Source organism: Streptomyces sp. NPDC111507 (genome assembly GCF_055638955.1).
This window is the reverse complement of the sequence record NZ_JBVKBU010000029.1, coordinates 1-55,331: the sequence shown is the minus strand read 5'-3', so window position 1 is coordinate 55,331 and position 55,331 is coordinate 1. Positions and strand designations below refer to the sequence as shown.

Sequence of the window (55,331 nt, the reverse complement as noted above, 5' to 3'; positions counted from 1 at the left end):
ACCCGGAACCGACCGGCACCGTCAAGATCACCCGGGGTTACCATCTGCCGGCCCGCCATGTCCTGCACACCGTCGGCCCCATCGTCGACGGCCCGCTGCGCCCGGACCACGCGGATGCGCTTGCGGCCTCGTACCGCGCCTGCCTCGATCTCGCCGCCGAGGCCGGCGGTATCCGTACCGTCGCGTTCTGCTCGATCAGCACCGGCGTCTTCGGCTATCCGAAAGCCCCCGCCGCCCGTATCGCCCTGGACACCGTGGCCGACTGGCTCGACCGCCGTCCCGGGCAGCTGGACCGCGTGATCTTCAACGTGTTCACGGACGACGACCGCGCCGCATACGCCCGCGCGCTGACCCAAGGAACCCCGACCCGATGAAGTCCCCGCAGCACCACGAGCGGACGTTCGCCACGGTCCGCGCCTGGCTGGACGAGGCCGACCACGTCCTGATCACCGCAGGGTCGGGCCTGAGCGCCGCCGCCGGACACGACTACGGCGACCAGGCCCGCTTCCGCGAACTCTTCCCCGCCCTGCACCGTCTCGGCCTGCGCTCCCGCTACCTGGTCGGCGTCCCCCTGCCGCCCGCTCTGCTGTGGGGCTACTGGGCCGTCCACATCGACGACATCCGCTTCGCCGCCGCCCTCAACCCCCTCTACCAGCGCCTGCACACCCTTATCGGCGACCGCGACCACTGGGTGATGACCTCCAACGTCGACGCCCTCTTCGCCCGCAACGGCTTCGACCCCGACCGGATCTACGCCCCGCAGGGCGACTACGGCCGCTACCAGTGCACCACCCCCTGCACCCGGATTACGTACGACACCGAACCGCTGGTCAAAAGACTCCTTGCGTCCTTTGACCCCGCAAGCGGCGCGATCACCGACCCCGCAGCCCTGCCCCGCTGCCCGGACTGCGGGGGAGATGTCGAGATCAACGTCCGGACCGGCCCCGAGTTCATCGACGACCCCTACCTCCCGGCCGCCGGTCGCCTCCACGAGTGGCTGAACGCCCTCCCCGCCACCTCCCGGCTCCTCGTCCTGGAGTTCGGCGCCGGCTTCAACACCCCCGGCGTCATCCGCCTGCCCGGCGAAAACCTCACCCGCCACCTCCCCGGAGCCCGTCTGATCCGGGTCAACCCCGAGCACCCCGAAACCCCCGCCGACCTCGCAGGACGCGCCCTGCCGGTCGCCGCCCGCGCCGATCACCTGATCAGCGCACTCGACCCGTCCCACCCCCACCACGTGAACCTACGGTGACCACCATGATCGATCCCGAACACAACAAGGCCACGGCCACGGCGTTCTACGACCTGATGTTCAACCAGTGTCACCCCGCCGAAGCACTGGAGCGCTACTCCGGCGACACCTACATCCAGCACAACCCGCATGTGGGCGACGGCAAGGAGGCGTTCATCGAGTACTTCGAACGGATGGCAGCCGAGTACCCGGGTAAACACGTCGAGGTCAAGCGCGCCTTCGCCGAGGGCGACCACGTCGTATTGCACTGCCACCAGACCTGGCCCGACGAGGAGTACGCGGGCATCGACATCTTCCGCTTCGACGACAACGGAAAGATCGTCGAGCACTGGGACGTCCTCCAAGTCATCCCGCCCACCTCCGAGAACGACAACACCATGTTCTGACACAGAGGCGGGAGCCAAGCGCCCCGTGACCTCGCCATGGCGCTGACGCCCCAATCGTCTCCCGTCCGCTCTGGGGTTCACCAGCCGCGAGAAGGATCGCCGGTGTTTCATGAGGTCCTTCAAGCGGGAGAAACGCAGCAAAGCAAGTGCGGGGGCGTCAGCGTCCTCGATCTGGTGACCAGTCCCCATGTTCATCAAGGGTGTCTCTTCTGAGCGGGCGCCCAGCAGAGTCATCACAGTTCTCACCCGGGCGTTCCATGCGAAGCCGAAGAGGCCGCGTCTCCCGGACAAACCGTGCTCAGGGCCGGTGTCCTCGCCACCAGCGATACAGGTCTCACCCGGCCCGCGGCGCGCAGGTCGGCTCCGTTGTGGACATCCAGTTCAAGGACCGCGGGCTGCGGGTGCACCTGGACCGGCCGGTAGCCCCGGTGTGGGACGGCGAGAGCGAGCCGGTGCCAGGGGTGTTGGTGCCGGTGGACCGGGACACCCTGGTCCACCGCTGGTATGTGCACCGCATCCGATTGGACAGCGAGTGCACCGCCCGCCGGGTCCGTATCGGCACCGAGGCGTTCGCCCGGCCCACCGAGTGGTTCGGCCTGGACGAGTGCGCGATGACGGAGCGAGGTCGGTCGACACCGGCCGTCGAGCGGATCGTCCGGGCCCGCAACACGCCCCCGCCGACGCAGCGGTCCCCGGGCCGGGCCCGGAAGGAGCCGGACGCGGATGCCCGGGCGCCGGGGCCGATGCCCAGAAGGTCGACTCCGTGCTCGTGGTCCGCCGGGTGTGCGGCGAGATCGCCGATCTGACGGGGGTGAGCGAGGAGACGGCGGGTCAACTGGAGGCCGGCGTACGCGAGGCACAGCGCCGGCTGGACGAGCAGGCCGAAGCCCGCCGGGAGCTGTTCGCCCGCCTGGACCAGGCGGCGGACGCCGAGGACGCCAAGCAGGTGCGCGAGCTCCTGGTCCTCGCCAACGCGACCGCCGCGCATGACCGTACGGAGACCGAGGACGGCATCGTGGAGAAGGCCACCGCCTACTTCGCCGGCCTCGCCCACGCCACCCACGAGTCGCTCTAGGCGGAGGCCACTGCCGATCGAGCGGCGGCGGAGGCTGCCGGCCGCGTGCGCGCACCATGCTCAGGAACCTGCGCCGCCATGACGCGTACACGTACGACCTGCGAGATCAGGTGGAGGCGGTCACCAGGGCGGCGGCCGCGGCGGGGAGTCGGTTGACTGACCGCCAGGCCACGGAGGTCGCCATCTGGAACGGCAGTGGCTGCGCTCCCGGAACATCACCCCGTGCGTCGCCCGCAAGGGCATCGAGCCCTCCCAGCGCCTGGGCCGCCACCACTGGACCGTGGAACGGACGGTGGCCTGGCTTGCCGGGTGCCGCCGTTTGCACGGCGCTACGAGCGCAAGGCCGAACACTTCCTCGCCTTCGCCGGCACCGCCGCCACCCTCATCTGCTACCGGCGTCTGGATGGGGGAGCCGGTTCATACGGCTCCGAGGAACCCCGGATCGGCACTGTCGAACTGAAGGCACGAGGTGCGGCTCAGGCCCAGGAGTTCCGCCATGGGCACCGCACGACGGCTGGTCGCCGGCAGGTCCTGGCGGGCCTCGGCCGACCACAACGGTGGGAAGAACGACAGCCCCTGCCGGCCATTCAGCACGGAGACTTCGTCGCGCCAGCCGTCCCACCGCAGGCCCTCATAGAACTCCTGGAGCCCTCCGGAAAGAGTCCAGGACAGCCAAGCCGAGTGGCCGGCGCCCAGGGCCTCCCAGCCAAGGGCATCGGGGGCGAAGTAGACGATCTCGCCCGGCTCGCCGGGCCGACCGGCTTCGCGGGGGTTGCCCCCGTTGAGGGCGAAGACCCCGCCCAGCACATCGTGCGCGACCACGAGCCCTGCACCCGACGGCCATGCGGGATCGAACGTCCCCGGCATCGCGTTGATCTCAGCCAGGCCGGGCAGTCCTTCGACATCGGCACCACTCGGGCTTCCGAAGATCCTCAACCATCCGCTGTCCACGAGCAGACCGCCGCAGTTCAGTACGATGCCGCCCAAATTTGATCGGGCGGAGACCTGGAGTTGCAGCAGCGAGGCGCGGCCTGTCTCGGCATCGCCGGGAAGTACCTCAACTGGTACGTCGATACCGGACAGCTCCTGAAGGAGGAGCGGCCAGGCCGGATCGTCAACGTTGATCAGCTCATTGACCTCGCGCATCCCCGCATCCTCGCACTAGCACTCAGCGGCTCAGTCCGCCGGGTCACCGCACATCGATCGACCCATCGAGATGACCTCTGAGGCGGAAGAACTTGGAGCGCATCGAGCGGGCCTACCGGGCGGTGCGGCGGGAGATCGTCGCCCGTTACCTGCTCGCCCGTCTCAACCAGGAAGGCCGCGGCACTCGTGTGGAGATCCACCCGCTGAATCAGTCGCAGGTCGATCGGCCTGCGCAGCGGGACCATGACCGATGCGGACCGGACTTGCCTGGCCCGCAGTAGGCCGGACATGAGTGATGCCCCCCCTGTTCATCCAGGACACCGCCTACGCCATCTTCACCGACCTGCGCGCCCACTGAGGGCGCCTACGACCGCGACTCCCTCCGCCGGCGAGGCCGACCTGATCGTGGCGAAACACCGCGACGGCCCCACCGCCACCAACACCGTCGCTTTCCAGGGCCACTACGCCCGCTTCGTCGACATGGCTCAGATGTAGAAGGCCGACTGTAGGTTCGCGTTTCGAGTGTCCCTTTCTCATTGACGGTGCCCCCTGTCCGACCCAAGGGCCAGCACGTTGAGACGGACTGAGTGTCCTGTCGCGCACTCGTATACTCGTGCGGGCTCATGGAGGGGGAGGTGGAGACAGTGAAGCTTGCTGAGGCACTGGCAGAACGTGCGGAGGCGACGCGCCGTGTAGAACAGCTGCGAGCGCGCGTCGTGAGCAGTGCGCGGTACCAGGAAGGGGAGACACCCGCCGAGGATGCGGCCCAGCTGTTGGCTGAGACCGGTGAGGTGCTGGACGCTCTGGAAACGTTGATCCGGCGGATCAACCGAACCAATGCCACCGTGGAGATGGGTCCGGACGGCACGCTCACCGATGCCCTCGCACGCCGAGATGTCCTGCGGTTGCGTCACTCCGTGGTCACCGCGGCGGCGGACGCGGCGACGGGTAAGGGCGAGCGGGGATACGGCCGGCAGCTTCGGTCCGAGCTGATGATGCTGTCCGCGCTTCCGGTCGCGGAGCTGCGCGGTCAGGCGGATGCACTCGCCCGGGAGATCCGCGAGGTCGATGTGCGGATTCAGCGTACGAACTGGGAGGTCGATCTGCTGGACTGAGTAGTCCAGCGACCTGGGACGATGTGGAGCAGGTAGCAGCTTCGGAGGCGTGCACACGCCGAGGGCTGGCGGTTTTCCAGCCCACTCCTGGCGCGTGAAGAGCAACGCGGGGGTTCGACTCCCCATATAACAGCGCAGCTCAGCACCGCGTACAGGTAACGGTGCACATCGCACAGCACATCACCACGTGCAGATCCGAGGCGGCGAGGGCGGGTTCGGGGCTTTCCACATCGCAGCACCATGGAGAACGGCGATCTCCGGCGGATACTGTCGGCGATTTCGGCGGCGCTCCTGCATCTATCGCGAACGAGACTTCCGCGAAAGCCTGGTCGTTTGAGAACGCCGGCCACCGGCGGTCTCAAGCGACCTGGCAACCGTGCAGGTCAGCAGCCCACCACACGCCGGACGCGGTGCGACAGGACACTGAGCTGCCCGAACTGAGTCGCTCGATGGCCTGTCGCCCAGAGCGGCGCCGACGATGACGTCAGCAGCAGGCCCGGACCAGGCGAACCGCGCACGGTCACGATTCGTGCGAGCGGAAGCCGCTGTCCTACGACCCGCCGTCCGACGCGGTGCGGACGCTCCAGCAGCACCACGCTGTTTCGGCTGAAGGGCCGCAGCCGCTCGGGGCAGCGGCCCTTCCGGCGCAACTCAGTGCCGGGTGCTACCCCAGGTCGAAGGTGTTGGGCAGCCCCAGCCGATAGCGCACCTCGTCGACCCGCTTCAGGGGCTCCATCTCCGGCGGCCGGAACAACTCCCAGATGTGACACCGCTCTGCGGCCGAATTGTCCGCGTCCAGGAGTGCGTTGACGGCGCGTCGCGCGGACTCGTTGGCGCCCTCCATGGTCGCCAGGTCCACATCCGTACGGACGTAGTCGCCCGCGAGGAAGAAGTTCGGCACCGCTGTCCTCGCCGATGGGCGGTGGTAGAGGGTGCCGGTGGGGTGGATGAGGAGTTGTTCGCGGTTCTGCGGGTCGGGGCCGCCGAGGCCCGTCACCGCCGGGTCCATGAACCAGCCGAGCCGGTCCTCGTCCCTGAGCGTCGTCTTGCCCGAGTCGTTCAGCCCGTCCTTCAGCTGGGCCCACAGTTCGGCGACGATCTCGTCCTTGGTGCACTCGCGGGCCGTCTTGCCGTACAGGATGCCGGGCTTGTCCCACTCGGAGATGATCGTGGACAGGCACTCGTGGGCCTGCCCGTCTCCGTAGTCGCGCGAGAAGTCCCGTACGTCCCAGAACTGCGTCTGGCCGATTCCGGTGACCGCCCACGGTGAGTCGAGGCAGTTGATGTGGCCGTGCACGACGGGGGTGGGTGTGCGCAGGTAGAACATCACGCCGGTCATCCAGTCCGTCTTCAGCGCGTCGCACCGCCCGAGCTGCGGGTCGGCGGCGCGCAGGGCCGGGCCCCAGGTGACGCGCGCGTGCTCGACCGGGAGGGCGCTGACGTAGTGGTCGGCGGTGATGGTGCGCTGCCGGCTGCCGTCGCGCTCCGCCACCCGTACGCCGGTCACCCGGCCGCCGCCGTACACCACGTCCCGGACCTCGGTGCCGAGCACGAACTCGACGCCCAGGGAGCGCAGATGCCTCTCCCAGGGGTCGATCCATGCTTCGCTGGTCGGGGCGTTCAGCACCCGGTCGACGTCCGCGTCGCCGTCCATGCCACGGCCGAGCAGGCCCCACAGGATGAGGGCCTCGATGATGACACGGCCGACGGTGCGGGTGGAGGCGATCTCGGCACGGGTGGCGACAAGATTGCGGGTCTGGCCGATGCCGAGGAGCACCTGGTACTCGCGGCTCATCTCGCCGGCCCGGATGAAGTCCCACCATGCGACCTTCTCCCACTGGCCTTCGCGGCGCGCGTCGCAACTGGTGAGGTGGACCAGGAGGCGGTCGGCGAAGTAGGCGGCCTCGTTGGCGGGCAGGTGGGCGCCGAGGTCCAGCACCGACAGGATCTGGTCGCGGATCCAGGACGGGGTGAGGTCGCCGGGGGCGGGCGGGGTGGTGACCCGGCGAAGTGGGAAGTGCAGGTCCGGGCGGCCCGAGCCGCGCGCGAACAACTCCTCAGTACCACTGCGGAGGTTGCCGTGGACGCCGTTCGCGTTGCCGGGGAAGGGAATGCGGTGCATGGTGTCCGGCAGATTCCGGTAGAAGCCGGGAAAGAAGCGGAAGCCGTGCTCGCCGGGGAGCGGCTTGCGGCCGCCCGTTCCGGTACCGGGGACGTCCATTGAGCGGGCCTTGCCGCCGAGGGTGTCGTAGTACTCGTAGACCGTGACCTCGTAGCCGCGTTCGGCGAGTTCGTGAGCGGCGCTGAGGCCGGAGACTCCGCCGCCCAGGACGGCGACGCGCTTGCCGGAGGAGGCCGCGGCCGCGCTTCCGGCAGCCCCTAAGGCGCCTACCGTTCCCCCACCGACGACTCCGGCGACGGTTCCCCCGGTCGCCGTCAGGAAGCGTCTGCGGCTGTGTCCGTCGTGCCCCTGAGACTGCTGCGCGCGTTCTGTTGTCATGAACATCGGAGGGTAGGGAGCGGCTCCGGAAGCCGGAAGCCTTATTGCCTGTCACCTACAGCATCCTCACAAGCACAAGGAGGCACCGATGCCCGGGCTTGTTCGTGTAGGACCGGCCCGTCGACGACCTCGCGACCATCGTCAACCAATTGGTCTCTGCCGATCCGTCAGTCCCATTCATCACAACTGCCGCCGAACAGCGTGAGTATGGACACGGCGGTGAGATGAACTCACCGGGGCACTGCGTTGAGACGTCCAGCATTAAAGCTGGTCACTGCTGCTCCGGGGGCATCTGAAACAGGGACCTGCACGACGTGGGGAGAGCAGCCGGGGCCGTGGGGTGGTGGCGTGCGCACCATCCGGGTCCTGTCCGTCGGCGCCTCGTCCGCAACCTGTTCGCCACCCTCGAGGCGGACGCCGGCGACTCGAAGGGCGGCTCCGCGGTCAGCTCGACCCGCAGAATTCGGCCTCGGCCATGGCCTTGACGCTTCCTGTCCAGTCGGCGTTGAGGTTGAACGCCGCGGTATGGCCGCCGTCACGGGTGGTGAGGGCCAGGGAGGTCGAGCCGTGGATACCGCCGTCGTGGCCCCATACCGTTATGCCGCAGGACAGGACAGCGTCGCGGGAGAGATACCCAGGCCGCCACCGTGGGTACCCGGGCCGCTGGACGCCGTGGTGAGCATTTCCGTCAACTGGGCTTTGGGAAGCAGCCCGCCGCGCATCAAGGCGGAGTGGAACCGGGTGAGGTCTCCTGCCGAGGAGATCATCTCACCGGCCGCCCAGGCCGTGGACGGATTGAGGTCGGTGACGTCGTGGACGGGCTCGTCCGGGGCGTCGTCGGGGGAACTTGGAGTACCCGTGTCCATGCGATGGGGGCATGACCGCTGTCGTGCTGGGCACCGTCGTGGAGCGCAGCCCCAGGGGCTTGATGATGCGCTGCTCGATCTCGGTGCCGTATCGGTGGCCCGTGACCTTCTGCACGATCAGGCCGACCCGGATGTAGTCGGTGTTGGAGTACTTGTAAGCGGTGCCCGCGGCGAAGTGGGGCGCGTGGGCGAGGGCTGTGCGTACCAGTTGTTCGGGGGTGTAGGTGTCGTAGCGGTGCGTCAGGAACGCCGTGGTGAAGACGTTCGCCCGGAAGCCGGGGTCGGCGTCGTAGCTGTAGAGGCCGCTGGTGTGGTTCAGCAACTGCCGGACGGTGATCAGACGGCCGTCGTTGCCGTTGCCCCGGACCAGCTCGGGCAGCCAGTGCCCGACGGTGTCGTCCAGGTTGATCCGGCGCTCGGCCTCGAGCTGGAGGATCACGGTCGAGACGAACGTCTTGGTGATGCTGCCGATGCGGAATCCGTCGTCGGGCCGGCGCGGACGGTCGGTCGTGAGGTCGGCGACCCCGACCGCGGCGGACAAGGTACCGTGCGCGTCCCGTACCCGGCCCAGCACTCCGGGCGTGCCCGCCCGTACGGCGGCCTCCATGGCGACCCGGGCCGGCGCATGGTCCACGGCCGCGCTCCAGGAGGTACTGGCCACCGCGGGCGCCGCGAATTCCGTCGGAGTCACGACGCCGGCCGCCACCAGGCCGAGCAGTCTCCCGCGAACAGTGCGTAGGAGCACACGAACATCCCTTCCACGAGCGCGAGCGCGATCGCCCGTGGACGTGGGGCTGGGCGTGGCCGGCCTCCGCCGGGTTGTCCCTGGATGGCCCTCGGGACACAAACCATCCGGAGGAAGGAACAGCCCCTGAACCGGGGCTTCCGGGAACCCTGAGGTGATCGGCCGGGAATCGGCGACCATGGCGGCCGCACCCAGGAGCGCCGCAACGGGGTATCGAAGGCCGTGCCGGTTGTCGGCCCTACGCCGCGAGCACCGCGACGGCCGCTTCCACCGTTGCCTCGGTGTCCGCTGCCGCGCGGCACACTTGTTCGTCGGCGTCGAGCCGGGCGTGCCGGGCCGCGGCGGCGATGGCGGGCAGCGCGGTGCGGCAGCCGAGGACGCACGGTCTCTGCAGCCTCGTTGAGGTCGGCTGTTGTCCGACCCATGGCAAGCCGAACGGATTGTGGCCGCCCAACTCGGGGCCGTTGATGCCGGGAAGTCGGTGCGCGAGATGTCGTCTGCGGGCCCTGGCTCGTACGGGCCCGACAGGGGGAAGTCATCAAACTAGGCTCGCCGCTCCACACCACCTAGGAGAGGAAGCTTGTTCCCATGAGGAGTGCGCATCGTGAAGTTGCAGGTCACCGGTGTGGCGTGAGGAGCGGTAGGGGGACTCGTGCTGGTCGGCGGCCGGTGTCCACGGCGAAGATCGTCCGACCGGTCAGCTGGAGTGGTTTCTCGGGTTCTGCTGTACTTGCCAGGAGTCTGGCCAGCACTCTGGATCATTCCCGCGCCAGGCGGCTGACCGGCCACCAGGGCACACCACGGCGAGTGGCGCCGATGCGCGCAGGTAGGGAGTGCACGTCATGATTCTCCCGGAGGTCCGGGACCCTCGCTTCGTGACGATCCGCCGTGGTGGAACTCTCACTGATGCGGATCACCATCTCATGGCCCTATGGGCTGCCTTGTGTGCAGAGCACGTCCTTGGCCTCTTCGAGTCGGCTCAGCCTGGGGACCCGCGACCGCGCCAGGCGATCGAGCATGCACGGGCCTGGGTGCGCGGCGAGGTCAAGATGATGCAGGCTCGCGCGGCGGGCGGCCATGCGATGGGGGCAGCCAGAGACCTGCGTGGGGCTGCACGGCATGCGGCATACGCCGCCGGCCAGGCCGGGGCCGTCGCCCACGTCGCCGCGCACGAGCTCGGCGCGGCCGCCTACGCGATCAAGGCCGCACGTGCAGCGGCACCGGAAGGCGAGAGCGAGACCGCGGGACGACTCGAGTGCCAGTGGCAGCGCGATCAGCTCCCGGACGCGATCCGCGAGCTCGTACTTGATGACCAGAGGTTGCGCAACGACATCTGCTGGTCGGTGTTCGACTGTTGAGTCGGATTCCGCTGCGCCTGCGCTGGCGGTCCGTAGACGATCCGTCGCCGTGCGGACGTGCCGCCTGGTCAGCACTTCGGAAGGCGCCCGCTTGGGCCGTGTTTGATGTTCACGAGAACTGGCGGCCTGCGCGTGACGGGGGCGGGCCCGGCGGCGACACGGTGTGGATCTAGGCCGGCCTCGCAGTGGCCGGTCCCTGCTGGCCGGGCGGTGGGAAGGGCTTCAGCATGTCGCAGTGCGAGCACGAACGGGCCGAGGTCCAGCGTGAGCGCTGGCAGCAGACCTACGGCGAGAATCCCGGCAGGTACGGCGAGGAGCCGTCCGAGCCGGCCGTCCATGCTGCCGCCGTCTTCCGCTCCGCCGGTGCCCGCGAGGTGCTTGAGCTGAGTGCCAGCCATGGCCGTGATGCGCTGTACCTCGCCCGCGAGGGCTTTACAGTGCTGGCCACCGACTTCAGCCCAGTGGGCCTGGAGCATTTGCGCGAGGCGGCTGGGGCCCGAGGTGTGGCCCAGCGGGTCACCGGACACCACGCTACGACTGCTGCGGGCATGACCTCGCCCGCTCTGGTCGTCGGGCGTCTCCTGGACGTCGTGGCCTGGAACCCGTTGGGCGGTGCCCTGCTGGGGGAGTTCACCCGGGGTCGTGTCCGCCCGGGGCATCGCGCGGGCGATCGGGCGCGGTGCGGCGCACGACTCGGCAGAGGGTGGCCAGGGGGCCGCGCGGGTGGATCTGCGCGCAGGTGAACGCCCGGCCGCGGCCGTCGACCGCTGCGACCACGGCGATCGGGGCGGGTTCGCGCGTGAGCATGGTAGCCGCCGCCCTTGCCCTGGACCGACGACCCTGGGAGCCGAGCGGGATGTGTCCGGGCCAAACTCATGCCGCACACATATAGTGGCTTATGTCTCACTTTGGGTGTACTGCTGGCGAAAGGACATGCCATGAAGTTCGCAGTCATCGGCGGTACGGGAATGATCGGGTCGCAGGTCGTCAAGAACCTGAACGCCGCCGGGCACGAGGCGGTACCGCACTCGAAGTCCACCGGCGTCGACATCATCGGCGGCCAGGGAGTGGACGAGGCCGTGGCGGGAGCCGACGTCGTTGTCAACCTGACGAACTCTCCGACCTTCGACGAAGCCTCGCTCGCCTTCTTCCAGACCTCGATGGACAACCTTGTGGCCGCGGCCGGCAAGGGCGGCGTCGGTCACTTCGTCATTCTCTCGATCGTCGGCGTGGACCAGGTGCCGGAGATGGACTACTACCGCGCCAAGGTGCTCCAGGAGAAGATCCTCCAGGCCGGGCCGGTCCCCTACTCGATCGTGCGGGCCACACAGTTCATGGAGTTCATGGACGCCACTATGTCTTGGACCTCCGACGCCGACACCGTCCGGCTGCCCGCCACGCCCATTCAGCCCATCGCCGCCAAGGACGTGGCCGCCGCGGTGGCTGAGGTCGCCGCGGGCGCCCCGCTCAACGGCATCCGCAACATCGCTGGCCCCGACATCTTCACCCTGGACGAACTGGGCCGGATCACACTGTCCCACAAGGGCGACAACCGCACCGTCGTCACCGACCCCACTGCCGGCATGTTCGCCGTCGTCAAGGGCGACGTCCTCACCGACAAGGACGCTCACCTCGCCCCCACCCGCTACACCGACTGGCTCTCCTGACGAGCTCGCGCCCTCACAGGCGGACGGTCCGCGGACTTGCCGAGGCGCGGTCGCCTGCCGGCAACAGTCAGCGGAAACCACAGAGCAGCGGCTGCAAAGAAGGCCGTCTACGGCAGCACCGGCAGCCTGGGGCCGCAGTTCCACAGCATCACCGCCATGGCCAGGGCCATGGCGGTGTGCAGGAGATGGTCGACTCGGCTGCGCCGTCCAAGACTCCGTGACACGGGGGCAGCCCGCAGTGCGCGGACGGCCGCGGCCGCGAACAGCGCTGTCAGCATGCAGGACACGACATCAGTGGCGCTCATGCCTCACCGCGTCCTCCCACGGAGCGAACGGGCTCCGTCAGGAACCGGCCCGTGCGCAGCCGGCAGGTCAGTCGGTGGGGCGCGGGGCGCGCAGATGGGCCCGCTTCTCCAGTTCCTCGTCGTCGACCAGCGTGAGCATCGGCTGGTCCGGCGCGCACATCATGAACACGATGTACTTGGCCGGCACGTCCGAGGAGGCGTTGCCGTTCTGATAGTGGATCACTTCACCGCCGGGCTCCCAGAACGTCTCACCGGCCTTGATCACGTGCTCCGGCTCGCCCTCGAGCTCCCACCGGACCGCTCCCTCGATCACGTAGCCGAAACACGGCCCCGAGTGGCGGTGCGGGGGAGTCCCAGGGTCACCGGGAGCCCACTCGACAAGGACGGTCATTCCCGAAGCGCCCTCGGGAATGAAAGGCGGCTTGATGTCCGCCAGCATCTTGGGTCCGAAGCCGTCCTTTGAGTGCATTTCGTGCATTGTGCTACACCTCCGTAGACCTGCCCGGAACGGACGATCCAGCGTCGGAAATTCCGGGCTCACAACAACGTGTTTTTACAGTGAAGTCAAAGGACGGCCCGCATCCGTGACACGCCGCGCGCCTCTTGCCTGACACAGCGCGAGTCCCCGCATCCCCCTGACCCCTGCCGGCGGTCTCCACAATTCGGCTAGCTGCAGCAGCGAGAGCGCAGCGCACAGTGGCAATCGCGGCCAAACGTTGTCACGTTGCTGGCCTTGACGGCATCACTGTGGAGGGTGAATATGCGTTCACGCCGAACCATGAGTGAGCCCAAAGACGGGACGGGTATACAGGGGCCCTGCCGACCAAGGGTGGCCCGCACCCGACTTCGACGGCGGCCTCCGGGGCGAACACGGCCGGCCGATCGCGCGGTTGAGCGCAATCGGCCGGCGCCCGAAGTCCGTCTTCCCGTCGAAGGCAGCGGTGACGCGGAGAAGGACCGTCCGCGTCGGCTGGGCGGGACCCCGGCTCAGCCGAACATGCCGACCTTGTAGCTGCCGGCCGGCTGCTGGGTGATGATGTTGATGCGGTTGTAGGCGTTGATGATGGCGATGAGGGTCGTCAGCGCGGCGAGCTGGTCCTCGTCGAAGTGCTTGGCGGCGTTCGCCCAGGCCTCGTCCGTGACCCCGCCGGCCGCGTCCGCGATACGGGTGCCCTGCTCGGCCAGCTCAAGCGCGGCGCGCTCGGCGTCGGTGAAGACCGTCGCCTCCCGCCAGGCGGCGACCAGGTTGAGCCGCACCGAGGTCTCCCCGGCGTGGGTGGCCTCCTTGGTGTGCATGTCGGTGCAGAAGCCGCAGCCGTTGATCTGGCTGGCGCGGATCTCCACCAGGTGTTGGATGGTGGCCGGCAGCGTCGAGCCCGACAGCACCTTGCTGGTCGAGAGGAGGTGCTTCAGCACCTTGCCCGCAAAGGGATTGCCGTAGTAGTTCAGGCGTGCGTCCATTGGTCCTCCTAGCAGAATTGCTGGTACGCACTACTGACCGGACAGCCCGGCAACTTGTGACACCAAGGCCTGTGTGATGTGGGTCGTAGAGGCCATGTCATCGTCGGCATCGTCGTACAGCCCCGGCTGCGGGTTGTGCCCATAGGAGAGGCGCACCGGCTCCGAGACGAAGCACGGCTGACGATCTGGCGCACGTTGACGAGTCCGAGCTGAAGGAATTCAGCGATCTCGGGGTAGGCGCACGGAGGTGCGGGCTCCACTGACGACCGGCCTGTACGAGCAGGTGGCAGGTGAGCCGCGAGGCGCGCAGGTGGGTCCCGCTTCTTCAACTCCTCCTCGTCGACCAGCTCGAGCATGGATTTGCCCGGTGCGCACAGCATGGTCACGACGAGCCGAGTCCGCGCATCCGCCGGCGCGTTGCCGTCCTGGTAATGGATCACGTCACCACCCGGCTCCCAGAACGTTCCGCCGGCCTTCGAAGACGTTCGTGATCATCGCCACCGCGCAGCGCAACTGTCTCGGCAGCGGCCAAGCGGCACAAGCCGGATGATCATGGGCGCACCAGCCTCACGCTCGGCCAACCACGCATCACCGGCCTGGTCGAAAAGCCCGAGCCGGTGGCGCCCCGTCGTCGTACGCGGCTGTCGGCAATTACGTCGTCACCCAGGCATTATCGACGAACTGCGCGAGCAGACCCGCCGCTGGTACGACACTGGCAACCGGGCCGACCACCCAGTCGCCCAGATGGCGTCCGCCTTCGCCCACCCGGAGTGCGGCCCCGTACTGTGCGGTCTGGTCACCGGACTGGATGCCGACCGTGCTGCCGCCCTGAGGGCGGAAACCAACATCTGACCGGGTTTTCCCTCCTGGGTCGCCAACGCGCAGCGAACGGCCCGGGACAGGGAGCAGCTAGGCCTGGGGCAGCTGGCCGAAGTGGACCTCGATGGCAGGGACGAGCCGTTCCATCAGTTCCCCCCCAGCCGAGTGAGGCCAGTGGCTCCACCGCGAGGACATGGCGCAGTATGGCGACGCCGACCAGCTGTGCGGACACCAGAGACGTGAATGTCGGTGTCCGCTCGGTCTCCTCGGAGAAGAGGAACGTCCGGGCGATCCACTTCCCGTGGTTCTTCACCCGGGTCTCCCTCCCCTCCTCCGTCTCCTCCGCCCGGGATTCGACACAGGCGGACAGGTCGATCCGGGAGGAAACGGCCCCTCGGAAAGGGCCGTCCTTGTTGCCGAAGAAGTGGTGGATCAGCGCAGGATCCACGTCCGCCCGCTGGGCGATTCCGCGCATCGGCGTGCCCGAACAGCCCTTGACGGCGCAGAGATCGAGGGCGGCCGCGAGGATCTGGGCCCCGGTGCTGCTCTGTCCCGGGCGGCGGCCGCCCCGTGAGGGCCGCTTTCCGCGGAGGGTCGTCAGGGCGACCGATCGTCGACATCTGTCGCCGCGGTCGCGCCGTGGCGGGCACGGATGATGGCGATCACGGTGTCGGTGGTGCGGTCCAGGTAACTGCGGCCATCGGGCAGACGCGCCTCTGGGCTGATGTAGCTGCGCGGCCCGACGTGGGTGGCCGGGTCGAGCCGATGCACGGTGATCTTCCCGGCACGAAGGGCCCGATTCCATTGGCTACGGCGGAACAGCCGCCAGCGTTGCGGGAAAATCCAGGTGCCGACCCGCTCGATCCGGTCGTACGCGCTGGTGAGGCGATGCACGTGCTCGGCATGGGTGAGGTCGTTGGCACCGTTGTGGAATCCGCCGAGCATGATCAACAGGAGCGGGGAGCGCAGCTGGGCGTGCAATGCGCCGACCGCGCCGGCGGCGACCTGGGCGCCGCCGCTGTAGCTGAGCAGCACCACGGGGATCCCGCTGTTGGGCTGGTAGCCGGCGAGCCGGAGTTGAGCGGTGATCTGGGAGCCGACTGCCCGGTCGTACAGAGGACGGTACCGGTGGTCGGCGGCGACGAAGGTCTGCATGACATTGTGCAGGAACAGCAGCAGACCGACGCGGCGGCCCACCCACGACCACACCGGCCGATCAGCAAGCGGTTCTGCCAGTGGTGAGTAGGGCTGCACCTGACCCAGTACCCGCAGCTCCGGCGCTCCGGCGATCACGGCCTTGACCAGCTGACCGCCGTCGCGAGTGTCGCGGAAGCGGCGCTTCCCGATGCCGTCCAGGTAGACCAGGTAGGCATCCGGGGGACTGTCAGGGGCAGCGCCCCGGGCGTAGGGCACATCCTCCGGAAGCTCGATGGCAGGGCCCTGCCAGCCGGCGCTGTAGGCCAGGACCTCATAGCGGGCCAGCAGACCTTCGATGAGCAGAACCGGCCCGAGCAAGCAGACCCAGAGCACGAAAACGTTCATGCGATCGACTCCTGAGCCCTGGGCGCACTGATCCTCACGACCAGGCGCCGAACAGCCTCCACAGCAACCCCGAGGCCCACCCCGGCGACGGCCACACAACTGGCCGCGGACCACCAGCCCAGCCCGGTCGCCGTGGCGAGTGGGCCGGTCAGACCCGCTCCGACCCCGACAAAGAGCAGCAGGTGGAACAGGGGCCCGAGCAACGGGAACGCGAGGACGGCAGCGAACACCAGCGGGGCGACCAGGCCGGGCGTCCACACCAACGCGCCGCCTTGCGGTGGAGGGGACTGCACCAGCTCGGCCAAGGTCTCTGCGGTCAGCGGCCACAGCGCGAACACGGCACCCTCCGCCAAGCCGCCGGCCACCAGCAGCCCGAACACAGAAGTCCGCGACATGCCGGGTCGGCGCGCCGCCATGGGCAGGATGCGCCCAGCGGCCTCCGACAGCCCGGCGAACCACAGCAGCAGGACGACGACAGGTGACATCGGTCAGCCTCGCTGTGCGGGATCGGCGGGAGCCGGCCGGCCGGCCGAGCCGTTGGCATCCAGGTACCGCTCGAGTTCGTCGGCGGCCCGCCGGTATCCCCCTGCCTCGACCTCGGCGGCTTTCAGAGTCGCTGCGGCTGCTCGGAACGAGGGGTCGTCCAGAAGGCGCCGGGCGAGGGCACGTACGGAGGCCTCGGTGACGTCCTGGGGACGGATCGACAGGCCGGCGCCGCGTTCGGCGACTTGCCGGGCCACCATCGGCTGGTCAGCGCCCTGCGGGACCACCAGCAGCGGAACCCCGGCGTACAGGGCCTCGCTGACGCTGTTCATCCCGCCATGGGTGACGAACAGCGCCGCGCGGGCCAGTACCTCCGGTTGTGGCACGAAGCGACGGGCGAGCACATTGGCCGGCAACGGCTCCAGCACGGAGGGATCGGTCTGCCCGGTGGCGATGATCACGGTCCCGCCCAGCGGGGCGAGCGCGGTGGCGAAGGTGCGGAGCAGCTGCGGGCCGGCGTTGAACACCGTGCCCAGCGAGGCGTACAGGACTGGATCCTGCAGCTGTTCGGCCGGAAACGACGGGTCGACGGGGCGGGCCCCCACACTTGGGCCGACGAACCGGTAGGACGGGTCGAACTCCTCGGCTGCGGGCTGGAACGACCGCGAGGTGTAGACCAGATTGAGCGGCTGGCGGATGTTCAGCAGGTCGACCAGTGGCAACCCGCGCGTGTCGAAGCGGCGCCGCAGACTCCAGCGAGCCCGAAGGTAGGCCACGAGGCCGCGAGGCCGGGCCATCGCCGAGGCCAAGAGGTCCCACGAGCCGCGGGTGATGCTGGGTACATGCCGGTTGTAGGCGAACGTGGTGAACGACGAAGCCGCAGGCACCTTGAGTTCGCGAGCGGCGATTGCGCCCCACAAACAGTCGCTGTCGTGGACGATCAAGTCGGGTCGGACGCGGCGCAGATCGCTGAGTACAGCGGGTAGCAGGCGGACGGTGCCGAGCCCGAGCGTCTCTATGAACGTGGCCGGCGTCGGTGGGTCGGGGAGCGGCTGGTCGCCCCCGGGGTAGGGGTACACAGTCGCGCCGGTGGCCTCGATCTCCCCACGGAACGCGGGTGGGGTGTGGTAGGTCACCGAGTGGCCGCGCCGGACAAGCTCGGCCACCACCGGCAGCGTCGGGTTGATGTGCCCGTGCATGCCGATGTTGAGGAAGGCGATGGTACTCACTGGTCAACCCCTGATGTGGAAGAAGTGGATGCCGCGCCCGGACTGGCGGATGGCAGCGAAGGGCCGTCGACGCGATACAGGCCCGGACCGTTGACGTCTAGCCCGTCGAGAAAGCGCCCCGCCGTGCGGGACGCGGTGCTGATCAGGCGCTGGGCCTGGCGGAAGTCCCACGGTGCGGGCCAGGTCTCGATGCCGGTCGGCAGCACGACTGTCGGGATGCGCTTGGACACCTCGTGCAGGTCACGTTCGATCTGATGGTGCAACAGCAGGGTCCCGGCCCTGGCGGCGATGGCACTGGCACGTCGGCGTGGGGTGGCGGGGCGGGGCGGTGCGCTTTCCGGCCCGGTCGACAGCACCACCACGCTCGCCGCCCCGGCCTGCAGGGCCGCCAGCACCGGGACGTAGGCGATCACCCCACCGTCGACGAGCACCCGCCCTCCCCGGTCGACCGGGGGCAGCATCCCGGGAATGGCTGCACTGGCCAGCAGCGCGGACTCCAGGTCTCCGTGGTCGAGCAGCACCGCATTGCCGGTGACCAGGTCCATGGCCACGGCGGTGAACGGGACCGACAGCTGCTCGATGCGCGACGGCAGTCCGGCCCGGGCGATCAGCCGGCGCAGCCCTCGATCGGTGAAGACGCTGGTTCGTGAGAACAGGCGGTGGCCGAGCGGATAGACCTCACGGCGATGCAACTGGGTCCACACGTGGTCCAGCCACGGCGCGGCGCTGTCGGGGTGGGCGGCCGCGATGGCTCCGTTGAGAGCGCCCACCGACGTTCCGATGATCATGTCCGGGACGAATCCGCGCTGTTCCAGCGCGTACCCGATACCGACATGCGCCGATCCGAGTACGCCACCGGCGCCCACCACCACGGCCACGGGACGGGGAAGGGAGCTCAAGCCGGTTGACGGGGGAATCCCGGGCGGGCGGCTCGATGAGATTCGTCCTTGCGACAAGTAGACCCTCCGCCTTTCTGACCAGGGCAGCCGGATGGGATTGGTTTCGCAAGTACGACCGGGCCACCACCCGATCTGTGACACCGGCCCCGCCGGCGAAGCGCTGGGCCGTGAAGCGAACCCGCGGACGGCAACCCGGAAATCACGGGGTAGAACACCAGGAACCATCGACCTGTCAGAAGGAGGGCGCCGTCCGCGGCGATCGACCCAGGGCTTGTTCGGCCCAGATGGTCTTGCCCGCCGAGGTGTAGCGGGTGCCCCAGCGCTGAGTGAGTTCGGCAACGAGGAACAGTCCCCGGCCGCCCTCGTCGCTGACCCGGGCCCGGCGCAGGTGGGGTGTGCTGCTGCTGTCGGAGACCTCGCAGGTGAGGGACCGCTCCTTGATCAGCCGCAGGCGGATCGGGCCGGAGCCGTATCGGATCGCGTTGGTGACCAGTCCGCCGACCACCAGTTCCATGGTGAACGTGGCCTCCTCCAGTCCCCACGAGGTGAGCCGCTCGTCCACCAGCTTGCGTGTCTCCGCCACGGCGGCCGCGTCTGGAGGGACGTCCCACTCGGCGACGTGTTCCTTGCCGAGGATCCGGGTGCGGGCGACGAGCAGGGCGATGTCGTCGGTCCGCGTCTCGGAATCCAAGGACTCCAGGACCGTGTCGCGCAGTTCTTCCACCGAGGGCGCGGACCGGGCCAGAGCGTCGCGCCACTCGTCGATCCGGTCATCGATGTCGTGGCCGCGGGTCTCGATGAGTCCGTCGGTGAACAAGGCCAGCAGACTGCCCTCGGGGATGGACAGCTCCGCCGCCTCGAACGGCGGGCTGCCCAGCCCGAGCGGGGGCCCGGCGGGCACGTCGACGACCTGTGTGGTGCCGTCCGGACACACCAGAATCGGGGGTGGGTGGCCTGCCCGGGCCAGCGTGCAGGTACCGGACACGGGGTCGTAGACGGCGTACAGGCAGCTGGCGCCGATGTCGCCGGGGATCGCGTTGTAACCGGCGACACCGGCACCGGCCTCGTCGCCCGTCTCTTCGTGCTCGAGCAGCGCGGCATCCGGGATCAGGTCGCTGATGCGCCGATCGCTTAGTTCGCCCTCGCGCAGACCGGTCGCCCGGACCATCGTCTGGTTCTGCTTCAGGCTCCGGGCTTCGCAGTCGAATACCTCGAAGTGACCTGGATGCTGCTCGAACACCCACCGCATCAGGGCCTCGTCTCCGGGCTCCTGCGCACCCGATCGAGCCTCAGCAGTCACCTGAGGCTCCACGGTGACCAGGAACCCGCCCGGCCGTTCAGAGGCCACCAATGTCGACATACAGACCCGGGCCTCGACAGAACGGCCGTCACGATGCAACAGCGCCGCCCCGGCAGTGGTGAAGAGAGAGCGTCCAGTAACTCCGGTGCGATCCCGCACCGGCTTGTGGGGGCGCAGCAAAGGCGGTCATAGCATGTTTTGTTTCAAACGATACCGTATCGGATGAATGAGTAGCTGGTAACCTGGAGGTGTGATTGCCGACATTCCTCAGCCCACCGCCGCCTCGCGTGCGACCGACCGTCCCGGGGACACCTCGCCTTTCGCTCTCGGTCTGCTGCTGCGGCGGGCGCACTGGCGTGCGGCCGCGGTGATGACGGAGGCGCTCCGCCCGCTCGGCGTCGAGTTGCGGCATTTCGCGGTGCTGATCGTGCTGGTCGACCGGGGGCCCACGGTGCAGCGTGACCTGGCGGCGGAGACGGGGTCGGACAAGGCGGGAATCATGCGGGTCGTGGACGATCTGGAACGCATGGGGCTGGCCGTTCGCAAATCGGTTCCGGGGGACCGGCGGGTGCGGGCCGTGGAGATCACGCCTCAGGGCGTCGAGCTTTTCGACGCGGCGCATGTGGCGGCGGAGCCGCTGGCCGAGCGCCTGGTTGCCGAGCTGGGGCCCGGTGAGCCCGAGCAGCTGACGGGGCTGCTGACCCGGTTCGCCCATCCCGCAGAGGGCGAGGCGTAAGCGCGCGCCCGCACGACGGTTGCCCGAGGCGTGGACGGGTTCCGCGCCGTACGACTTTCACGGCGAAGCCAGCCTTGAGGGCGGCGGCCGCCGTTGCCACACCGGCCTGGCTGCGGCCAGGGCCTCGTCGCCATCGTCCCGAGGTGCGCGCCGTCGGCACGCCGAACACCAGGCCACCCTGGAGTCGGGCCACCCATCGTCCTTCAGGGGCAGAGCGCCATCGTCTCGGTCAGGGCGCAGGCGACACGGACACAGTGTGACGTCCTGTGTCGAGGCGTCACACGGTGTCCATCGCAGGGTGTTCTACGCGGCGAGGAGTTCCGCGAGTTCCTTGGCCTTGGCGGCCGCGTCCTCCAAAGCGCGCTTGCGGGAGGTCTCGTAGAGGGGGACCAGTTCGGCCATGGCCGGGTTGCGGGGGGCCATGGTGAGTTCCGGGACGATGAAGTGGAGGTCCAGGCCCAGGGTGTTCTTGAGGACGGCCTCCAGGTAGTTCTGCACGAAGTCGTAGCCCTCGCGCGGGGTGCCGGGTGCGTAGGAGCCGCCGCGGCTGGCGACGACGACGGTCGGGGTGCCCTGGGCGGAGGGGGTCTCGCCGGCGGTGCGGCCGAGCAGGAGCACGCTGTCCAGCCACGTCTTGAGGGTCGAGGGGATCGAGAAGTTGTACATGGGAGCGCCGATCAGGACGGCGTCCGCCCGCTCCAGCTCCTCGATGAGCTTCACACGCGCGGCGAACGCGGCGGACTGCTCCGGGGTGCGCTCGGCGGGAGCGGTGTATCCGGCGGACCAGGCGGCGGCGGTGATGTGCGGGACAGGGTCGGCGGCGAGGTCGCGGTAGATGACGGTGCCCTCCGGGTGCTGCTCCTCCCATGTCCTGCGGAAGGCGGCTGTGACGGAACGGGACGAGGACGCCTCGCCGGGGAACACGGACGAGTCGATGTGTAGCAGCGTGGCCATGGACCTTCTCCTAAGAGCGGATTAGTGCGCGAGAGTAGTCGCATTTGAGATGGTAGTGAATGAGACTATCACGATCGAAATGGATGCCCTGGTCGGTGAGGGGAGGGGACAGGCGATCACGGACCTCTATGGGGAGTGCGGGGTCCGTCCAAGAGCACAGCGCAGTCAGAGGAAATCGTCGGCCGGCTCATCCTCGCCGACGAGGCGTTGCCGTCCTGGCAAGGCCGCAGACGAGCAGCGGCAAACCGTCCTCGCCGTCCGGCTCTGGCGCCGGCTCCTGGACACTGCCCCGCCTGGCCCGAGCCACGAGCAGCGTGTCCGCGGCCGCTATGGCCTGGTGCACGTCCTGGGTTCCCATCGTGATGCACAGCGTGTAACTCACGTCCTCAAGCTCACGTGCCCTTTCCCGCCCCTCTCTTTCGGCGAGCGAGATCTGCAGGGACGCGTACCGGGTCAGCAGCCTTCTGACGACCTTCGGATCCGGGACAACGAGCACAGCCAGGTCCTCTCTGTAGATGTCGAGTCACACCCGCACCTCAGCCAACATCGCGCTGGGCGACGACAGCGTTCATGTGCCTTCGTGGCCCACACCGCTGCCTTCAGTGAAGACCGGGTGCCCCCAACTTCTGTGACGAGATGGGCTCCAGCGCTCCATTGCCGCAGCCGTGTCACGCCGTCCTGGCCCGTCCGGTCCGTCTGGCCGGTGATCCCCGCACGTTTCCCCCGCGCCGGGCCGGTCGCCGGACGGCCACCCCATCAAATCCGAGGTCGAATACGGTCGCGGGCCGGAGAAGACCTGTGTCTGCGGCGCGCTGCGGGTGTGGGACGGACACGAGGTCACCGTGACCGCCTCCTCGCGCAGTAGCGCCTTCTACCAGCAGTTTCTTCAGAAGCTCCAGACAGCCCATCCCGCTGGGGACATCTACGTCGTCACCGACAACCCGTCCTCGCACAACAGCCTGTCCACCCGGACCTGGCTTGAGGACATCCCAGAATTCGGCACGTCTTCATCCCCGTCAGCGCCTGCTGGCTCAACCTCCAGGAAGGCTGGTGGCGCATCTTCCGCAGGGCCGCCCTCGCCGGCCAGTCCTTCGCCGGACCATCCGAAATCGAGCAAGCCACCCACCTGGCAGCATCCCAGCTCAACGCTCGTGCCCGGTCCTGGATATGGAGAAGACCCGCACCACCCGCCCGGCAATTGCGGCGCCGACCGGCTGGTCGTTGTTGAGGGGGATCGCGATGGCCAGGGCGGCTCCGCCGTCGGCCAGATCGATGCCCCGGGTCACCTCGTCGTCAAGAGCCAGGACATCGGCAAGGAGCTCGAGCAGTACAGGCGCGTCGTTGGGGACGCGCCGCGAGAGCAGCCGCCGGCCGCTGTCGTCGATCGCGACGCAGCGGTCATGGGTTTTGCCTGCGTCGTGCCTGACCAGATCGCGCTCATGTGGAGCCTCCGTGCGGTGTGCTGCTGGTGCCTCCCATGGACGACCTTGCTGTCGATTCCCTACGAAGCGATCATTCGCGATTCCTCATTGGTAGCCGAGTCGTCTTGGGGCCCGGGCGGCCAATCACTGAGAGCCACAAGCGGCAGAGCTTTTTCGACCTCACCCGGCACCCCTGGGTGGGTGAACCATGCGAAGGGCTCGCCCCAGCCCGCAGAGCCACATGGGGACCTCTTTCAAGCCCGCGCAGAACTCGGCTGCGTGTCACAAATACTCCGGGCGAACGGTCTCAGTCATGGCCCCCCAGCACCTCTTCGCAGGGGCGAGGAAGACCGTGATCGGATTCCGGGGCCGCCTGCCGAATGACGGACCCTGGGGGTCTGCCTTTCCACGCGTGCAGAACGCCGAGGCAACTACGCGATGCATTGGCGTGAACGGGCGGCTTGTCTACGCGTAGACCCTGATCTTTTCTTCCCCATAAGCCAAGGCGGTCCGGCGCTCACACAGATCGACGAAACCAAGGCCGTCCGCGGCCGGTGCGCTGTCGTGCGGCAGTGCTTCGACCGGGCCCTGCGGATGGGGCAGGTGGAAGGAGTCTGGGGCGGTACGACCGAGATCGAACGCCCTGCGCTGAGGCAGAACGAGGCCCGCCGGACAAAGCACAACGTCACAACGGCGGCGTGACGGTGTCACATCCACGCCTCATGCCCGGTCATATGGGTGGAAGCAGCCGATGAGCCTGCTGACCCGAGGCGTGCCTGTCTCTCATCCGCCACCGACAGGCGGCGACACAATGCGCCGCACTTCAATCTCCGCTCGTCGCCGAAGGAGTTCACGACGAGACCGAGAAGCACGGATTCCGCGAAGTCAGAAATCAGCCCTTTGAGGCGATCGAGGAATATGGGTGGTAGGGGCATGGGTGACCGGAGCGAGGAAAACGAAGTGCGGCATGGAGGCCGGGGGGAGAAGGTTGCTGACTGGGTCGACGGACGCCTCGGTGGCTTCGGCCGGATCAGGGCGAAAGCGCGCAGGGCTGCCTTTCCGGACCACTGGTCGTTCCTGCTGGGAGAGATCTGCCTCTACAGCTTCGTCGTCCTCATCGTCACGGGCGTGTATTTGACGTTGTACTTTCACCCGTCCATGAACGAAGTGCGCTACAGCGGCAGTTACGCGCCGCTGAAGGGCCAGATGGTGTCGGAGGCGTTCGATTCGACGCTGCACATCTCCTTCGACGTCCGCGGTGGGCTGCTGATCCGACAGGCCCATCACTGGGCGGCGCTGGTCTTCGTCGGCGCCATACTCGCCCATATGATGCGCGTCTTCTTCACCGGCGCCTTCCGTAAGCCCCGCGAACTGAACTGGCTGTTCGGATTCCTGCTGCTGATCCTCGGAATGTTCGGAGGGCTGACGGGTTACGACCTTCCGGACGACCTTCTCTCCGGGACCGGGCTGGCGGTCGTCAACGGAACGATCCTTTCCGTCCCGATCGTCGGAACCTACCTCTCGATGTTCCTGTTCGGAGGCGAGTTCCCCGGGGGCGATCTGGTGGCGCGCTTCAACACGATCCACGTCCTGATCATCCCGGCCCTCCTGGTAGCACTGCTCACCGCCCACCTGATCCTGATGATCCGCCACAAGCACACGCAGTATCCGGGGTCCGGGCGCAGCAACAAGAACGTCGTGGGCCTGCCGCTGAAGGTACGGGCCGTGAAATCCGCGGGATTCTTCTTCCTGGTATCCGGTGTCATCTTCGTCGTCGCCGCGATCGCGCAGATCAATCCCATATGGCTGTACGGCCCCCACCGTGCCGACCAGGTCTCCGCCGGATCCCAGCCCGACTGGTACATGGGCGTGGCGGACGGGCTGCTGCGGGTCATGCCCGGCTGGGAAATCACCTTCTGGGGCCACACGCTGGCTCTGGACAACCTGATTCCCCTGACGGCGGGAGTTGGCCTCTTCCTCGCCCTGGGCGTCTACCCGTTCATCGAGTCCTGGGTGACCGGCGACGACCGAGAACAGCACCTTCTCGACAGACCGCGCAACCGCCCCGTGCGCACGGCACTCGGTGTCGCCTGGATCAGCTTCTATCTGGTCGCGGTGATCGGTGCGGCGAACGACATCATCGCCACCCGCTTCCATGTCTCCGTCGAATCCGTGACCTGGGCGGTCCGTCTCGGCCTCTTCATCGTGCCTTTCACAGCCTACGTCGTGACGAAAAGGTGTGCCCTCGGCCTTCAGCGCAGAGACCGTGAGCAGACGCTGCACGGCCGCGAGACCGGCGTCATCAAGCTTTTGCCGCATGGTGAGTTCGTCGAGGTGCACGAGCCACTCAGCCAGGAGAAACTCCACCTTCTGACCCAGCATGAGCAATACAGGCCGATCGACCCTGGCCCCGACGACAACGCCTCCGGTGCGGGCACCCGCCGCGCTCGGCGCCTTCGTGTCAGGCTCAGCCGTGGCTTCTACGGCGAAGACACACAGATCACCAAGCCGACCGCACAGGAATACAAGGAAATAGCCGGCGAGCACATGCACTGAGGCCTTCGAGTGCACTCCGTGAAACACGGCGAACCGGTTTCTTCGCCTTGCAGGGAAGGGGCCCCGTCCGTCCGACGGGGCCCCTTCAAGACCTCCTGCTGCTGCCGCGCCAGCCAGTCGGCGAACTTGACCCCACCGAGGTGCGCGCCCGGACCCGGCAGGAGGGTGTCCTCCCGCAGCTCCGCACCCCAGTAGCGCGCCTGTGGGTGCGAGACGACCTTGCGGGGGATCGTTCGTGGCGGCGAGCTCCTTGCGGATGAACTCCTCCAGCTGGAACGCCTCGGGGCTTTCGGCCTCCACCACGCCGTTGACCGGAGCGCCGACCGAGGTACGGCCCACGGCCGTGGCTACGTCGTCGGAGACCGTGAGCTGGATCCTGGCGTCGGGCGGACACACGGTGCCGCCCTGGGTGACCCCGTCGGCGAGCCCCGTCGAGAACTCAAAGAACGCCACATGGTGCCGTACGCCGGCCTCGGACTCCGCCTGGAGGAGGTTGGCCGCGGAGGTGCGGAAGAAGTCCAGGACGGCCCGGTTCTCGAACGAGTGAGAATGGGACACGTCGACCACCACCGAGGCATCCTTCAGTATTTAGGCGAGACCCTCGCCGGTGATTCCTGGTGCGGCTGTGCTTCCACGATGAGGTGCTCACCGGAACGGCATAAATTACCTGTTATATCCACGCGGAACAAATCGAGGAATTTCCCTGGCCGAGCCGTGCGGTCGTTCGGCGGCATCGGATCCTACGTGAACTGGTTTACGAACTGCTGCAAGTTCTGCCCGTCGTCGTCCGCCGTCGCCCGTAGGCGCTTCACTTCATGTGCGTCCACACACCTGACATGCTCCCGAACAGGCACGACAGGACGACCTGAAGGAGTCCTGCCTGCTCCTCTCTTGTCACAGATCCAGTTCCTCTCCTGTCTGATGTTGAGAGCTGGCAACACACATGAATCGAAGGTGGGGTACCGTGCTAATGCCTTATACAGCTGCAACTGTTAGATTCGCCCCCGCGTGCCGGCATACCGTGTGGCGAGAACACCTGGAGACACTCAGATCCGCGATAGATTTCAACGCGCTGATCGCCCAGGAAAATGCATCCCTGCAACGGGGCCTGCTTCCTGCGCCGGCGCTTAGTGAAGACAACTTCTCGGCCGCTTCGCGTTACATTCCAGGACGGGCTCACGCACTCTTGTGCGGTGACTTCTACGACATTGTGCAAACCGAGGACTCGACCGTACACGTGATCTTGGGAGATGTCTCCGGGCATGGAGCGGCTGAGGCTGCTCTAGCGGTTCACCTGCGCGTGGCCTGGCGAACTGCCGTTCTCTGCGGCAAAACCCAGTTCGAGCAACTGCGTATCCTGGAGAAGATTCTGATCGATGAGAGAGCGGACGACGACGCCTACAGCACTGTTGTGTCGCTCGTGTTCCCTCCGGGAGGATTGTCTTTGAACGTGGTGAGCGCGGGGCACCCGGGGCTTCTGCTACGCAGCGACGGGGAAATCCGCTGGGTCGAGCCTCGGGCCGGAATTGCCCTGGGCCTGCTTCCGGGATGCGAGGACTGGACTCAGACCGATGTCTCGCTTTCCCCGCGTGACAGCGTGGTTCTCTTCACCGATGGACTGTTCGAAGGAAGGACTGGCCCTTCCACACGACTTGGCGAGGAAGGCCTGCTGCGGCTGGCGATGCAGCACGGACACCTGCCGGGGCAGGAGTTCATCGACGCCTTGGTCCACGGTGCTGTGGCCAGGGCGGCACCCTTCGGGGGCCTGGCGGACGACGTAGCAGTTCTTCATCTGGGCTGGAACGCAGGGAGCTGACCGCCTGGGTCGGTATGCCATTGACGATGATCGATCACACCGGGACCGTGGTCTGAGACGCCCCGCGTTTCGTGGAGCCCGGCGGACTGTCCCGAGTCGGGCTGAGTCGAGTTGCCTGGTTTCAGGCTACTGGCAGGGTGCCGTGCGCGTCGGTCAGTATGTGGGAGCGTGCGGGACAGTTGATGTCACAAGATGCGTGCATACCCGGTCAAAGGATTGAGCCCAGGAATGAAGGAAGTGCGTCGTGTACGCGGACTTCTTGATCGGCTGTTGGAGTCCCTTTGCCGGGCGCATGGGCTGCAAGGGCTGCACGGTGGCACTTTGCCATCGGCACGCAGAAATCTCTGACGCCCTCTGAAGGGTGAAGGGATTATTGTGTGCGGCCATGTTGTGTTGCGCCTTGTGAGAGGGAGGATGCTGTATGGACCATGCTGACGCGGTGCCGGTCGCGGAGTTGCTTGATGAGCGTCGGCACCTGCTGGAAGTCACCCGCTGGATGCTGGGCAGCTCCCGTGAGGCGGAGAGTGTCGTCGGCGAGACCTACCGTCGGTGGTACGGGCTTCCCGACGCGGAGCGTGAGCGGATCACAGCTCCCCGATACTGGCTCGCGAAGACCGCGGGCGGGATCTGTCTGGGCCTGCTCGCTCGCCCCCACCGGGGTGCGACCGGCCAGAGGGACCAGAGAGGGGAACATCGTACGAAGGCGGGAGACACCCAGGGGGTGCACCAGGGGGCGCAGGCGCACCTGGCGGAGGAGGTCAGCCTGGTTCTGCTGAACGCGCTGGACTCTCTGTCGCCCGCCGAGCGGGCGGCGTTCGTGCTCAATGACGTCTTCGGGATAGCCTCCGATACGGTGGTCGACATCGTGGGACGCCCAGAATCTGACTGCGTCGAGCTCGCCGACCGGGCCCTCCACAGTCTTCGGAGGCAACGCTCACGCGCCACCCCACCGGACGAGCACGATCTCCTCGCCCTAGCCGTCCGCCAGGCCTGCGTGAACGAGGATGCCGAATTGCTCGAGTCGCTGCTGTGTCCGGACGCCACGGCGTTCTTCGACGGCGGCGGCAAGGTCCGCGCACTGAGCAGGCCCGTACACGGCAGCCGTCAGGTGGCCCACAGCCTGCTGACGCTCCTGGCTCGCCACCCCCGCACCACCCTGACCACCCACTCCATAAACGGCCGCACCGGCCTCATCACCCGCTACGACGAGCAGGTCGCCGCCGTCATCAGCCTCGATATCGCCGACCACCATGTCGCACAGGTCTGGGTTGTCCTCAATCCCGACAAGCTACGCTCCTGGAACCAGCCCCCCACCCCGGGTGACGCCGGCTCGCACCGGAGCCCGTCACAGCAGGGCGATGGCTGGCCCTGATCGCTTTTGGGCGCTGCTGTGCGGCCCTCTCATGGCGCATCGAGGCCCTGCTGCTGTGGAGATCGTTCTGTCCGACGACGAGCGGGTCGAACTTGTGCACCAGGCAGGGCTGCCGGAGCGGCGCACGGCTGAGCGGGCCCGGATCATCCTGACGTGCGCTGACGGGATGTCGAATGCGGGTGCCGCGTGTGCTGTTGGTGTCGGCGCTAACACGGTCCCGCAAGTGGCGCGGGAAGTTCACTGCTGAGCGGCTGGCAGGGCCTTGAGGACGAGTGTCCCATCGGCCGGCCGAAGTCCAAGCCGGCCCTGACCGAGGGCGAGCGGGCCCAGTAGGCGCGCCGGTCGAGGAGGGGGAAGACCGCCCAGTACCTCGCGCTGCGGGCGAAGATGGTGCTGCCGTGCGCCGAGGGCGTGACGAACGAGCAGGTTGCAGCCGATCTGGGTGTAGACCAGTCGTTGGCGGGCCCGTCTTGTGGCCGATCGTCTGGACGTCCTGGACGTCCTGGACGACGAACTGCGAATCGGTCAGGTCGCCCACCCTCGATCCTGCTCGACCAGGTCGAAGACGTCAGCGTCGCGACCCTGGAATCCGCATCGGGCAAGGACACTCATCGGTGAACTCCACCGCTGCCATCGGGCGGTCGAGTTCAAGGAGTGCCTGACCGCCACAGACAAGGCTGTGCCCGCCGGCCTCGACGCGCACTTGGTGTGCGACCACTGTGTCACCCACAAGACCCCTGAGATCCAGCAGTGGCTCGCCCGACACCCGCGCTGCCACGTCCACTTCACGCCGATCGGCTGCTGCTCGACGAGATCCTCACATCCCTTGCCGACTGCTTCGCCAGGATCGCCCCACCCAACAGCCGAACCGGGACCGAGCGACCCTCAGGATTTCTGGCGCATCACGCCAAGTAGGCCCATTGAGCGAACGCGTGGAGATCGCTCTGCCTGCCCTACGGCTGCTTCCACCGCCGTGACCCGCCGCGGGCGTCATGCGGACACAGCGCGCAGCAGGGCGGGTGGTCGCGGTTTCCAGGCGTCATGTTTCCAAAGAGACCTGTCGAGGACGCCGCGCGGAGCCCAGGCCCTTACTCACCGCTGGGTTCCGCGCATAGGGACCAGGTCGGTGAGTGTCCGTCTGGCTCCCGTCGCCGTCCGCTCCCTGTCGGGAAGGCCGGCTGAATGAGCCCTTTCCAACCTGGCTGTGGCGTCGGGGTGTTGGTGGGCATGGGTTGTACGGAACGACGAAGCTCCTGGTAGACGGGTTCCCGGCCAAGATCACCCGTGTCCGCCAGGAGCTTAGCGTGCTTGTCTACCCGTCGTCGATCGATCTGTCCAGCCGCACGCTGCGGCACCTGACGAGGCAACTGGCCGCTCACCGGCGGGAGATAGGTACGCGATGGCGGCGTCTGCCCGTCGGCCGTCAGGCCCTGCTCGCCCTGGCCCACCTGCGATGCGGCGACACGTACGCCCAACTCGCCGCAGGGTTCGAGATCGGCATCGCGACCGTCTACCGCTACATACGCGAGGCCGTCGAAGTGCTGGCCGCCCAGGCGCAGACTCTGGCCGAGGCAATGACGACCGTCCGGACGAAGGCGTACGTGACCCTGGACGGCACCCTCCTGCCCATCGACCGGATCGCCGCCGACACCCCGTACTACTCCGGAAAACACAAGCGCCACGGCATGAACGTCCAGGTCATCACGAATCCCTTCGGCCGACTGCTGTGGGCTTCCGCGGCCCTGCCCGGCTCCACCGACGACCTGACCGCCGCGCGCGAACACGGCATCATCGACGCGCTCGCAACGGCAGAGCTGAAGTGCTGGGCGGACAAGGCGTACCAAGGGGCCGGCCGCCATGTCCGCGTACCTTTCCGGGGCCGCCGGCTCAAGCGCTGGAAGCGACGGCACAACAGCACCCACGCCAAAATCCGGTGCCTCGGCGAGCAGGCCATGGCCGTCCTGAAGGGCTGGCGCCTGCTACGCAAGCTCCGCTGCAGCACCAACCGGATCACCAACATCGTGAAGGCCGTCGTCGTCCTTCACCACGCCTCAACCTGAGGTTGGAAAGGGCTCAATCAGCGCCTCTGCGGTACCCGGATGTACTTGCTCACCGGCCTGCCGGCGCCGCGGAGCGGGACCGCGAGCCGAGGAACGCGGCGATCTTGGTCGGGTTGAACACCCACATCACCTTGTGGATGCCCTCCTTCGAGGCGGCTATCGTCATGAACGCCATGGGTCGGCCATCCCGGTAGATCGTCATGCCCGGAAAGCCGTTGGCGTCGACCAACGTGGGCTTCGTTTCCCGCCACAGCCGGGGATAGGTCGACATTTTGGCGATGCGTTCACGGCCCAGCACAGGTATACGAGCGCAGCCCTGGAGACCGTTTCCGTCGGACAGACTGACGGCATCGGCGGTGAGTAGGGTCTCCAGTGAAGCCACATCCCCCGTTTGAGCGGCTGAGACGAAGGCGTTCAAAAGGCGCCGGTGCTCCGCCGTGTCCACGCTCTCCCGCTGCTCGTCCGACAGATGCTTGCGAGCACGGCTGACGATCTTCCGTACGTTCACGACGCTGAGCTGAAGAATTTCAGCGATCTCGGGGTAGGTGTAATCGAACGCTTCACGCAGCACGTACGCGGCGCGTTCCGTTGGGCTCAACTTCTCCAGCACCAGCAGCAGCGCCATTTCGAGGGCTTCTGCGCGCTGTGCGCCCACCTCCGGATCCGAGCTGGTGTCGATGGGCTCGGGCAGCCAGGGCCCGATGTAGGTCTCCCGGCGCACACGCGCCGACTGCATGACGTTGATCGCCAAACGGGTCGTGGCGCTCGAGAGGAAGGCGACCGGGCTGACCACCACGGAGCGGTCTGTCTTCTGCCAGCGCAGCCACACCTCCTGGACCACGTCCTCAGCCTCGGTCACGCTGCCGAGCACACGGTAGGCGATGCCGAACAGACGTGCCCGGTGCTGCACAAAGACAGAGACAGCCTCTTCAAGGTCCCCTCTCGGGGCGGACAGTTCGAGATCCATGATGATGCGTTCTCCGTTGCTCCGGTTACGGCTGTCTAGCGGCGGGACCGCGCGGCTACCGCGCAGTTGCGGATGGCTCCGGCCTGCGATGCCAGGCGCTCTCCTGAAGACCGAGGTGCTGCCGGGCACAAGGCGCTGTATGGCTCGTTCGGGTGGTACCGGAACTGTGGTCACTGAAAGTCACGACTGCTCGAATCACATCTGTTCCATAGACCGGGATCGGCTCGTTCCTGTGACACGACTGGGGTAGAAGGGCCGCGCATGGCCCGGGCGAAGGCCGTGGAACAGCTCTTCACGAAGTTGGGGAGTGATGATCTGAGCAGTCGTCAGCCTGCGGAGCTGCCTGCGGATGGTCTCCAGCAGGTGCTCGGAGTTCTGCTGCTCGGTATGTGTGGTGCTCTTTCAGGCCGCCGCGGTACTTCTCGACCCAGTTCTTCGCGAACGAACTGTCAGGGATCTCGGTGAGGACCTTCTCCATCTCGGCCTTGGTGGCGTCGGTGACGTAGTCGCCCCACTCGGAGGTGCACCAGTGCATCTCCTCCAGGCCACACTTGTACGTGAGTTCCACGATCAGCTACAGCTCGCGCAGACCTCGAAGTAGATCTCCGGCAGGTAGCCGACCCCGGTCGGCGTCTCGAGGCCTGTCTTCACCACTGATGACGCCTGCCCGCGTGTCGCCGATGCCCGTCGCACAGAACTGCACACGTCCATGCCAGCCGGGGACTTGATGAAGCCGAACCGGATATTGAAGCCGTGGCGGACGTAGCCTGGCGATCAGCACTCCGCGCCGGCGCGATCGCCGATGTCGTTCCGAAGCCGCCTCTGCTCGGGCTCTTCGTGCTTGCATCGGCGCGTGGCTGACCAAGCCGTAAGCCTGACGGCCCGGACGGGCGAGAGTACTTGCTCGCCGCCCCCGGACGCCGACGGTGTCAGCCACCGTCGACGAACGTGACCGTGTTGTCGAGCGGCGCTCGGCCGGTACGGGGTTGGCTTGCCGTCCCGTCCTCGTGCCCGATCGACATGCCGCAGAAGAGGAGGAGTTCATCCGAGGGCGATAGGACCTCGGCGACGGTCTTGTGATACTTCGCCCATGCCATCTGCGTGCAACTGTGCAGCCCTTCTGCGCGGAGGAGCAGCATGACGGACTGCAGATACATGCCCACGTCGGACCACTGGGGTCGGCCCATGCAGCGGTCGATGTAGCAGAACAGGGCGGCGGGTGCCCCGAAGCAGTCCCAGTTCGCGGCAGCGGCCCTCTGGCGCGCTTCCAGGTCCTCACGCGGAATGCCGAGTGCGCCGTAGCGCTGCTCACCGAAGGCGGATCGGCGCTCCTGGTAGGGGCTTTTTAACTCCGGCGGGTACTGCTCGTACTCCGGCTCGTCCCAGGGATCGCCTGCGGCTATGCGCTCGCCGGCGCGCTTTTTGAGCTCAGCCAGTGGCCGGCCGGTCAGCACGTATGCGTGCCACGGTCGGAGGTTCGATGCGGACGGCGCCCAGGCCGCGGCGGACAGCACGCGCCCCAGCACCTCCCGCGGGACCTGCTGGTCGGTGAATCCCCGCACAGCTCGTCGACTCGCGACCGCTTCATAGACGTTCATGATCGCCTGCATCCCCTCTCCGTCCGGCGCATCTGTCACCGTCACGGTCGCGACAGTATCAGTTAATATTATCTGGGTAAGGGTGGGGCGGTGCACATGGAGAGGGGGACTCGTGCAGGGGCGGGTCGCGAGCGTCGCCGTCGTCTGCCGGTCCCCGGCAGGAGTGGTCTCCGCGCCGGTCCACGGGGTGAGCGCCGCGACACAGACTTGCTGCGGGTCGATGTGTCGGCCTGGGTGTATGCGGCCCGTTCGGCAATGTTGGGGCGATGAAGCTTCCGACCGTGATGCCCGCAGCCGAGTCGGTGTGTAGCAACGGCGGTCGCAGTCCTTGGGCCGAGTTCGCCGTGAAGGTTGTGCGGCGCGGAACCCGTCCACGCCTCGGGCAACCGTCGTGCGGGCGCGCGCTTACGCCTCGCCCTCTGCGGGATGGGCGAACCGGGTCAGCAGCCCCGTCAGCTGCTCGGGCTCACCGGGCCCCAGCTCGGCAACCAGGCGCTCGGCCAGCGGCTCCGCCGCCACATGCGCCGCGTCGAAAAGCTCGACGCCCTGGGGCGTGATCTCCACCGCCCGTACCCGCCGGTCCCCCGGAACCGTCTTGCGTACGGCCAGCCCCATGCGTTCCAGGTCGTCCACGACCCGCATGATTCCCGCCTTGTCCGACCCCGTCTCCGCCGCCAGGTCGCGCTGCATCGTGGGCCCGCGGTCGACCAGCACGATCAGCACCGCGAAATGCCGCAACTCGACGCCGAGCGGGCGGAGCGCCTCCGTCATCGCCGCGGCCACACGCCAGTGTGCCCGCCGCAGCAGCAGGGCCAGAGCGAAAGACGAGGTGTCCCCGGGGCGGTCGGTCGCACGCGAGGTGGCGGAGTGGGCGGTCCTGTGAGGAGCGTGGGTGGTCACGGGGTCACATTACAGCCATATGTGCATTCGAGACTGTTTCACTTGAAACTAAGTGTGTGGTGCTGCTCTCTCTCGCACCCAGGACCGTCAGCTCGCGGCCGGGTCGCGAGTGCCGAGGCCGGCGGCGGTGAGGCGGCTGTTCGCTGCGATCCGGTTGAGGATGTGATCGACGCGGGACGAAGTTCGGCGAGTCGGTCTGACGTGTCGAGGACGTCCATGTGTCCGTTGTCGTTGAACTGCCACAACGTCCCCGTGCTGACCTGCACGGGTAGCGGTTGGCCGGCCGCTGGGTCGATCGGCAGTCGGACTCCGGCTGGGCCGATGATCGGCGAACCGGTCGTGGTCGATGCGCCGGAGTCGTCGGTGTCGGTCACGGACGGCTCGTCGAGGACCTGGAGGACGGTGGCTACGGTCGGCTCCCCCCAGTGCTCTCCGCTGGCGGGGATGCTGGTCGCGATGTGGACGACGGATATGAAGTCCATCATCAGGCACCTGCATGGCCCAAGGAACACTCCGCCGACAGGTCCCCAACCAGCGATATCCGCAGCTCTCAGTCAGTGGCCGGAGCGTCCCGCAGGACCGGGCGGCCACTCCTCCAGAGCCGTCAACGGCAACCTTCTACCAGCCACACCTGACCCTCCCGGACCGCCTCATGTTCTTTGGGGACCGTCTACGAACGCCACAGGCTGCGGTCGGCGGACGGGACTTGGGAACGGTTACTCCAGCAGGTCCAGGCTGCGGCCGACGCCGCGGGTGAGATCGACTGGGACGTCTCCGTGGACTCCACCATCGTCCGCGCGCATCAGCACGCGGCCGGCGCCCGCTTCCGATCCGCCGCCGGCACCGCGTCTCAAAGGGGGCTGTACCGCTGGAACATCAGGGCGAAACCGCATGGCGAAATCTGGTGGCCCGCCTGGCGGAGGTGGTGCGGGAGGTGAGGGCCCGGGCCGCTCGCGGGGCGGGTTCACCAGCAAGCTCCACTTGAGCGCGGTCGGCCGTTGCCGCCCGCTGTCTCTGGTCGTCACGCAGGGGCAACGGGCGGATGTGCGGACCGCACCCAGTTCCGCGATCACGGGGAGACAGGGGGAGATGGGCTGCAACCCTCCCGCTGGTTACGGCTCTTGCCGGGGGAACGGCGGCCTGTGGCTCGGAGGAGTCGGCGCAGGAGCGTAGCGACCGCATCAAGGCCCAGGTACCACAGCGGGTCGACGAGTGGATCAATGTCCGCAACGCCGGCACCTGAGTGGGGGAGTTGCTGAGGGACATGGCGCTCGCTCGCGGTGGCGCGTCCCCGGTGGAAGCGCTACCGGGTCAGGCGGGGTGCCGTGCCGGGTGGGAGCGGCAGGACCTCGGCGAGAAGTACGGCCAGGACCTCGTGGCCTCCTGGGTCGCCGGATGCACGGACGTGGACGTGGCGGTCCCCACGACGACAGGATGAGGCGCCGTCGGCGGTTCATGATCTGGGAATGGCTCGCAGTGCTCGCGGCCAACAATGGCGAGTGCATGTACTGCGGTGACCGCTCACAGACCATGGACCACGTGATTCCGTTCGCCGACGGAGGCGCGGATGAACTGACGAACCTCGTGCCGGTCTGTCACGACTGCAATCGGAGAAAGAGGGACAAGACCCCGCTGGCCTGGTTCATCGGGATGGACCTCACGATCCGCTGGTCCGGCAACGGCACCCCTCAAGGGCGGAGTGGTCGCGACGACAGCAGCATGAGCCTGCGAGAGATGTACCTCTCGGTCCACGAAGAGGTCCTGGGGCTGCTCGACGACCTGGACACGGTGGCCACGGAAATCGCCGATCGGACACGCCGGGAGTGGTTCGAGACCCGGTATCGGCTGTAGCCCTGGCGCGGCGGGGCTTCAACCTGCCTACCCCTTGATGTTGTCGAAGGTAACCCACTGCTGGACGATGAGTTTTCGCATCACTGATCATGCCTTTCGAGTACCTGTCGGATGAACAGGTCCGCCGGAGTGGGTCGAGGCGCCAACGAACTCGCGCTGCGCTGGAGGTGAAGGGTGGCGGCAGTCCGGACGCCGGCACGGACACGGCCGTTGCGGGGCGGAGAGGCCGGCCCGGCGGGAGCCTCAGCAGCGTGGTGCGGTCCGCTCTCGCCCGCGACAACGCTGGTCGTGCCCCATTACTCCGACACGACTGGGGGCAGCGGTTCCCGGGCTGCGTGCCAGGCTGCGGGGAGAGCGGCGACTCCCGTGCGGGCGGCGATCACCCCGCCCGCGATAGCGCAGGTGGTGTCGATATCACCGCGCCCGGCGACCGTGCACCACAGGCCCTCGTGCAGGTCGTCGAGGTGCCCCGCCGCGCACCACAGAGCGTAGGGGACGGTGTCGGGCCCGGACATTCTGTAGCCGGAGCCCAGGACCTCCGCGGCGTGCCGAATGGAAGTGCGCTCCGGCATCCGGGCCGCGCTCCGCACTCCCGACCGGACGTCGCTGTCGGGGAGTCGCTCGGCGACTGCCTGGAGGAAGTCGGGCCGTGCCGGAGTGTTCCCGCCCCGGCTGCGCGTTGCCAGCGCCGCGGCGAGGGCGACCGCCACCGCCGCGGCGACCGCCTCCGGGTGGTGGTGCGAGACCGCGCCCTGGCGGGCGGCCTCCTCGGCGACCGTGTCGAGGTCGGCGGCGTGCCAGGCGCCGAGCGGGGCGGCGCGCATGGCTGCGCCGTTGCCCCAGGAACCCTGGCCGCCGAACTGTCCGGCGACCACCTCCTGCCAGGGCTCGCCCGCGCCGATCCGACGGAGCACGTCATGCATCGAAGCTCCGTAGCCGCGGTGCGTGTCGTCGATGTAGGCGGCCGCGAAGCGCAGGGCGAGGCGGTCCTGATCGACGGTGCCGCCGCCCTCGGCGAGTTCGCGGACGAGAACGAGCGCCTGGGCGGTGTCGTCACTCCACCGCCACAGCGGCTCCGGGGGCAGCGTCCGCGCCTCAAGGACGGCCGGGCCGTCCCGGCGCAGGATGCCGAACCAAAGGTCACCAAAGGCGTCACCGAAGGCAAGCCCGTTTAGCGAGTCCATTGCGGCGGTAGGCACGTTGATCATCGGAGCAGTATCACAGCGCGACGGTGCTCGGGCACTCCGTTTTGGGCACGGACATGCTTCTAGTCCGGACATGGTGCTGGGCGACCACGGTTACTACCAGGACAAGTACCGCTGCCTGCTCTGGGACCTGGAAGCCGCCGATCGCATGCCGTGGTACCGAGCACGCGGGGGAGCCCCAGGCCAGGACGGTCCAGCCCAGACCTGTCGGCAGGGTGCCGCCAGCGACGATCAGCGCCAGCAATCCGATCTGGACGTCCTTCGTTCGGCGGGCCATTTCCCGCTCCGCTTGCTTCACTCCGTGCCGGAGCTTGCGCAGCTTGGACCTTTCATCGGCTGCCGCTTGCCGTTGTTCGGCGCTGAGCTGCTCATCGGCTCCGGTGAGGTGAACGCGGTAGCCGTCCTCTTCCATCAGGACGACAGTGACTCCGAACGGGTCGGGGTGGTCGCCCTCGAGGCTGCGGGATAGGAGATGCTCGGCGTAGGGGAACTGGTGCAGGACGTGGGCGTCGCAGGTGGCTGCGACCATATTCAGACACTGGGCCGGTCCGACGATCGGCAGGTTGTCAGCGGTGGCGACGTCGTGACTCTCCCAGGCGAGCACGACCTCGCCCGCGCCGGCCACCGCAGCGATGTTCGCGCGTTCCGCAATGCCGGTGAGCGCGTCCTCACCCCCCTTGATCGGGCGCCCCCCCACCGGGCCGACCAGCTCGCCGCGCACCAGCGGCATGATGACCGGGCGGGGCAGGGCGCCCTTGGGGAGACCGGCGGTGTACGCCTCTCGTCACCAGGGCGTGCCAACGCTCGTGGGTGGTCGGCTCGCCGTCGACCCACCGATTACTGGCCGCATGAGCTGGGGCAGCCGGCCATGAAGGCGCCGATGGCGTCGTAGCACGACTGACTTACAGGCGGCTGATCACACTGGTGACACCCATGCCGGTGAGAAGGTAGTTTGCGGGAGGACAGAGAGAAGAGTTCGCATGGACTCCCGGATCGCCCGCATCCGACGCAAGCTGGCCAAAGTGCCCTATGCCGCGCTGCGAAGCCACTCCTTCGGTGAGGAGAAGCACGGGTTCCGTCTCGAACCCCAGTTGCCGGAGGCGAAGGTCGCCGAGTTCGAGGCCGACCACCACATCGAACTGCCCGATCCCTACCGCATCTTCCTGACCACACTGGGCGGGGGCGGCGCATCGCCTTTCTACGGCTTGCTGCCGTTGCAGTCAGGTCGGCTGTTCACGATGGACCCCAGAGGCGAACCCGGCCGTCCTCGGGGATTCACGTTCGCCGACGGTCCGCCGCACCGAAGCGACCTTTTCCTGCACATCATCGAGGCAGGATGCACCGACCTGGTGCTGCTCGGCATCACCGGACCCCTGGCCGGCCGTGTCGTCACCGGAAACGCTGACGGTTTCTGGGGCCCCAACGTCTCGTCGGCCACGGACTTCCTGGCCTGGTACGAACGCTGGCTCGACCACATGCTCGACGGCCGCGACAACCGTGACCTGGAACTGACCTCGCCCGCCCTGCGAGCGCCTCTCGACCGCGCCCTGAGGAAGTACCGCAGCCGAGAGGATCCGTCACGCAACTGAGAATCCGGAGTCACGAACTCACCAGTGTGATTCCGGCAGGTGCGGGGCGCGGGACTCGGTGGTCACACCCCGAATCCCGCATCCGCCTTCTGCCGAGCGGGCTCAGGGCTGGATCAGGTCGATGCGTTCCTGGGCGATCGGGTAACCGGCCCTCGCGAAGTGGGCGGCCATCGGTACGTTGGTCTGGTCCGTCCCGGCGACGATACGGTCCACGCCCTCGTCGGCGAGCTTGTGTGTGGCCTCGACGAGCAGGTCATAGGCGTATCCGTGACCGCGGTGCTCGGGCACCACGCCGATGTAACCGATGAGGGGGTCACCGTAGTGGTGGCCGGGGACGCTCAGGCCGACGAGTTCCCCGGCGGGGTTGTAGGCCAGGCGCCACCACTCGCGCGGGCTCGGCAGCCAGCGCAGATAGTCCAGTTCTTCCTGGGCGGCCGCCTCGAGTCCGGATGTGACGATGGTGCGGCGCACATGGGCATCGAGACTGCCCTGGTGGATACGGCGGAAGACGTCGAGGACCGCCGTGTCGTCGGGCTCGGGACGGAATTCGAGGCGGCCAGGGCGCGCGGGCACGCCGCAGTCCGGTGTCCAGCGGTAGCGGAAGCGCTCGACCAGAGGGGACAGACCCGCGGCGACGGCCGCGTCGATCCGGCTCTGGGCCTGCTCCCGGACCGCGGGGATGTCGCGCCAGCCGGGCCGCAGTTTGAGGGAGTACTGGGCATGCAGTGGCGAGGTGCGGAGCAGTTCTACGGCCGCGCCGACGTCGACGAAGTCGAACCAGTCGAGGGCGAGTGGGCTGTCGTCCTTCGGCCCGGCCCACCATGCGGCGCGTGCGACGACGACGCCGTCGCGCAGGGCCACCCAGGTCCACTCGGGGCGGTACTCACCGGCGGCGGCCATCTCGCTGTAGGTGTCGCCGAAGGCGGCAAAGCCGACCAGACCGGGATCGGGCAGAGATTCGAAAAGCGCTTCCTCGCCTGCGGCGAGGGGGCGGATGACCAGATCGGTCATGGGAGGTCCTTTCGGGTAGCGACATGCTCCCGTTCAGATCCTCGGCGCCCTCGGAACGGGGTGGGAGCACATGAGAGTCAGTCGGCTCACGGTTCCCACCTCCTTTTTGCGATCGAGGACGCGAACGCAGCGTAACAGCGTGATCGAATCGGCTACAACGGCATTCTTCCCGAGGTATCACGCCGTGGGCCAACTGGAACGCGAACGGATGGGCGGGGACGGTGCCCCGACGCGACTTCCCGGGCAGGGTCGCGGCGCGCAAGGAGCCATGGCCTGTCGATGACACCGCAGCCGGCCACGGCCAGCACTGGCGTTCCGCGCGTCGGTATCGCTTGGCCTCGACCCTCGCGACTACGAGCGGATCGTTGAACCAGGAACGCCACAGCTGCGCGGGGGACAGTGATTCGCGGGGGGCTTTGACCGGCTGCGGCGCGCCAAGCAGGGCGAGTTGCTCGGCGTCTGACGCCGAGCTGGAGATCGGCCTGCCGGGCAGCGGCAAGGGCTCGTGTATTGCCATGGTGGTCACCGGCCCCTGCCTGAGCGACGGTCGGCGGCGCGGGCGCCGAGACAGTCGGTCCAGCCACGTCCGGCCAGGGTCGCCCAGCGGGTAGGGGTTCAGAGGGGTTCCGACCGGCAGCCTGAGGAGTTCGGGGAGGACCGGCGCCGGCAGGTCGGCGGCCAGTTCGCACCGTGCGCCGCCGCGGGCGGGCCGGACGAAGACGCCGAGCCGGTCGTTGAGGAGGGTGGCCAGGCGGTCGGGGTCGAAGTGGGTTCTGGGCTGGGCGCTGGGGAGCAGCTAGGGACTGGTGTCGCGGTGGATGAGGGGGCGGCGTCCGGGGGTTGCTTGTTCGGCGAGCTGGTGGACGAGTGCGGCGAGATTGGGTGGCAGCAAGGCCGGCTGACGGCCGAAGGTCAGGTAACTGCGGGATCCCATGGTGGTGAGGTGGTCGCGGGTGGGGACCAGGGTTCCGGCAACAGTCAGCACGGTGTCCCTGCGGAACCGTTTGCGTGGCAGGAGCGCGAGCAAGGGCCGGAGGTGGTTGATGATGCGTTGGCGCCCGACTGCAACGCCCCAAACAGCGGCGTCAGTTGGCGCAGCATGAGGGTGGTCCGCCAGTAGGCGGCGACCAGGAGCACCCGGTCCTCCAGCGGTAGGCTCCAGGGTCGGCCCTTGCGCACCGGGTCGGCGCCCCTCGCGTCGTAACGCTGCGATCGGCTGGCCGAACTGACGCGAGGTCAACTCGACGAACGAGGCTGTCCAGGACGGCTGCGACGCCGTGATCACACCAGCCACGTGACGAGCATCCCCCCTGCAAGATCACGCACTGGGCACCTTCGAAGGCAAGGGCCGCCTCCGCCTCGTAGGCGTGGGAAAAGCCTTTGCCGCGATGCACGTCGTGACTCGAAACTGAGGTCATGCTCGGATTCGTCAGGACCGACAACGAAACCCTCGTCGCGTGCTTGGGCGACGCTCAGCGTACCGTTGTGGCGTACCGCGAGCTGCTGCGACGTGGGGAGACCGCGCTGAGCGCCGTTCGCGCCGGGCTGCGTGACGAGAATCCGACCATCCGTGAGGGCTGCTGCCGCCTTCTCGATCACCTGGTCGACACTGAGTCGATGGGCGAGCTCCTCGCCATGGCCGACGACCCCGACGCCCGCGTCAGGATCGCCGCATTCCACGCTCTGGCCTGTGACCGGTGCAAGGGCGACACCTGTGCACCGGGCCCGGACCAGATCCTCGAACCCGCGCTGCACCACCTGGTTTCAGACCCCGACCCGCATGTCCGGGCCAGGGCTGCCGAACTCGCCGGCAAGTTCGCGCACTCCGATGTACGCGCCCTTGCCGCCTTGAAGGCGTCCCACGCCAACGACCCGAGCCCCGCAGTACGGAAGAAGGCGGGCTGGTTCACACCCGGCGGGACCATCTACGAACGGACTCTTCCGCCCGCGACCTGATAACGGGACTTCCTTGAGGGCGCCGTGGCCCGCCAGACCATTGCGTGACGGCGGCGACTTGACGGATTCATCGCCGACGACACGGACGCACCTGGCGCGGGGCGGCTTCAGTCGTCGCGCCCGGCACCGCGATCGGGTGCGCTCATGTCCCCCGTCGCGGGTGTGCCGTCGGCGAGTCCGTAGCGCAGGTACACGGTGCCCTTCGGGCCGGCTACCGGCAGTTCGAGGAGCGTGACGTTCGTGGGCACCGCGCCACCGTCGAACACCTTCTTCCCTACGCCGAGCACGATCGGGTGCACCCAGAGGTCGAGTCGGTCGAAGAGCTGCTCGCGCAGGAGGGTCTGCACCAGGTTCAGGCTCCCGACGACCTTCACGTGCTGGTGCCGGTCACGGATCTCGCGCACCGCGCCGGCCAGATCAGGGCCGAGCTGAGTGGACCCGGCCCACGAGAGATTGGGCTTGCCGCGGGAGGCCACGTACTTCGGGACGCTGTTGAAGAGCGTGGCAATCTCGTTGTCCTCGCCGCCCTCCTGGTACGGCCAGTAGGCGGCGAAGATGTCATACGTCCGCCGGCCGAGCAGGAGGGCGTCCGTGCCCTCGTACGCGGCACCGATCTGCGCCCCGGAGACCTCGTCCATCAGGGGCGCCTGCCAGCCGCCGAACGGGAACCCCACCGGGTCCTCCTCGGGGCCGCCGGGCGCCTGCCCGACGAGGTCGAGGGTCGCGAACAGCTCGATGTGGATGAGGCCCATGCCTTACTCCCGATGAGTTGGTTGTCTCGGTCGGCAGGTAGACCTGTGGGCACCGGCAGACTCATCGCTGCGACGGCACCCAGCCGCTGTCGCCGCTGCGTTCCAGCGATACCCCCCCTGCTCGCGTGCCGCGCAGACCCACAGTTGCCCGACGACGACGGTGATTACTCAAGTAGGTCCAGAAGTGAGACGTACGAGCCTGATGAGCGCAGTGGATGTGCCGGAACCGCCACGTCACCGTGGTCACCGCCGCCGATGCGCTCCTTCTGGATAGGGTCGGAACGTGGCCCCCAGCAGCAGACAGCCGGACGACTCGTTCGCCCAGGAAGCACGGGGTGAACTGTCGCCCCGTGCGGCCCGTGCGCTGTGGTGGGGGACGGCCGGCCTGGTGCTCTCCGTCCTCGGCACCTCGGTGCTCGTCGCCGGCACGGAACACGGCCGACGACTGCCCGTGGCCGTGGCTCTGGTCCTCTCGCAGGCCTGCGCCCTGAGGTGGCAGGCGCGCGCCCCGGTCGCCGTACTGGCCGCGAACGCGGCGACGGGGCTCGCGGTGTGGGCGCTGCTGCCCGCGGTGACCTTGACGGGGGCGCTGCTCGCGGCGCAGTTCGCCTTGTGCGTGCTGTCGGCCACCAGACCGCGGCGGGTATCGGTGCGGGCGCTCGTGGCGATGTGCCTGCCGGCACCGCTGGCGTTCGGGGCGGGCGGCATCGCGGGGCTGGCGGTCTATCTGCTGACGGTGGTCCTGGCGTGGACCGCGGGGCAGTGGCGCCGGGCACAGCAGGCGCGGACGAGGGCGGAGATGCGCCGGGCTGTGGTGGAGGAGCGTGCGCGGATCGCGCGCGAGGTGCACGACATCGTGGCGCACACCCTGTCGGTGATGGTCGTGCAGGCGGGGGCCGCCGACGACGTGTTCACCGAACGGCCCGAACAGGCCCGTCAGGCGCTGCGGGCCATCGATACGGGCGCCCGCTCCGCGCTCGGTGAACTACGCCTGCTGCTCCGTGCGTTCGGGGCCGATACGGGGGAGGAGGGGGCCGGGGAACAGCGGCAGCCGGGGCCCTCACTTGTGCGCCTGGACGAGCTGGCCGACACCGTGCGCGCGACGGGAATGACCGTGCACGTGCACCGCGAGGGCCCCACTGACGGGCTGCCGGCCGCGGTGGACCTGGCGGCGTACCGGATCGTCCAGGAGGCCCTCACCAACACGCTGCGCCACGCGGCCGGTGCCACCGAGTTGAGTGTGCGCGTGACGGCCGAAAGGGAGTGCGTGAGGGTCATGGTGGTCGACAACGGGCGTACACAGCAGGGGCGTTCGGCCGCGGCGGGAACGGGGCGCGGTCTGGTGGGGATGAAGGAGCGGGCACGGCTCGTGGGTGGCAGCCTGCGCGCCGGTCCGCTGCCCGGAGGCGGGTTCGAGGTGGCGGCGCGGCTGCCGACGGAGGGCGCGTCATGACGCTGCGCGTGGTGGTGGCCGACGACCAGGCCCTCGTCCGTACCGGATTCCGCATGATCATCGACGCCCGGGACGACCTCGAGGTGGTCGGTGAGGCGTCCGACGGTCGGGAGGCGGTGCGGCGGACACGGGAACTGGCGCCCGACGTCGTGCTGATGGACGTACGCATGCCCGTCGTGGACGGCATCGAGGCGACCCGGCAGATCGTGGAGTGCGGCAGTCCGGCCCGGGTCCTCGTACTGACCACCTGGGACGTGGACGCGCACGTGGTCGCCGCCCTGCGGGCCGGGGCGAGTGGCTTCCTGCTGAAGGACATGCGCCCTGCCGAACTCGTCGAAGCGATCCGCCTCACCGCGCGCGGCGACGCGCTGCTGGCGCCGACCGTGCTGAGCCGTGTCCTCGACCGGTTCCTGCGCACCACACCCGACCTGGCGCCGCCGCCCTCCCTGCAGGACCTCTCCGGCCGCGAGCGGGAGGTGCTCACCCTGATCGGGCAGGCGCTGTCGAACGCGGAGATCGCCCAGCGGCTCGGCCTGTCGGAAGCCACTGTCAAGAACCACGTCACCGCGGTGCTGCGCAAACTGGGCCTGCGCGATCGCGTCCAGGCCGTCGTCGCCGCCTACGACCACGGCCTCGTGCGGCCGCGCCGCCCCTGACATCGCCGTCTCCTCCTCAAGGATGAGGCCGGGCCGCGATCCTCCTGCGTTCCCAGTGCCAGGCCGTTCCCGTGGCCGATCCGTTGCCGGGGTGCGCGGCCATACCGTCGAGCTGTGATCGACGACCTGGCCTGCCTCATGTATCTGCTCGCCCACGACGACGCGGCCGAAGGCCCCTACGACCGCTCTCGGACGGAGTTGCTGGTCCGTGCCGCCGCCCTGGTCGACCTCGCGTCGCGCGGTCGGCTGAGGGAGGACCGCGGCACGGTCACCGTGTCCGGCACGGAACCGACAGGAGACCCCGTCCTGGACGGCGTTCTGCGCGACGCCGCCGCCGGACACGGCTGGAAGGCACTAGTACGCCGCCACCGCAAGCGGACCCTGACGGAGGTGGAGGACCGGCTCGCCGCGGCGGGACTCCTCACCGTGAAGGTGCCCCGCACCCGCTTCGGCGCACGGCGGCTGACCGTGACGGACCGCGCCGTGCCCGCCGCACTCCGCGCCCGCGCGTCCGCGGCGCTGCACGGGGACGGATCTGTGCACGAGATCCCCACAGCCGACGCTGCGCTGCTGGCGCTGGCCGCGGCGGGCGGCATCCGCTCGGTCGTGTCACGGCATGACCAGAAGACCTTCCGGGCTCGTATCGACGCCTGCACGGGGCGTCTCGCCGCCCTCGCGCCCGGCCTGGAGACAGCAGTACGCGCTCTGCCGATGACCATGATCGCCGCACAGGGCGGCATGGGCGGCAGCTGACCGGACGGGGAGAAAATGAGCATGCACCGCCTCCTGACCACCGCACTGGGCTGCGCCCTGACCGCCGTCCTCGCGGCGGCCTGGTCCGCGGCGCCACCGACGGAGCCCACCCGGCCCACCGCCACGACGGTACGCACGACGGAGCCCGTTCGGCCCACCTCCGCCACGACGGTGCTCACCCACGACGGCCCGGTGCGGGGCACCGCCCACGACGGCTACCGCACCTTCGAGGGCATCCCCTACGCGGCGCCCCCGGTCGGCGGGCTGCGCTGGGCGCCGCCCCACCGCTCGATCCCCTGGCCCGGGGTACGGGACGCGACCCGACCCGCGAGCGCCTGCCCGCAGCCGCCCGGCGAGGTGCCCGGCGGCAGCACCGACGAGGACTGTCTCCACCTGAACGTCACGACGCCCGACGGCGCAGGACCGACCCGCCCCCGGCCGGTGATCGTATGGCTGCACGGCGGCGGCTTCACCACCGGAGCGGGCATCTCGTACGACGCCCACCGCATGGCCACGCGCGGCGACGTCGTGGTCGTCACCGTCAACTACCGCCTGGGCGCCCTCGGTTTCCTCGCGCACAGCGGGCTGCCCGGCTCCGGTACCTTCGGCCTGGCCGACCAGCAGGCGGCGCTGGGCTGGGTCCGCGCCGAGATCGGCGCCTTCGGCGGCGATGCGCACAACGTGACGCTGGCCGGCGAGTCGGCGGGCGGCTACAGCGTCTGCGCGCAGCTCGCCTCACCCGCCGCCGCGGGGCTCTTCGACCGGGCGATCATCGAGAGCGGTCCGTGCACAGGGCGCCCCGACCGGCCGTTCGCCCCGTCCTCCGTCCCCCTGTCCACGGCGCGCGCCACGGGCGCGGACCTCGCGGCGAAGGTCGGCTGCGGCTCCGCCAGCGACGTCCTGGCCTGCCTGAGGCGCGTAGACGTCTCCCGTCTGCTCACGGCCCAGGACACCGATCAACAGCCTGCCTACGCAACCCCGTTGCTGCCGGTCGACCCCGCGGCGGCGATCACCGTCGGCCGCTTCCACCACGTCCCCGTCCTCATCGGCAACAACCACGACGAGGGGAATGGCTGGGCCGCCGGGATCATCCAGGCCGGCAACCCCGTCACCCCCGACACCTGGCCCGACATCGTGGCCGCCTTCTTCCCCTCCCCGGGGCAGTCCTTGGGGCAGGCGAAGGCGATCGTCCGCGAGTACCCGGTGCACCGCACCGACGGGGGCCCCGTGTTCGGCGCGGTCATCGGCGACGCGGACTTCGCCTGCCCGACGGAACGCACCGACGACCTCCTCGCCACCCAAGTTCCCGTATGGCGCTACGAGTTCGCCGACGAACACGCCCCGCCGCTCACCTCGGGCACACCGCCGTTCCCGCTCGGCGCACCGCACGCGAGCGAACTGCCCTACCTGTTCGACCTGGGCGGCCGCCCCCGCGACCTGACCGCGGCACAGCACCGGCTGGCCGACACCATGATCGACTACTGGGCCCGCTTCACCCGCACCGCCGACCCGAACGGCCCGTCGTCGCCGCACTGGTCCCGGCAGACGGTGCTGTCCCTGGCGCCCGACCGCATCGTCCCCACCCGCACGGTGCGGCAGCGCCACCACTGCGCGTTCTGGAACGCCCTCGGATGACCACGGTGTACGCCAGGGGTGGAGGTAGGACCACCCCTCATCCGGTGTTCAGGCCCAGCGACCAGGAGCGCGGCGGGCGGCAGGATCCATGTCGTAGGCAACGAACCGACGCACCTCGCCGGCGACGAACCGACGAGGAGCCCACCACACCGACCCAGGGGGACACCCATGAACGAAACCGTCGCCAGGCGCCTGACCGGCCTCGCCGGCATCGCCACCGCAGCCGCCTTCATCGTCGAAGTACCCCTGTACTTCATCTACTCCGGCCCGCCGCCGGACGCGAACGTCCTGGCCAGGCTGCTGATCGGAATCGTCGCGCTGGCGTTCCTGATCGTGTTCGTGACGGCCTTCCGCGAACTGGTCAAGCGGGCGAACCCGGCCTATGAATGGGTCGGCACGATGGCCTTCGCCACCGGACTGGTCTACGTGACGATCACCCTGGTCTCCAGCGGGCTGGAAGCCGGCGCGGTCATCGCCGCCGACCACCCGATCGACCCGACCGTCACGGTCAGCGGCACCTACATCCTCTACGGGTCGATCGGCCGCCTCATGCTCGCCCTCTTCCTGACCACGGTGGGCTACGGCATCTCCCGTACGAACCTGCTGCCGCCCTGGACCGGCCGCTCTGCCTTCGCCCTGGCAGGGGTCAACCTGGTCTTCGTGCCGTCCCTGTTCTTCGGCAACAACCCCGCACACTTCTACGCGGCGAACGGCTGGGGCACCACCGCCCTGATGGGCGCGATCCTCAGCTACTGGATGCTCGCCCTGGGCATCTCCACCTACCGCAGCGCCGCACGACGTGTGCATGCCGGCTCCCCAGCCCTGCAGTCCTGATGCCGCCTGCGCAGAAGACGGTCGCGATGCCAACTGCCTTGGACTGAACCGCCGACCCGGCCCCCACGCCCCTGGCGGCCGTCCATCCTGTGCGTGTTCGGGACGAGTTCGGGACACAAGGGTAGGAGCAGACTGACCAGGACCGAGGGGTGCGACCCGACTCACTCCGCCTGACCTGAAAAACGTAGCGAATGGGCGTCGATCGACAAGCGCCGCCAAGATCCTCGAGGACTCACAAACCGCCGGCCGTGGGTTCGAGTCCTACCCGCCCCACCCGAGGGGCTGTCTTAAAAAGAGCGTTTTGTCCCGACAGGGCTATTTGGTTCGAGGTTCAGGTGCCGCGCCAGTTCGGGGTGGATTCGAGGGTGAGGCGTCGGCTCATGAGGTTGATCACCGCGACGTGGACTGTGGCTTCGCAGCGGCGGGGGCGGGTTTCGTGGTCGCGGGCCAGTCGGCGGTGGTGCATCAGTCAGCCGAAGGTGATGCCGAGGTGGGCGCCGTGGTCGATGGCTTTGGTGCGGTAGCCGGTGTCGGCCCACGCTTTGGTCACGCGCGGGTGGGTGGCGGCGATGTGAGACATCAGATGCATGCCGCCGGCATTGTCGGAGACGCTCGCCGAGGTGACCCGGACAGCCGGCAGCAGACCGAGGGTGTCTATTCCGATATGGCGCTTGTGGCCTGCGATTTCCTTGCGGGCGTCAATGCCCTGGCCGGCCGCGGGCGCGTTCGCCGAGGTCTTCACACTGTGTGCGTCCAGCACGCAGGCACCTTGGCTCACCGTCGCGGCTTTCGGCCTCCCGCACCCGGCGATGCAGCGAACCATTGAGCCGGCCGAAGATGCCTTCTTTCTGCCAGGCGGCGAAGTAGCCGTAGGCCGTTTCCCGCGGTGCGAAGTCGTACGGCAGGTAGCGCCAGGGAATGCCGGTGCGGTCGACGTAGAGGATGGCGTCCATGATGGGGCGCAGGTCGTGCTCGGGTGGACGGCCGATGTCCAGGATTTTGCTTCTTCGCTCGGCCCGCCAGGCTGACAGAACGGGTTCCAGCAGTTCCCAGCGGGCATCGGACAGGTCGCTGGGATATGGGCGGTGTCGTGTCATGTTTCGGCAGTACTGCCTGGCGCGGTGCGAGCCCAGCCTCGTCGGCGCTGAGGACAAGCCCGCCCAGATGGCCGCCGCCACAGCGCGCACGGCCACGGCGGTCGATCTCGGGATGCCCGGCTTCACCCAGATCGCCGGACGCGACAGCGACACACGAAGACGGATACGCTTCGGCGACTCAAGAGATCGGGAGCACGATTCGGGGGTGTCATGAGTCGGCCGTTGCTTTTCCTCGACGTCGACGGACCCCTGAATCCGTATGCGGCGAAACCTGAGAAGCGCCCCGCGGGTTACACCACACTCCGCGTCCCACAGCAGAGCGGGGCAACCGGGGAGCCGGGGAGACTGCGGACCCGCATGAGGCCACTACGGGTGTGGCTCAACCCCGACCACGGGCGGGCGCTGTTGGCTCTCGGCTACGAGATCTGCTGGGCCACAACCTGGATGAGTGATGCGAACAAGTGGATAGGACCCGTGCTCGGTCTGCCCGAGTTGCCGTTCGTGGACTTCGGTAACGCCCTGCTCAACGAGCGCCCTGATGGAGTTCATTGGAAGTCCGCACCGTTGGTGGAGTACGCCAACGGCCGACCGTTCGCCTGGGTGGACGACGAACAGAGCGACGCGGATCATGCGCATGTGTCTGCCAACCACCGCGCACCCGTCTTGCTCCACCACGTCAATCCGCGGATTGGTCTGCGAAACGACGACTTCACGACCCTCGCGGCCTTCGCAGCATCCGTCGGTACGTCAACAGACACTCCCTGAGTGGCAAGCAGCCGTGCCTGGTTCAGAGAATCCGAAGCCCACCTGAACTGGGCACTCATCACCATGATGACCCGACGCCTGACTCTGACTCGCTAAAGCCCCGCACCGACAGTCGGTCGAAAAAACCCAGGCTGCTCAGGGGTGATTCCATACGAGCGGAGAGCACCAGAACAGCCGTCGCCGCAGCCGCGCCAAGGCCTACGACCGATCGGTGGCCTCATGGATCCGCGCTGTCGAGCACTAGTGTCCTGAGTCGTTTAATTCGTGTGCAGTATGCGGCGAGGGTGTCGAGGATGTCGTCGGCGGTCTTCGTCCAGACGAACGGCTTGGGATTCTTGTTCCACTCGTTGATCCAGCCGCGGATGTCCCGTTCGAGTTCGGCGACGCTGTGGTGGGCCGAGCGGCGGAGTTAGCGGCAGGTCAGTTCGGCGCACCAGCGCTCGACGAGGTTGAGCCAGGACGCCGAGGTGGGGGTGAAGTGCAGATGGAAGCGGGGGTGACGGAGTAGCCACTTCTTGACCGGCTCGGTCCTGTGGGTGGCGTAGTTGTCGAGAACCAGGTGCAGTTCGATATTGCCTGGAACGGCGCCGTCGATGACCTTCAGGAAGCGCAGGAACTCCTGATGGCGGTGGCGGCGGTAGTGCTGGGCGATGACCGAGCCGGAGGTGATGTCGAGGGCGGCGAACAGGCTGGTGGTGCCGTGCCGGACGTAGTCATGGGTCATCTTCGCCGGCGTGGTCGGCGCCATCGGCAGCACGGGCTGGGTCCGGTCCAGGGCCTGTATCTGCGACTTCTCGTCCACCGCCAGGACCAGAGCGTTCTCCGGCGGGGACAGGTAGATGCCCACCACGTCGCGGACCTTGGTCACGAACTGCGGGTCGGTCGACAGCTTCCAGGTCTCCACGATGTGCGGCTTGAGGCCGAACGCCCGCCAGATCCGCGAGACCGCCGACTGCGACATGCCCTCCGCCTGGGCCATGGAACGCGTCGACCAGTGCGAATCACCCGTCGGTGGCGCCTGGTCCAGCGTTCTGGCGACCATGGCCTCGACCTGCTCGTCCGTGATCTTCCGCGGAGCCCCCGAGCGCGGCCGGTCCACCAGGCCCTCCAGCCGATCTGCCAAGAATCGGGCCCGCCACTTGCGCACCGTCTCCCGCGAGACACCCAGATCGAGCGCGACCTGCGCATTCGGCAGGCCCTCCGCGCACGCCAGCACGATCCTCGATCGCAACACCAACGCCTGAGACGCCGTCCGCTTACGCAACCAGCCACGCAGCACCTGGCGTTCGTGATCGGACAACTCCAGCGACAACGGCTTCGGACCAGGCACCACCCCATCCTATGACCGCCCTTGAACTTTGGACTCAGGGCACTAGCGCGTGGGGGTGCCGAGGACCTTCCCGAGCGTGATGGCTACGTCGAAGTCCCGATCCCATGTGAGTGCGACGAGGTCGTCGAACTCCGCCTCAGGGCGGAGCAGATTGAGGACGTCGGCTTCGAATACTGAGCCCGGTTCTGCGAGGTCGAGCGCCTCGTCGCGGAAGCAGCGGTACGTGTTGCGTGACCGGAACATGACCGAGTACCCACCGTCTACGAGCTCTCCCACGGAGACATCCCACTTCGCTTCAAGCGCCTGCAGTGTGCCGGCGACGTCGTCGGCGTTGAGCGGCTCGGTCAACAGATCCGCTCCCACCGCTTCTCGGGCCGAATCCAACGGAAGCGTCTCGTCCCAGAGCACCGAGAGGTGGCGCTCGAAACCGATGTCCTCGCGAACTGTTTTGTCGAACTCCAGGTAGTCGGTGTCCAGCTTTATACGCATCCAGCGGGTAATCCAGAGGACCGGGGCGCTGATCAGATTCGCCCGCAACGAGCCATTGCCTTCACCGTAGACAGATTCACGGATGCTCGTCAGCAGCTCTTCGCAGTGGTAGTCCTTGCAGAACCGGAACAAGTGAGCCGACCGCCGTGGCAGACCGTCCCAGCGCGAAGACTGAGGGAGGGGGAAATCAGCCAGAATCTCCTCCAGTTCGCGTTGGAGTCCCGACTTGGCGGCCGACATCACGAGAGCGTCGTCGTTCTCGTCCCACCGCCCGGCGCCCTCATAGTCGAACTTCGCCTTGCACGAGGAATATATAACGGCTTGAGCACATGTATTGAACAGCTCCGTGCTCACCCGGTACGCAACCTCGCAGTGATAGTTGAGGTTGAATCGGTCGAGCTCTCCGTCGGCGACCCGCTCGAAGACATGCTTCGCCGACAGGACGTCTCTGGCGGCACGACCGAGGATCCGCTCGACCTCCCCGGACGAGCTGTCGGCGGACGTTTCGTTGGGGCGCAGATCATCGGAGATCTCCTCGATTGCCGAGTCGAGCCGCTGAAGGGTTACCCGAAGCATGCCGCGTACGGTGTCGATTCGGAGCCGCTGCGCCTCATCTTGGAGCAGCATCTGTTCAATGATCAGGTCGAGGTCGGCCAGGAAGGGGTAGCGGTCGCGCACAAGCGCGTGTCGGCGCCCTCGGGCGTTCTGCTTCGTGAACATCTCGGTTATGACGAGGCCGAGTGCAAAGATATCCGCCGGCTTGCCGATACCGAGGGCGTTGTTCCTCACCATCTGCTCGGGAGCAAGGTAGTTCCGGTTCACCAAGAGGTCCCCGCGATTCGTGAGCAAGGAGTCCTTGAAATGTGCGATGCCGAAGTCGGCCAGGACGAGCCGACGCGCATCAGGGTCGACGAGGACATTCTCAGGTTTGATGTCGCGATGCACTATGCCGTCGCCGTGCACGTACGCGAGCGCATCACAGAGCTGGCGCGCGTAGTCGAGAAGCACCTCAGCATCGATTTCGTCGTTGATCACGTTTCGCAGCGTCATAGGGTAGAAGTCCATGACGTAGTAGAAGAAGTTCGCGTCCTCTGAGCGCGCGTGGATACTCACGACGTTCGGGTGGCTCGATGTCTGCCCGTACTCGATCTCCTGCTTGAAACGCTTGTTGCGAGCGGAGTCCGCGTCGCGGTCCTTCTTAATCCGTTTGACTGCGAACACCTGACCGTCGGGCTTACGGCGGGCCTTCCACACCACGGCTGATCCGCCCTCTCCCGGAGCTGAATCGCGCTCGTAAGTGACTCCGTCGATGATGAACGGTTCGTTCTTCGGCATGAACCCACCCTACTGACCCTCGGGGCGGTGACGTCGGCCAATTGCCGCCAGGACCAGAGCGTTCTCCGGCGGGCGAGGTAGATGCCCGCCACGTCGTGGACCTTGGTCACGAACTGCGGGTCGGTCGACAGCTTCCAGGTCTCCACGATGTGCGGCTTGAGGCCGAACGCCCGCCAGATCCGCGAGACGGCCGACTGCGACATGCCCTCCGCCTCGGCCGTCGAATGTGTCGACCAGTGCGAATCACCCGTCGGTGGCGCCTGGCCGAGCGTTCTGGCGACTAGCTAGGGCCCTGACCTGCTCGTCGGTGATCCTTCGCGGTGGCCCCGAACGCGGTCGGTCCGCCAGGTTCTCCAGCCGGTTCGCGGCGAACCGGGACCGCCACTTGCGTACCGTCTCTCGCGAGACGCCCAGATCGTCCGCGACCTGTGCGTTCGGCAGGCCCTCCGCGCACGCAGGCACGATCCTCGATCGCAACACCAACGCCTGGGACGCCGTCCGCTTACGCAACCAGCCACGCAGCACCTGGCGTTCGTGATCGGACAACTCCAGCGACAACGGCTTCGGACCAGGCACCACCCCACCCTATAACCGCAAGCAAACTAACGACTCAGGACACTAGCTCAATCGGACGGCGTCACCGGGGACCACATGCCGAACCACTGCTCGGCGCCGTAGGCCTCAAACCGCTCTACCTCGGTGAACCCCAGCTTTGCCGCGAGGCGCATCGACCGGACATTGGCGGTCTGGGTGGCGAGCACCACTGGTTCGCCGGGAAGCGCGCCGGCGAACCAGTCGAGTGCTGCTGCGCACGCCTCGGCGGCGTACCCCCGACCCCACGCCTCCGGCAGGAACAGGTAGCCGAGCTCGGCCTTCCCGGCAGCCTGACGAAGGTGCCCCGTTTCTCTGTAGAGCGTGATCTGGCCGATCATCGCTCCGTCGAGATCGACCATGAAACGGCCGGGGCGTCGGCTGGGCGTCCCGGGCATCGCGCGCTCGAGCTCCTCACGCGGCCGGGGCCCACCGAGGTAGGTGCCCACCTCTGGCGAGGCCAGCAACTCGATGACCGCCGCACGGTCCCGGGCCTCGGGCTCACGGAGCACGAGCCGCTCGGTCTCTATCGGGGCAGGTGGCCAGGAGACGGGTCCAAGCTCAGTCATGGCGGGCAACCTATCGCACGCCCACCGGGCAGGAGCTGCAGAGATGGCCTATTGGTGAGAAGGCTTTGTTCCGGAGCCCCTACCGGACTGTCGAATACGGTGAACGTCCCTCACCCCCGGAAAGTGGCTGGAATCGATTCAACGGTTGCAGGAACTACTCGATCCCTGAGGCGCGTTCGAGCCACTTGTACAGAGCAGCTTCGAGTTCTGGGTCCTGGACCCGGAGAACGCCACGCCGGAGGCGGCCGCCTCCCTGGAGCGGACGAACGCCACGGGAATCCCTACTGCACAGCTCACGGGCGTGGATACCGCGTACTGATGCGAGTCGCCGGACAGAAATCACCTGCGCCGGGTCATGCGGCACCCGCCGGAGCAGCTTCTGGACGTCTTCGCATGAGTCCATGTGGAGAGCCGACCGAACCTGTGCGAAGGCGCACGCCTCGTGGGATCCTTCCGCGCTCACGGGGCTCACTGCACGCGCGTATCGCGCGGAGGGAGTAACTCCTGTCACGAGTCCCGCTTTTGATGGGCACATCGGTGCCTGGAAAGCCCAGATCGAATTTGCGAACCGGCGATCTCGTGCTCCTCTGAACCACGCAAAGAAGCCCGTCGGAGCGAGCAGCCTGGACAGCTTCGAATCGCCCCGACGGGCACCGACGTCCCGACGTTGGTGCCGTTCCGGCGGACGTCGTATGTCGCATTCCGCTGAAGCTCACGAGATGGAGGGGACTTGACCGGATCCGACGTGACTGTCCTGGCCCGAAACACCGACGTGGTTGTCGTCCCCCGTGACGACGATGAAATGCGGCTCGGTGATTCCGCCGGAGTCACCTGTGCCGCTGAGGTTGAAAGGGTGGGGTGACGGGGTTACGGGGGCTCCAGTCGCAGTCCGGTCTCGGTGATGAAGCCGTCGAGCGCTTCGGGGCGGCGTT

General features: G+C 67.9%; 51 protein-coding genes and 12 pseudogenes (1 of these 63 running past the window's edge). 31 read left to right on the top strand and 32 right to left on the bottom strand.

The genetic code is table 11. The annotated features are described in order from the left end of the window. The 6 genes and pseudogenes from ACZ7M2_RS50090 to ACZ7M2_RS50065 form a co-directional block, all read left to right on the top strand. Window positions 1-374: the 3' end of a protein-ADP-ribose hydrolase gene (locus ACZ7M2_RS50090; RefSeq protein WP_471600987.1), read on the top strand. It extends 568 nt beyond the left edge of the window; the window shows 374 of its 942 coding nt (coding positions 569-942); its start codon lies off the left edge, out of view; the stop codon is at window positions 372-374. Further along, window positions 371-1,252, top strand: coding sequence for an SIR2 family NAD-dependent protein deacylase (locus ACZ7M2_RS50085; protein WP_471600986.1), 882 nt, complete (start codon window positions 371-373; stop codon window positions 1,250-1,252). The genes ACZ7M2_RS50090 and ACZ7M2_RS50085 overlap by 4 nt, the downstream gene beginning before the upstream one ends. A gap of 5 nt (window positions 1,253-1,257) precedes the next feature. Continuing rightward, window positions 1,258-1,638: a nuclear transport factor 2 family protein gene (locus ACZ7M2_RS50080; RefSeq protein WP_471600985.1), complete on the top strand. Its 381-nt coding sequence runs from the start codon at window positions 1,258-1,260 to the stop codon at window positions 1,636-1,638. Between the two features lie 368 nt (window positions 1,639-2,006). Continuing rightward, entirely contained in the window at window positions 2,007-2,444 is a 438-nt protein-coding gene (locus ACZ7M2_RS50075) for a hypothetical protein (RefSeq protein WP_471600984.1), read from the top strand. Then, window positions 2,402-2,713: a hypothetical protein gene (locus ACZ7M2_RS50070; protein ID WP_471600983.1), complete on the top strand. Its 312-nt coding sequence runs from the start codon at window positions 2,402-2,404 to the stop codon at window positions 2,711-2,713. The genes ACZ7M2_RS50075 and ACZ7M2_RS50070 overlap by 43 nt, the downstream gene beginning before the upstream one ends. Window positions 2,714-2,915: 202 nt before the next feature. Then, window positions 2,916-3,103: pseudogene (locus tag ACZ7M2_RS50065) on the top strand (transposase); the annotation flags it as partial. Between the two features lie 27 nt (window positions 3,104-3,130). Here the strand turns inward: ACZ7M2_RS50065 and ACZ7M2_RS50060 are convergent. After that, a complete protein-coding gene (locus tag ACZ7M2_RS50060) occupies window positions 3,131-3,859 on the bottom strand; it encodes a DUF2625 domain-containing protein (RefSeq protein ID WP_471600982.1) in 729 nt (242 codons plus the stop codon). Window positions 3,860-3,942: 83 nt separating this feature from the next. Between ACZ7M2_RS50060 and ACZ7M2_RS50055 the strand changes: the two are divergent. Both ACZ7M2_RS50055 and ACZ7M2_RS50050 read left to right on the top strand, forming a co-directional pair. Further along, window positions 3,943-4,098, top strand: a pseudogene (locus tag ACZ7M2_RS50055) (transcriptional regulator); the annotation flags it as partial. 405 nt (window positions 4,099-4,503) lie between these two features. Next, window positions 4,504-4,974 (top strand): DIP1984 family protein, encoded by a 471-nt coding sequence (locus tag ACZ7M2_RS50050; RefSeq protein WP_352052865.1) that lies wholly within the window; start codon window positions 4,504-4,506, stop codon window positions 4,972-4,974. A 664-nt stretch (window positions 4,975-5,638) separates the two neighbouring features. Here ACZ7M2_RS50050 and ACZ7M2_RS50045 read toward each other — a convergent pair. From ACZ7M2_RS50045 to ACZ7M2_RS50035, 3 genes are all read right to left on the bottom strand, one after another. Beyond that, complete coding sequence (locus ACZ7M2_RS50045) at window positions 5,639-7,474, bottom strand: hydroxysqualene dehydroxylase (protein WP_471600981.1); 1,836 nt, start codon at window positions 7,472-7,474, stop codon at window positions 5,639-5,641. A gap of 768 nt (window positions 7,475-8,242) precedes the next feature. Further along, a complete protein-coding gene (locus tag ACZ7M2_RS50040) occupies window positions 8,243-9,085 on the bottom strand; it encodes a serine hydrolase domain-containing protein (RefSeq protein WP_471600980.1) in 843 nt (280 codons plus the stop codon). A gap of 238 nt (window positions 9,086-9,323) precedes the next feature. Further along, window positions 9,324-9,515, bottom strand: a complete 192-nt coding sequence (locus ACZ7M2_RS50035) for a hypothetical protein (protein WP_471600979.1) — start codon at window positions 9,513-9,515, stop codon at window positions 9,324-9,326. 412 nt (window positions 9,516-9,927) lie between these two features. Between ACZ7M2_RS50035 and ACZ7M2_RS50030 the strand changes: the two genes are divergently transcribed. The 3 genes from ACZ7M2_RS50030 (at window position 9,928) to ACZ7M2_RS50020 (ending at window position 12,110) form a co-directional block, all read left to right on the top strand. After that, the gene (locus ACZ7M2_RS50030; protein WP_471600978.1) at window positions 9,928-10,443 is read left to right on the top strand and encodes a putative immunity protein; all 516 of its coding nucleotides are present in this window, start codon (window positions 9,928-9,930) and stop codon (window positions 10,441-10,443) included. A 227-nt stretch (window positions 10,444-10,670) separates the two neighbouring features. Further along, a complete protein-coding gene (locus ACZ7M2_RS50025; protein ID WP_471600977.1) occupies window positions 10,671-11,186 on the top strand; it encodes an SAM-dependent methyltransferase in 516 nt (171 codons plus the stop codon). Window positions 11,187-11,381: 195 nt separating this feature from the next. Continuing rightward, window positions 11,382-12,110, top strand: a complete 729-nt coding sequence (locus tag ACZ7M2_RS50020) for an SDR family oxidoreductase (RefSeq protein WP_471600976.1) — start codon at window positions 11,382-11,384, stop codon at window positions 12,108-12,110. Window positions 12,111-12,217: 107 nt separating this feature from the next. On the opposite strand, the gene ACZ7M2_RS50015 is transcribed toward ACZ7M2_RS50020, so the two are convergent. The 4 genes and pseudogenes from ACZ7M2_RS50015 to ACZ7M2_RS50000 all read right to left on the bottom strand — a co-directional run. Continuing rightward, complete coding sequence (locus tag ACZ7M2_RS50015; protein ID WP_471600975.1) at window positions 12,218-12,415, bottom strand: hypothetical protein; 198 nt, start codon at window positions 12,413-12,415, stop codon at window positions 12,218-12,220. 67 nt (window positions 12,416-12,482) lie between these two features. Next, window positions 12,483-12,884: a cupin domain-containing protein gene (locus ACZ7M2_RS50010; RefSeq protein ID WP_352052848.1), complete on the bottom strand. Its 402-nt coding sequence runs from the start codon at window positions 12,882-12,884 to the stop codon at window positions 12,483-12,485. A 518-nt stretch (window positions 12,885-13,402) separates the two neighbouring features. After that, window positions 13,403-13,876, bottom strand: a complete 474-nt coding sequence (locus ACZ7M2_RS50005) for a carboxymuconolactone decarboxylase family protein (protein ID WP_471600974.1) — start codon at window positions 13,874-13,876, stop codon at window positions 13,403-13,405. Between the two features lie 289 nt (window positions 13,877-14,165). Further along, window positions 14,166-14,352, bottom strand: a pseudogene (locus ACZ7M2_RS50000) (cupin domain-containing protein); the annotation flags it as partial. Window positions 14,353-14,451: 99 nt separating this feature from the next. Here ACZ7M2_RS50000 and ACZ7M2_RS49995 point away from each other — a divergent pair. Beyond that, window positions 14,452-14,728 (top strand): annotated as a pseudogene (locus tag ACZ7M2_RS49995) (UTP--glucose-1-phosphate uridylyltransferase); the annotation flags it as partial. Here ACZ7M2_RS49995 and ACZ7M2_RS49990 read toward each other — a convergent pair. The 6 genes from ACZ7M2_RS49990 to ACZ7M2_RS49965 all read right to left on the bottom strand — a co-directional run bounded on the left by ACZ7M2_RS49990 (window position 14,673) and on the right by ACZ7M2_RS49965 (window position 20,148). Beyond that, a complete protein-coding gene (locus ACZ7M2_RS49990) occupies window positions 14,673-15,224 on the bottom strand; it encodes a helix-turn-helix domain-containing protein (protein ID WP_471600993.1) in 552 nt (183 codons plus the stop codon). The pseudogene ACZ7M2_RS49995 and the gene ACZ7M2_RS49990 sit on opposite strands and share 56 nt — an antisense overlap. A 68-nt stretch (window positions 15,225-15,292) precedes the next feature. Then, window positions 15,293-16,237, bottom strand: a complete 945-nt coding sequence (locus tag ACZ7M2_RS49985) for a hypothetical protein (RefSeq protein ID WP_471600973.1) — start codon at window positions 16,235-16,237, stop codon at window positions 15,293-15,295. Next, window positions 16,234-16,722 carry a hypothetical protein gene (locus tag ACZ7M2_RS49980; protein WP_471600972.1) on the bottom strand — a complete coding sequence of 163 codons (489 nt, stop codon included), beginning with the start codon at window positions 16,720-16,722 and terminating at the stop codon, window positions 16,234-16,236. The genes ACZ7M2_RS49985 and ACZ7M2_RS49980 overlap by 4 nt, the downstream gene beginning before the upstream one ends. A 3-nt stretch (window positions 16,723-16,725) precedes the next feature. Next, window positions 16,726-17,949, bottom strand: a complete 1,224-nt coding sequence (locus tag ACZ7M2_RS49975) for a macrolide family glycosyltransferase (RefSeq protein ID WP_471600971.1) — start codon at window positions 17,947-17,949, stop codon at window positions 16,726-16,728. Then, window positions 17,946-18,821, bottom strand: coding sequence for a patatin-like phospholipase family protein (locus tag ACZ7M2_RS49970; protein WP_471600970.1), 876 nt, complete (start codon window positions 18,819-18,821; stop codon window positions 17,946-17,948). Before ACZ7M2_RS49970 ends, ACZ7M2_RS49975 begins: the two co-directional genes overlap by 4 nt. Window positions 18,822-19,080: 259 nt before the next feature. Next, window positions 19,081-20,148: a SpoIIE family protein phosphatase gene (locus tag ACZ7M2_RS49965; protein ID WP_471600969.1), complete on the bottom strand. Its 1,068-nt coding sequence runs from the start codon at window positions 20,146-20,148 to the stop codon at window positions 19,081-19,083. Window positions 20,149-20,398: 250 nt separating this feature from the next. Between ACZ7M2_RS49965 and ACZ7M2_RS49960 the strand changes: the two genes are divergently transcribed. Next, window positions 20,399-20,884 carry a MarR family winged helix-turn-helix transcriptional regulator gene (locus ACZ7M2_RS49960; RefSeq protein ID WP_471600968.1) on the top strand — a complete coding sequence of 162 codons (486 nt, stop codon included), beginning with the start codon at window positions 20,399-20,401 and terminating at the stop codon, window positions 20,882-20,884. Between the two features lie 303 nt (window positions 20,885-21,187). Here ACZ7M2_RS49960 and ACZ7M2_RS49955 read toward each other — a convergent pair whose 3' ends face one another. From ACZ7M2_RS49955 to ACZ7M2_RS49945, 3 genes and pseudogenes are all read right to left on the bottom strand, one after another. After that, complete coding sequence (locus ACZ7M2_RS49955; RefSeq protein WP_471600967.1) at window positions 21,188-21,838, bottom strand: FMN-dependent NADH-azoreductase; 651 nt, start codon at window positions 21,836-21,838, stop codon at window positions 21,188-21,190. Between the two features lie 187 nt (window positions 21,839-22,025). Further along, window positions 22,026-22,334, bottom strand: a complete 309-nt coding sequence (locus ACZ7M2_RS49950; RefSeq protein ID WP_471600966.1) for a DUF5133 domain-containing protein — start codon at window positions 22,332-22,334, stop codon at window positions 22,026-22,028. A 658-nt stretch (window positions 22,335-22,992) separates the two neighbouring features. Continuing rightward, a pseudogene (locus ACZ7M2_RS49945) lies at window positions 22,993-23,279 on the bottom strand (IS110 family transposase); the annotation flags it as partial. A gap of 418 nt (window positions 23,280-23,697) precedes the next feature. Here ACZ7M2_RS49945 and ACZ7M2_RS49940 point away from each other — a divergent pair. The 6 genes and pseudogenes from ACZ7M2_RS49940 (at window position 23,698) to ACZ7M2_RS49915 (ending at window position 31,063) form a co-directional block, all read left to right on the top strand. After that, window positions 23,698-23,961, top strand: a complete 264-nt coding sequence (locus ACZ7M2_RS49940; RefSeq protein ID WP_471600965.1) for a WhiB family transcriptional regulator — start codon at window positions 23,698-23,700, stop codon at window positions 23,959-23,961. 231 nt (window positions 23,962-24,192) lie between these two features. Next, the gene (gene qcrB / locus ACZ7M2_RS49935; RefSeq protein WP_471600992.1) at window positions 24,193-25,815 is read left to right on the top strand and encodes a cytochrome bc1 complex cytochrome b subunit; all 1,623 of its coding nucleotides are present in this window, start codon (window positions 24,193-24,195) and stop codon (window positions 25,813-25,815) included. A 235-nt stretch (window positions 25,816-26,050) separates the two neighbouring features. After that, complete coding sequence (locus ACZ7M2_RS49930; RefSeq protein ID WP_471600964.1) at window positions 26,051-26,362, top strand: hypothetical protein; 312 nt, start codon at window positions 26,051-26,053, stop codon at window positions 26,360-26,362. Window positions 26,363-26,821: 459 nt separating this feature from the next. Continuing rightward, a pseudogene (locus tag ACZ7M2_RS49925) lies at window positions 26,822-27,631 on the top strand (PP2C family protein-serine/threonine phosphatase); the annotation flags it as partial. A gap of 421 nt (window positions 27,632-28,052) precedes the next feature. Next, window positions 28,053-29,003, top strand: a complete 951-nt coding sequence (locus ACZ7M2_RS49920) for a sigma-70 family RNA polymerase sigma factor family protein (RefSeq protein WP_471600963.1) — start codon at window positions 28,053-28,055, stop codon at window positions 29,001-29,003. Between the two features lie 1,304 nt (window positions 29,004-30,307). Next, window positions 30,308-31,063 carry a transposase family protein gene (locus ACZ7M2_RS49915; RefSeq protein ID WP_471600962.1) on the top strand — a complete coding sequence of 252 codons (756 nt, stop codon included), beginning with the start codon at window positions 30,308-30,310 and terminating at the stop codon, window positions 31,061-31,063. A 49-nt stretch (window positions 31,064-31,112) separates the two neighbouring features. Here the strand turns inward: ACZ7M2_RS49915 and ACZ7M2_RS49910 are convergent, their stop codons facing one another. The 5 genes from ACZ7M2_RS49910 to ACZ7M2_RS49890 form a co-directional block, all read right to left on the bottom strand. Next, window positions 31,113-32,030: an RNA polymerase sigma-70 factor gene (locus tag ACZ7M2_RS49910; protein WP_471600961.1), complete on the bottom strand. Its 918-nt coding sequence runs from the start codon at window positions 32,028-32,030 to the stop codon at window positions 31,113-31,115. 292 nt (window positions 32,031-32,322) lie between these two features. Beyond that, the gene (locus ACZ7M2_RS49905; protein WP_471600960.1) at window positions 32,323-32,598 is read right to left on the bottom strand and encodes a hypothetical protein; all 276 of its coding nucleotides are present in this window, start codon (window positions 32,596-32,598) and stop codon (window positions 32,323-32,325) included. A gap of 361 nt (window positions 32,599-32,959) precedes the next feature. Continuing rightward, window positions 32,960-33,628 (bottom strand): nitroreductase, encoded by a 669-nt coding sequence (locus ACZ7M2_RS49900; RefSeq protein ID WP_471600991.1) that lies wholly within the window; start codon window positions 33,626-33,628, stop codon window positions 32,960-32,962. Window positions 33,629-34,033: 405 nt separating this feature from the next. After that, complete coding sequence (locus ACZ7M2_RS49895) at window positions 34,034-34,528, bottom strand: MarR family winged helix-turn-helix transcriptional regulator (protein WP_471600959.1); 495 nt, start codon at window positions 34,526-34,528, stop codon at window positions 34,034-34,036. 38 nt (window positions 34,529-34,566) lie between these two features. Continuing rightward, complete coding sequence (locus ACZ7M2_RS49890; protein ID WP_471600958.1) at window positions 34,567-35,013, bottom strand: hypothetical protein; 447 nt, start codon at window positions 35,011-35,013, stop codon at window positions 34,567-34,569. Between the two features lie 207 nt (window positions 35,014-35,220). Here ACZ7M2_RS49890 and ACZ7M2_RS49885 point away from each other — a divergent pair. The 3 genes and pseudogenes from ACZ7M2_RS49885 to ACZ7M2_RS49875 all read left to right on the top strand — a co-directional run. Next, window positions 35,221-35,572 (top strand): annotated as a pseudogene (locus tag ACZ7M2_RS49885) (hypothetical protein); the annotation flags it as partial. A gap of 220 nt (window positions 35,573-35,792) precedes the next feature. Beyond that, window positions 35,793-35,966: a hypothetical protein gene (locus tag ACZ7M2_RS49880; RefSeq protein ID WP_471600957.1), complete on the top strand. Its 174-nt coding sequence runs from the start codon at window positions 35,793-35,795 to the stop codon at window positions 35,964-35,966. Continuing rightward, window positions 35,963-36,379 carry an HNH endonuclease gene (locus ACZ7M2_RS49875; RefSeq protein WP_471600956.1) on the top strand — a complete coding sequence of 139 codons (417 nt, stop codon included), beginning with the start codon at window positions 35,963-35,965 and terminating at the stop codon, window positions 36,377-36,379. Before ACZ7M2_RS49880 ends, ACZ7M2_RS49875 begins: the two co-directional genes overlap by 4 nt. Before the next feature lie 296 nt (window positions 36,380-36,675). Here the strand turns inward: ACZ7M2_RS49875 and ACZ7M2_RS49870 are convergent, their stop codons facing one another. After that, the gene (locus ACZ7M2_RS49870) at window positions 36,676-37,587 is read right to left on the bottom strand and encodes an ADP-ribosylglycohydrolase family protein (protein ID WP_471600955.1); all 912 of its coding nucleotides are present in this window, start codon (window positions 37,585-37,587) and stop codon (window positions 36,676-36,678) included. 370 nt (window positions 37,588-37,957) lie between these two features. After that, window positions 37,958-38,368, bottom strand: a pseudogene (locus ACZ7M2_RS49865) (hypothetical protein); the annotation flags it as partial. Between the two features lie 196 nt (window positions 38,369-38,564). Between ACZ7M2_RS49865 and ACZ7M2_RS49860 the strand changes: the two are divergent. Continuing rightward, the gene (locus ACZ7M2_RS49860; protein ID WP_471600954.1) at window positions 38,565-39,173 is read left to right on the top strand and encodes an SMI1/KNR4 family protein; all 609 of its coding nucleotides are present in this window, start codon (window positions 38,565-38,567) and stop codon (window positions 39,171-39,173) included. A 102-nt stretch (window positions 39,174-39,275) separates the two neighbouring features. Here ACZ7M2_RS49860 and ACZ7M2_RS49855 read toward each other — a convergent pair whose 3' ends face one another. Both ACZ7M2_RS49855 and ACZ7M2_RS49850 read right to left on the bottom strand, forming a co-directional pair. Beyond that, a complete protein-coding gene (locus ACZ7M2_RS49855) occupies window positions 39,276-40,184 on the bottom strand; it encodes a GNAT family N-acetyltransferase (RefSeq protein WP_471600953.1) in 909 nt (302 codons plus the stop codon). Between the two features lie 916 nt (window positions 40,185-41,100). Beyond that, window positions 41,101-41,478 (bottom strand): annotated as a pseudogene (locus tag ACZ7M2_RS49850) (transposase family protein); the annotation flags it as partial. Window positions 41,479-41,600: 122 nt separating this feature from the next. Between ACZ7M2_RS49850 and ACZ7M2_RS49845 the strand changes: the two are divergent. Further along, window positions 41,601-42,140, top strand: a complete 540-nt coding sequence (locus tag ACZ7M2_RS49845) for a HEAT repeat domain-containing protein (protein ID WP_471600952.1) — start codon at window positions 41,601-41,603, stop codon at window positions 42,138-42,140. Window positions 42,141-42,247: 107 nt separating this feature from the next. On the opposite strand, the gene ACZ7M2_RS49840 is transcribed toward ACZ7M2_RS49845, so the two are convergent. After that, entirely contained in the window at window positions 42,248-42,892 is a 645-nt protein-coding gene (locus ACZ7M2_RS49840) for a dihydrofolate reductase family protein (RefSeq protein ID WP_471600951.1), read from the bottom strand. Between the two features lie 283 nt (window positions 42,893-43,175). Between ACZ7M2_RS49840 and ACZ7M2_RS49835 the strand changes: the two genes are divergently transcribed. The 5 genes from ACZ7M2_RS49835 (at window position 43,176) to ACZ7M2_RS49815 (ending at window position 48,223) form a co-directional block, all read left to right on the top strand. After that, a complete protein-coding gene (locus tag ACZ7M2_RS49835) occupies window positions 43,176-44,345 on the top strand; it encodes a sensor histidine kinase (RefSeq protein ID WP_471600950.1) in 1,170 nt (389 codons plus the stop codon). Then, on the top strand, window positions 44,342-45,001 hold the full coding sequence (locus ACZ7M2_RS49830; RefSeq protein ID WP_471600949.1) for a response regulator: 660 nt from the start codon (window positions 44,342-44,344) through the stop codon (window positions 44,999-45,001). The genes ACZ7M2_RS49835 and ACZ7M2_RS49830 overlap by 4 nt, the downstream gene beginning before the upstream one ends. 114 nt (window positions 45,002-45,115) lie before the next feature. After that, window positions 45,116-45,754: a GOLPH3/VPS74 family protein gene (locus ACZ7M2_RS49825; protein ID WP_471600948.1), complete on the top strand. Its 639-nt coding sequence runs from the start codon at window positions 45,116-45,118 to the stop codon at window positions 45,752-45,754. A gap of 15 nt (window positions 45,755-45,769) precedes the next feature. Further along, on the top strand, window positions 45,770-47,389 hold the full coding sequence (locus ACZ7M2_RS49820; protein ID WP_471600947.1) for a carboxylesterase/lipase family protein: 1,620 nt from the start codon (window positions 45,770-45,772) through the stop codon (window positions 47,387-47,389). Between the two features lie 168 nt (window positions 47,390-47,557). Then, on the top strand, window positions 47,558-48,223 hold the full coding sequence (locus tag ACZ7M2_RS49815) for a hypothetical protein (RefSeq protein ID WP_471600946.1): 666 nt from the start codon (window positions 47,558-47,560) through the stop codon (window positions 48,221-48,223). Window positions 48,224-48,554: 331 nt separating this feature from the next. Here ACZ7M2_RS49815 and ACZ7M2_RS49810 read toward each other — a convergent pair. Then, a pseudogene (locus tag ACZ7M2_RS49810) lies at window positions 48,555-49,320 on the bottom strand (IS5 family transposase). 210 nt (window positions 49,321-49,530) lie between these two features. Here ACZ7M2_RS49810 and ACZ7M2_RS49805 point away from each other — a divergent pair. Further along, window positions 49,531-50,085, top strand: coding sequence for a hypothetical protein (locus ACZ7M2_RS49805; protein WP_471600945.1), 555 nt, complete (start codon window positions 49,531-49,533; stop codon window positions 50,083-50,085). A 240-nt stretch (window positions 50,086-50,325) separates the two neighbouring features. Here the strand turns inward: ACZ7M2_RS49805 and ACZ7M2_RS49800 are convergent. The 4 genes and pseudogenes from ACZ7M2_RS49800 to ACZ7M2_RS49785 form a co-directional block, all read right to left on the bottom strand. Then, window positions 50,326-51,415: pseudogene (locus tag ACZ7M2_RS49800) on the bottom strand (IS630 family transposase). Window positions 51,416-51,457: 42 nt separating this feature from the next. Beyond that, the gene (locus tag ACZ7M2_RS49795) at window positions 51,458-53,239 is read right to left on the bottom strand and encodes a serine/threonine-protein kinase (RefSeq protein WP_471600944.1); all 1,782 of its coding nucleotides are present in this window, start codon (window positions 53,237-53,239) and stop codon (window positions 51,458-51,460) included. Between the two features lie 243 nt (window positions 53,240-53,482). Then, window positions 53,483-53,701: a helix-turn-helix domain-containing protein gene (locus ACZ7M2_RS49790; protein ID WP_471600990.1), complete on the bottom strand. Its 219-nt coding sequence runs from the start codon at window positions 53,699-53,701 to the stop codon at window positions 53,483-53,485. 161 nt (window positions 53,702-53,862) lie between these two features. Further along, the gene (locus tag ACZ7M2_RS49785; RefSeq protein WP_471600943.1) at window positions 53,863-54,399 is read right to left on the bottom strand and encodes a GNAT family N-acetyltransferase; all 537 of its coding nucleotides are present in this window, start codon (window positions 54,397-54,399) and stop codon (window positions 53,863-53,865) included. A gap of 142 nt (window positions 54,400-54,541) precedes the next feature. Here ACZ7M2_RS49785 and ACZ7M2_RS49780 point away from each other — a divergent pair. Beyond that, a pseudogene (locus tag ACZ7M2_RS49780) lies at window positions 54,542-54,865 on the top strand (DUF5926 family protein); the annotation flags it as partial. Window positions 54,866-55,331: the final 466 nt, after the last annotated feature.

What these genes read in the sequence shown, in the direction of transcription:
- ACZ7M2_RS49940 (WP_471600965.1), top strand. Translation starts at nt 23,698, where the DNA reads ATGCATTGGCGTGAACGGGCGGCTTGTCTACGCGTAGACCCTGATCTT.
- ACZ7M2_RS49980 (WP_471600972.1), bottom strand. Translation starts at nt 16,722, where the DNA reads ATGTCACCTGTCGTCGTCCTGCTGCTGTGGTTCGCCGGGCTGTCGGAG.
- ACZ7M2_RS49910 (WP_471600961.1), bottom strand. Translation starts at nt 32,030, where the DNA reads ATGGATCTCGAACTGTCCGCCCCGAGAGGGGACCTTGAAGAGGCTGTC.
- ACZ7M2_RS49875 (WP_471600956.1), top strand. Translation starts at nt 35,963, where the DNA reads ATGAGGCGCCGTCGGCGGTTCATGATCTGGGAATGGCTCGCAGTGCTC.
- ACZ7M2_RS50020 (WP_471600976.1), top strand. Translation starts at nt 11,382, where the DNA reads ATGAAGTTCGCAGTCATCGGCGGTACGGGAATGATCGGGTCGCAGGTC.
- ACZ7M2_RS49815 (WP_471600946.1), top strand. Translation starts at nt 47,558, where the DNA reads ATGAACGAAACCGTCGCCAGGCGCCTGACCGGCCTCGCCGGCATCGCC.
- ACZ7M2_RS49805 (WP_471600945.1), top strand. Translation starts at nt 49,531, where the DNA reads ATGAGTCGGCCGTTGCTTTTCCTCGACGTCGACGGACCCCTGAATCCG.
- ACZ7M2_RS49870 (WP_471600955.1), bottom strand. Translation starts at nt 37,587, where the DNA reads ATGATCAACGTGCCTACCGCCGCAATGGACTCGCTAAACGGGCTTGCC.
- ACZ7M2_RS50085 (WP_471600986.1), top strand. Translation starts at nt 371, where the DNA reads ATGAAGTCCCCGCAGCACCACGAGCGGACGTTCGCCACGGTCCGCGCC.
- ACZ7M2_RS50080 (WP_471600985.1), top strand. Translation starts at nt 1,258, where the DNA reads ATGATCGATCCCGAACACAACAAGGCCACGGCCACGGCGTTCTACGAC.
- ACZ7M2_RS49840 (WP_471600951.1), bottom strand. Translation starts at nt 42,892, where the DNA reads ATGGGCCTCATCCACATCGAGCTGTTCGCGACCCTCGACCTCGTCGGG.
- ACZ7M2_RS49920 (WP_471600963.1), top strand. Translation starts at nt 28,053, where the DNA reads ATGGACCATGCTGACGCGGTGCCGGTCGCGGAGTTGCTTGATGAGCGT.
- ACZ7M2_RS49985 (WP_471600973.1), bottom strand. Translation starts at nt 16,237, where the DNA reads ATGAACGTTTTCGTGCTCTGGGTCTGCTTGCTCGGGCCGGTTCTGCTC.
- ACZ7M2_RS50015 (WP_471600975.1), bottom strand. Translation starts at nt 12,415, where the DNA reads ATGAGCGCCACTGATGTCGTGTCCTGCATGCTGACAGCGCTGTTCGCG.
- ACZ7M2_RS49890 (WP_471600958.1), bottom strand. Translation starts at nt 35,013, where the DNA reads ATGATGGACTTCATATCCGTCGTCCACATCGCGACCAGCATCCCCGCC.
- ACZ7M2_RS49900 (WP_471600991.1), bottom strand. Translation starts at nt 33,628, where the DNA reads ATGAACGTCTATGAAGCGGTCGCGAGTCGACGAGCTGTGCGGGGATTC.
- ACZ7M2_RS49830 (WP_471600949.1), top strand. Translation starts at nt 44,342, where the DNA reads ATGACGCTGCGCGTGGTGGTGGCCGACGACCAGGCCCTCGTCCGTACC.
- ACZ7M2_RS50025 (WP_471600977.1), top strand. Translation starts at nt 10,671, where the DNA reads ATGTCGCAGTGCGAGCACGAACGGGCCGAGGTCCAGCGTGAGCGCTGG.
- ACZ7M2_RS49795 (WP_471600944.1), bottom strand. Translation starts at nt 53,239, where the DNA reads ATGCCGAAGAACGAACCGTTCATCATCGACGGAGTCACTTACGAGCGC.
- ACZ7M2_RS49955 (WP_471600967.1), bottom strand. Translation starts at nt 21,838, where the DNA reads ATGGCCACGCTGCTACACATCGACTCGTCCGTGTTCCCCGGCGAGGCG.
- qcrB (WP_471600992.1), top strand. Translation starts at nt 24,193, where the DNA reads ATGGGTGACCGGAGCGAGGAAAACGAAGTGCGGCATGGAGGCCGGGGG.
- ACZ7M2_RS49845 (WP_471600952.1), top strand. Translation starts at nt 41,601, where the DNA reads ATGCTCGGATTCGTCAGGACCGACAACGAAACCCTCGTCGCGTGCTTG.
- ACZ7M2_RS50060 (WP_471600982.1), bottom strand. Translation starts at nt 3,859, where the DNA reads ATGCGCGAGGTCAATGAGCTGATCAACGTTGACGATCCGGCCTGGCCG.
- ACZ7M2_RS50045 (WP_471600981.1), bottom strand. Translation starts at nt 7,474, where the DNA reads ATGACAACAGAACGCGCGCAGCAGTCTCAGGGGCACGACGGACACAGC.
- ACZ7M2_RS49785 (WP_471600943.1), bottom strand. Translation starts at nt 54,399, where the DNA reads ATGACTGAGCTTGGACCCGTCTCCTGGCCACCTGCCCCGATAGAGACC.
- ACZ7M2_RS50005 (WP_471600974.1), bottom strand. Translation starts at nt 13,876, where the DNA reads ATGGACGCACGCCTGAACTACTACGGCAATCCCTTTGCGGGCAAGGTG.
- ACZ7M2_RS49880 (WP_471600957.1), top strand. Translation starts at nt 35,793, where the DNA reads ATGGCGCTCGCTCGCGGTGGCGCGTCCCCGGTGGAAGCGCTACCGGGT.
- ACZ7M2_RS50010 (WP_352052848.1), bottom strand. Translation starts at nt 12,884, where the DNA reads ATGCACTCAAAGGACGGCTTCGGACCCAAGATGCTGGCGGACATCAAG.
- ACZ7M2_RS49855 (WP_471600953.1), bottom strand. Translation starts at nt 40,184, where the DNA reads ATGACCGATCTGGTCATCCGCCCCCTCGCCGCAGGCGAGGAAGCGCTT.
- ACZ7M2_RS49820 (WP_471600947.1), top strand. Translation starts at nt 45,770, where the DNA reads ATGAGCATGCACCGCCTCCTGACCACCGCACTGGGCTGCGCCCTGACC.
- ACZ7M2_RS49860 (WP_471600954.1), top strand. Translation starts at nt 38,565, where the DNA reads ATGGACTCCCGGATCGCCCGCATCCGACGCAAGCTGGCCAAAGTGCCC.
- ACZ7M2_RS50030 (WP_471600978.1), top strand. Translation starts at nt 9,928, where the DNA reads ATGATTCTCCCGGAGGTCCGGGACCCTCGCTTCGTGACGATCCGCCGT.